Source organism: Streptomyces sp. NPDC054834 (assembly GCF_053611185.1).
Map to the genome: position 1 here is coordinate 57,672 of NZ_JBSGZV010000030.1, position 53,365 is coordinate 111,036.

Genomic DNA, 53,365 nt, shown 5'->3' on the forward strand with positions numbered 1-53,365 from the left:
GCGGTCCTCGCCAAGGCTGCCGACCTCGATCCCGAGGACACGTTCCTGTCGGCCGAGCTGGGTGCAGTCTCGGACCCGGACCGCACCGGTCCGGGGCTCGCCGTCCTCGCCGACGAGCTGACCGAGGCTGCCTACACACCAGCCGAGGCCTTCGACTGGGTCCTCGAGGCCCGCCGCCGCCTCGGCTTCCACGACCTCGCTGCCGACGAGCCCACCCCGGCGGTGGTACGCGCCCTCGCGGCCCTGTCCGGCGTCGACACTCTCGACGAGGGCTCCGTAATCGCCACCCCGCACGCACGCTCCGGTGACCTCCTCGCCGCCCTGCACGCCCAGGCCGCCGAGGACTCCGGTCACACCTACCTCGCCTGCGACCCCGACCTGGCGAGGGTCCGCCTGGTACGCCGCCGGATGCTGGTGCGCGGAGTGAACGAGTTCGACCTCGGCGTCACCGAGGGAGAGGACCTGCCCGTCGACGACTGGGGCTACCCCCGTCTACTGGTCTGCGTCCTCCCTTACGAAGCGGCGGAGACCCGCAGCCCGCAGGCCGTCCTGGAGCGGGTGCAGGCGCTCACCGACTACCTCGGTGACGGCTCGACGGCCGTCATCCTCGGCCCCGCCGACGTGCTGGTCCGCCCGCTGCCCCGGCACGGCGACGCCGACCGCCTGCGCCGCTCCTTCCTCCGGGACGGCCTGCTCAAGGCAGCCGTCAGCCTCCCCGACGGTGCTTTCCCCTACCGCCCGGGCTACCGCACCGCCGTGTGGGTGCTGGCCCGCACACCGGCGGAGAACCGTACCGGCCTGGTGTTCCTCTCCGACTACTCCGCGCAGCCGCTCACTGACCCGGTCCTCGACGCGCTCGCCGAGGACATCACCATCTGGCGCGCCTCCGGCTGGCGCGGCGACCGCCGGCACGAACCCCGCCATGCGGTGATCGTCCCAGCCAAGGACCTCGACGACCGGCCGGGTGCCGCCTTCACGACCCAGCACCGTCCGACCACGGCCCGCTACACCCGCGGTGTCATCGAGCGTCCGGCCCGCATCAGCGACCTGGAGCGGCGCCTGACGGAGCTCTACGAGCAGGCCCGGCAGCGCGCCGACCTGCGTGCGACGCTGGGCGCTCGGGCCGTGCTGCGCTCCGAGGACCAGCCGGTACGGCGCACCACCGTGCGTCGGCTCCTCGCAGAGCGCCGCCTGCGACGCCGCCCCGGCCACCGCATCGCCGAGGAACACCTTTCGGCCGAGGGCCACTACACGGTGCTCACCCCCGACGAGATCCTCGGTACCGCCCGCCCGGGGAGCCGTCGCATCGACCGTGGCGTGTTCCTCACCGGCTACGAACACGCGCAGTTCACCGAGCCGGGCGACATCGTCGTCACCACGAGCCCCCGATTCGGCGCGTACGTCGACGAAGCCGGCCTGTCACTTGTGGCCGCCCCAGCCCGCATCCTGCGAGTCCACCCCGATGCCGACCCGCCGGTTCTGCCTCGGGTCCTTGCGGCGCTGCTGCGGGCGGCGGCCGCCGAGTACGCGCGCACCAGCGGCGCGGTGCGGGCCTCGCGAGGCGTCGAAGACCTCCTTATCCCTGACCTGAGCTGGGACGAGGCTGAACGCTTCGACGCCCTGCTCGCCGAGCTCGATAGCCGCGCGACCCTCCTGCGGGAACAGTCCGCCGCCCTCGACGACCTGGCCCGCACCACCGCCGCCGGCATCGCCGACGGCACGCTCACCCTCCAGAACTTCCCCGGCACCGACGACTGAAGGAGACGCTTCACCCCATGATTCCCGGCCAGAAGAAACCCACCGACCAGGCGGAGCTGTTCAGTGCCTCCACCGCCAAGGAGATCCAGGACATCCTGTGGAAGGCCGCGGACAAGCTGCGCGGTTCCATCGACGCCGCGCAGTACAAGGAGTTCGTCCTCGGCCTGATCTTCCTCAAGTACGTCTCCGACGCCTTCGAGGAGCGCCGCACCGAGCTGGCCAAGGAGCTAACTGAGGACGGCATCGACGAGGAGCGCCTGGACGAGTTCCTGGAGGACCGCGACGAGTACACCGGCGCGCACGTCTTCTGGGTGCCCGAGACCGCCCGCTGGTCGTGGATCGCCACCCACGCCAAGAGCCAGGGCGTCGGCAAGCTCCTGGACGACGCGATGGACGCGGTCATGGCGGAGAACGCCTCGCTGAAGGGCGTCCTCCCGAAGATCTTCAACCGGGACAACGTCGACCAGAAGCGCCTGGGCGAACTCGTCGACCTCATCAGTGACGCCCGCTTCGGCGGCAACGAGGACAAGCCCGCGCAGGACGTGCTCGGTGAGGTGTACGAGTACTTCCTCGGCAACTTCGCCCGCGCCGAGGGCAAGCGGGGCGGCGAGTTCTACACCCCCCGATCCGTCGTCCAGCTCATCGTGGAGATCCTGGAGCCCTACGAAGGGCGCGTGTACGACCCGGCGTGCGGCTCGGGCGGCATGTTCGTCCAGGCCAGCAAGTTCATCGAGGCCCACCGCGGCCGCGGCCACAAGGCCGACATCGCGGTCTATGGCCAGGAGCTCAACGAGCGCACCTGGCGGCTGGGCAAGATGAACCTCGCCATCCACGGCATCGACGGCAACCTCGCCTCCCGGTGGGGCGACACCTTCGCCGACGACAAGCACCCTGACCTCAAGGCCGACTTCGTCATGGCCAACCCCCCGTTCAACATCAAGGACTGGGCGAGGGACGAGAGCGACCCGCGCTGGAAATACGGGGTGCCGCCGAAGAACAACGCCAACTACGCCTGGCTCCAGCACATGATCTCCAAGCTGGGCGAGCGGGGCACCGCCGGCATCGTCCTGGCCAACGGGTCCATGGCCTCCCAGCAGAGCGGCGAAGGTGAGATCCGCCAGGCCCTGGTCGAGGCAGACTTGGTGGCGTGTATGGTCGCGCTGCCTTCGCAGTTGTTCCGCACGACCCAAATTCCAGCGTGTCTGTGGTTCCTAGCCAAGGACAAGTCCCCGCAGGGGGCGCGGCGTTTGAACGACCGGCGCGGCGAGATTCTGTTCATCGACGCCCGCACCATGGGCGAGATGGCCGACCGGACTGAGCGCGTCCTGACGGAAGCCGACCTCACGAAGATCGCCGGGGTGTACCACGCGTGGCGGGGCACTGCGTCGGCGCGCGTGGCGGGGCTGACGTACGCGGACGAGCCCGGGTTCTGCTTCTCGGCCGACCTGGCGACGGTTCGGGAACACGGGTACGTGCTGACGCCGGGGCGGTACGTGGGAGCAGTCGAGGCGGAGGAAGAAGACACGGAGGCCGTGGCGGAGCGGATCGCCGCGCTGACGGAAGAGCTGTACGGGCTGTTTGACCGATCGGCGGAGCTCGAGAAGACGGTGCGGGAGCAGCTGGGGAGGATCGGTGTCTGAGTGGATCGAGACCACCATCGGCGAGGTAGCGACCGTCTTTGACGGGCCGCACGCCACACCTAAAAAGACCGACACAGGCCCCTGGTTCCTCAGTATTTCCAGCTTGGACAAGGGGCGCCTTAACCTGGCTGAGTCGGCTCATGTCTCTGAAGAGGACTTCCGGAAGTGGACTCGACGGGTGACACCGCAAGCGGGCGACGTGTTGTTTTCTTACGAGACGCGCCTTGGTGAAGCCGCTCTCATGCCCTCGGGAATCCGGGCATGCCTTGGTCGGCGCATGGGAATTCTTCGACCGAAGGTGGACCGTGTAGATCCCCAGTTCTTGCTCTATGCATACCTGGGACCTGAATTTCAAAATACCATCGCCGCGCGGATGATTCATGGCGCTACGGTAGACAGAATCCCCCTAGCCAATCTGCCGACGTGGCCTATCCGCCTCCCTGGCCTCACCGAACAGCAAGCGATCGTGGCCGTGCTCGGGGTGCTGGATGACAAGATCGTCGTCAATGAGCGCATCGCGGCCACAGCCCGGCAGCTTGGCATGGCCCTTTTCGCTCAGGTCTTGGTTGAGGGTGACCTGATTAAGGCGGACGTCGAATCCGTATCAAGCCTGCTCGCCCGAGGAATCGCGCCCAAATATTCAGACTCTTCTGAAGATCTCGTTGTCCTTAACCAGAAATGCATCCGTGATGGTCGCGTGAATTTGAATCCCGCGCGGCTCACTTTGCGCGATAAGGTCAAAGATTCGAAGCTTCTCCGTCGAAATGACGTACTGGTCAATTCGACGGGCGTCGGTACCCTTGGTCGAGTCGCTCGCTGGACTTCTAATAAGGCGGCGACAGTTGACTCGCATATTACGATCGTGCGCTTTGATGAGGCCCGCGCAGATCCGGTCTGTGCAGGTTTTGCGTTGCTCCGTGCTCAGCCGGAGATTGAGGCGATGGGTGAGGGGAGTACTGGCCAAACAGAGCTTCGCCGCACTCAACTCGGCGGCCTGGAACTCAGCCTGCCTAGCAGGACGCGGCAGCAACAACTCCGCCCCAAGCTCGATGCACTGGAGGAGCAAGCCGACCAGGCTCTGGCGGAGTCATTGACCCTCGCCGCCCTCCGCGACACCCTCCTCCCCCAGCTCATGTCCGGCCGGCTTCGCGTCAAGGACGCCGAGAAGATTGTCGAGGACCACACGTGACGCACGACGACGAGAGCGGAAGAAACGAGCACCATCGCCCCTTGGAGGCCGACTGGGAGCTGCTCGCGCTCGATGAGCTGGCCGAGCTGGCCTGGCTGCCCGCCTCCGGCAACGAGTTCGCCCCCGGCTCCGGGCACCGCCAGTCGTGGGACGACCTGATCCTCTACCCCGACCTCCGTGAGGCGATCGAGCGGCTCAACCCCGAGCTGCCCCCGGACGCCGTCCGTGATGCCGTCACCGCCGCAGCGACTCCGGCGTCGCAGGACACGTACGAGGAGAACCGCACCGCCCACACGTACCTGACGGCTGGCATCCGCTCCGTCACGTACACCGACAGCTTCGGTGCCGAGCACAACCCGACCATCCGCCTCGTCGACCTTGCCGACCCGGACGCGAACACCTACCGCGCCCTGACCCAGGTCACCGTCATCGACGGCGAGAAGAACCGCCGCTTCGACGTCGTCCTGCACGTCAACGGCCTCCCGCTCGCCGTCCTGGAGCTGAAGCGCGCCGGCGACGAGGACGCCACACTTCAGGACGCGCACTCACAGATCACCCGGTACGTGGAGGAGTTCCCGACCGCCTTCCGCTACAACGCTGTGGTCCTGCTCTCCGACGGCATCACGGCGAAGTACGGCACGCCCTTCACCCCGTACGAGCACTTCGCGCCGTGGAACACGGACGAGTCCGGCGCCCGCGTCGATCCGCTCGACGCGGAGGGCATCATTGACTCGGGCCAGAACCTGGCGCTGCACGGCCTGTTCACTCAGCAGCGGTTCCTCTCCCTCGTCCAGTCGTTCATCAACTTCGTCCCGTCGAAGCGGATGAAGCGCATCGCGAAACCGCACCAGTACCACGCGGTGACCCGTGCCGCCGAAGCCGTTCGCGAGGCCGCCGCCACCGACGGGAAGGCCGGCGTCGTCTGGCACACGCAGGGTTCGGGCAAGTCCGAGGAGATGGTGCTCACCACGACGATGGTGATGCGCGACCCGGCCCTGCTGAACCCGACAGTCGTCGTCATCACCGACCGCAACGACCTAGACGACCAGCTGTACTCCACCTTCCTGGAAAGCCAGGTCCTCCCGGAGAGCCCGAAGCAGATCCTCACCCGCGCCGACCTCCGCCAGGAGCTGGCGGCCAAGCGGACCGGCGGCATCCTCTTCACCACCCTGCAGAAGTTCGGCAAGACCAAAGACGAGAAGGAGTCCGGTGCCGACCACCCGCTCCTCTCCGACCGCCGCAACATCGTGGTCGTCGTCGACGAGGCCCACCGCAGCCACTACGACAACCTCGACGGCTACGCCCGCCACCTGCGCGACGCCCTCCCGCACGCCACGCTCCTCGCCTTCACCGGCACCCCGATCTCCGAGGCCGACCGAAACACCCGCGAGGTCTTCGGCGACTACATCGACGTCTACGACCTCAAGCGGGCCGCCGACGACGGCGCGACCGTCAAGGTCTTCCACGAGGGCCGCGTCATCCAGCTCGTCCTGGACGAGGACGTCGACCCGACGAAGATCGACGAGGAGGCCGACCGCATCACCGACGGTCTCGACGACACTGAGCGCCGCCGGGTCGAGCAGGCCGTCGCCACTATGAACGCCATGTACGGCGCGCCCGCCCGCATAAGGGACCTCGCGCAGGACCTGGTGACACACTGGGAGGCGCGGCGCGAGCGGATGCAGCCCTTCGTCGGTGTCTCCGAGGAGGGTGGGGCGACCGGCAAGGCGATGGTCGTTTGCGCGACCCGCGAGATCTGCGTCCGGGTCTACGACGCCCTGCGTGAGTTGCGGCCGGAGTGGCACAGCGACGAGGTCGACAAGGGCGCCATGAAGATCGTCTTCTCCTCGGACTCCCGGAAGGACCCCGAGCAGCTGCGCGCCCACGCCCTGCGCGACAGCCAGCGCAAGGCGGTCATCAACCGGGCCAAGGACCCCGACGACGAGCTGGAGCTGCTCGTCGTCAACAACATGCTCCTGACCGGCTTCGACGCCCCGCCGGTCCACACGATGTACCTGGACCGACCGCTCAAGGGCGCCAACCTCATGCAGGCACTGGCCCGGGTCAACCGCCGCTTCCGCGGCAAGGAGGACGGCCTCCTCGTCGGCTACGCGCCGCTCACTGAGAACCTGCAGAAGGCGATCGCCGAATACACCGACGCCGACCAGCGCGACCGCACCCTGGGCCAGGACCTCGACCGCGCCCTGGACGAGCTGCGCAACGAGTACGACATCCTCACCGACATCCTGCGCGGCTTCGACTGGCGGGCGCGCCTGACCCAGCCGACCAAGACGGCCTTCATAGACGCCGCTCTGAAGACGGCCAACTACCTCCGGGACCCGCGCACCCCGGGCAACGACCCGGACAAGCTCGACGACCCCCGCCAGACTCTCGGCCGGCGCTTCCGCGAGCACGCCCACTGCCTCGAGCGCTTCTACGCGCTGTCCGGCAGCGCCACGAACATCGGCGAGCGCTTCCCGGACCACCCGTCCTGGCGCCGGGACATCCAGTTCTTCGTCGAGGTACGCGCCTACATGGCCAAGCTCGACGCGATGGACCGCGAGGCTCGCGGCCTGCCCGTCGCCCGCGACGTCGAGCTGTACCTCCAGCAGCTGACCTCGTCGGTCGTCGAGACCGGCGGGATAACGGACCTGTTCGCCGAGGCCGGCCTGGAGATCGCCGACCTGACGCACCTCAACGACGCCCTTGTCGCCAAGCTGCAGAACAGCGAGACCCCGCACCTGGCGGCGGAGGCGTTGCGGCGGCTCGTCGAGAAGAAGATGCGCGAGGTGACGCGGCACAACATCGTTCGTCGCACGGCGTTCTCCGAGCAGCTGCAGGACCTCATGCTCCGGTACATGCGGCAGCAGTACACGAGCGCTGAGCTCATCGCCAAGCTGGTCGAGATGGCCAAGGAGGTCGTCGAAGACGCCAGGCGCGGCGAGAAGTTCGACCCGCCGTTGAACTGGCGAGAGCTCGCCTTCTACGACGCGGTGGCCGACCACGGCACGGCGCGGGAGCTCATGGGCGACGAGGTCCTGGCCGGCATCGCCCGCGAGCTCGTCGCTGAGGTCCGGAAGAAGCTCAAGCCGGACTGGATCGCTCGTGACGCGGTCCGCGCCGGTCTCCGCAGTGCCATCAAGCGCCTGCTGGCCCGCCACAACTACCCGCCGGACCGCCGTACGGAGGCCGTCAACCTGGTCCTGAAGCAGATGGAGCACTTCGCCAACGAGTGGTCCACGAACGGAGTCCCGGACAGCTGACCGGAATCCGGGCACTCCACGTTCACGACTTTCCCCGGCAGGGGTGGTCCTCTGTCGGGGAGCGTGCACATCTATGGGGGGTGCGGCAATGGACGTTGCCACAGGACTGAAGCGTGCCGGTTCGCAGAATCTGAGACTCGGCGGGGTTCGAACCGGACCGAGGGACTGGCGCTTTGCACCAAGAGACGCGCGGGTTCGGGGTCAACTTGCGTTAGATTACAGCCAGATCAGCCCAGGGGGTCTGGCGCGATTGGCGGCATCTTTGGGCTTTTTCCCATGGCCGCTCAGCTGAAGTCAAGGGGGAACCGCGGCATGAAGTACAAGAACGAAGCTGAGATCAAGAAGGCACTTGGGATCGAGTCCTGGAGGAACCTCTCCAAAGACAAGATGATCAGGTTCGCGGCCATGATGCCCAACATGGACACTGAGGTGGCTCTCAAGATCGTTGAGCAGTTCCCCGCGTTCAAGGACTTCGCCAAGGATGCTGTGAGTGCGATAGAGAGAGCGCACGAGTCCACGCTCTCGGCCAACAACCAAAGCCAAGAGCATGTCCACCGCGCCTGCCAAGAAGTCAGAGACATCCTCAAGGGTGAACTCAACAAAGACGACCTGAGCTGGGAAGAGAAGAAGTTTCTGATCGAGCAGATCCAGGAAACTGCAAGGATGCAGTTCCAAAAGGACAGCGAGAACAAGCAGTTCTTGGACGGGGCGCTGAAGAAGGTGCTGATGGGCGCTGCTGGCGCGCTCGCCCTAGGCGTGGCTTTCGTCGGCGGCAGAGTGATGGCCGAGGCCAAGGACGATCCCGAAGATTCCCTGGATAACTGACTGCGATTCAGCAGCGGGATCACTGACCGTTTGGCGCGGCGACTCCGCCTGTGCGGGGCTCTCTCGGCTCGGACCGCGTGGCAGCTTCGCGGTGCGCTCGGGGTGGGCGGCGGCAATGTAGCGCATGGCGGTGGTGTCGCCGATGCCGAGCAGCCGCATGAGGCGGAGGGGGATCTGCGGAGATCTGGACCTCGTCCAGGATGCGGTCCTGTCGGAGTTGCGACAAGCGCCTGCCAGAGGCCGATGTCCCCGACGTCGGATGGCATCTACGTGGTGCTCCGGCTGCCTCTCACCGCTCCCGGAGCGCTGCATCCGCGCGGCCGGCTTCCAACGCCGGAAGTGGCTCTCGGATTTCGCTACACAGCCAACCAGAACGTCACCCCGGCCCTGATCAACAACCTCGCCACCTGCGAATGGGTCAAGAAGGGCGAGCCGCTGTGCTTGATCGGCGACTCCGGCTATCGGCCTCGGTTCCGCCACCGCGATGTCCGGCCTCCGGGTCCGCTACGCGCTCGCCGCAAAGCTCGTCGAAGCCGCCGACGAGAAACAGCTGACCAAGACCATCGCCTGCTACGGGCGCGTCGACCTGCTTTGCATCGACGAACTGGGACACCTCGAACTCGACCGCCGCGGAGCCGAGATGCTGTTCCAGGTCTTGACCGAGAGGGAGGAGAAGAACAGTGTGGCCATCGCCTCGAACGAATCGTTCGGAGGCTGGACCAAGACGTTCACCGACCCCAGGCTCTGCGCGGCCATCGTCGACCGACTGACCTTCAACGGCACCGTCATCGAGACCGGCACCGAGTCCTACCGCCTCGTCCAGACCAAAGCCAAGCAGCAGCAGACGAAGAAGCAGCCGCCCCGAGGCCAGCTGGCCGGTGGGATTTAATCCCTGGTGCCTCGGGCCCGGCGGTCCAGGAACTCAACCAGCCGTGTTTCCGAACGCGCAAGCTCCCGTTGTTCGCCAGGAAGCGAAGCGAGGGCGTCGACCAGGACCCGCTTTCGCGGGACGTGCACCATGTTGCCGGAGTAGATCCGGCAACTGGAACACCAGGCAAGTCCGATGCACCGCTCGAACATGGAGGACTCGGGCGGATGGAATCGGCACTGGTACGAGCGGACAGGCGTTCCGCAGGCGGCACAGATTCGACGGTCCCCGCCGGAGACCGTGTCCGAGGTCCCGACCTCGCGCCAGTGCTGCCGGCCGGCCGGTGCTCTTCAAGTCGTCATGCCCAGCATTCTCTCCCACAGCGCGTCGCCCAGCACAGCCGTCCCGGCGAAGGTGGGGCCGGAGCAGACCGAAAGCCGGGACCACCTCAAGTCGGAACAATCGCCGAACCAGCCCCGAGGTGAGGCCAGTTCAGGCCGCGAAAGCGGCACCAGTTCAGACCGTTAACGCCAGCCGGTGTCCTGGAACGCCTGTCGGCCCTGGAGTTGACACGTCCGAACGGATTCCGACCCGTACTCACGACCGGTGAAGTAGGTCGTCTGATGCGCGCGGCAAGCCGGATTCGCAAGCTGGACGACGGCGGCATGGTCAACAGCCGCGCGGCCGAACGTGGCGATCGAGTCGCCCGCAACAAGGACGGCTCGGTGGCCGTGTTCCCCGCGCAGCCCGCGTAGACGTAGGCGCGCTCGCCTCCCCCTGGTCCGACCGCAGCCGGATCAGGGCGAGACTCGTCGGCGTCCTCTGCCTTTCCGCGGGCGGCATGTGCGGTGCTCGCAGCCCGCGACGTCAGGGCATCGGGCGCCCTGATCGGTTCGGACAGGTCATGATGTCGGTTCCAACATGAGGCTCACGCCGGACAGGCTGCCGACGTCAGGCACGGCGTCCTCATCGAAGTAGGGAACCAGGCGGCTGGTCTCCCAGGCAGCCAGCGCTTCAGGCGAGATCAGTATGAGCCCTTGGCCCTCGACGAATCCGTCCAGGGGTTCCGGCAGGGTCACGCTCGTGACCAGAACCCACAGCATGGAAAGGGAGACCTCGCTCTTCATGGTCTCCACGAGCGCGAGCGCCTGCAGCAGCCGATGTGTCAACGTCGCCTGGTCGTCCGGGGGGACCTCATCGTTGTCCAGGCAGGCGAAGGACATGACGTTGGGCCCGCGGTCCGGGAGTTGCAGATTGGGATGGAGTGCCATGTGCATGGTCAATCCGTCTTCAGTCTGCAGGCTCTGCAGGATCTCGTATCCGTCCTTCGCCAGCAGCCTCAGGCAGCGGGCGTCGACCGCCTCCTGCGATTCGGCGGGCACAGTGAGGGGCTCCGCGGCTTCCGTGGGCTCGGCCGACGCTGGTCGACTTGCGGAATCGCCAACTACCGTGAGGCCGTTCACGGTCGGGGCAAGTCGTGCTGAGTCGAGCAGCTCGTCGACGTCAGCTTCGAGAGTCGTGCGGATGTCCGCACCGAGTCGACCCCATCCGAAGAAGCGAGCGGTCTCACGGAGCAGCTCTTCCCGGCTGATACCGGGTGACTCCGTCACCAGGCCGATCAGTGCCACCTGCCGTTCCGAGGGCGGGACGTGCTCCGCCTTACGAGGCCTGCTGCTCCCGGGAAAGCGAGCGAGAAGCGTCCTGGGCGGCGCGAGGTCGACAACATCCTTGTCGTGGGTGACGTGCTTCCGCCGCGCGAGGGTGTGTACGGCATCCCGGATGCTCTCCTGGATGACCTTTCCGCTGCGCCCCTTCTGCCAGGCGTCTCGCACGCGGGTGAACAGCACCTCCATGTGCATGGGCGCCTCCACCTTGAGGATCTCGTGTACGACCTTCACGAGGGTCCCGGCCGCTTGTGCATCGGTCAGGTCGTAGCTGGTGGTGCGGTGCGACTTCGCGATCCGCCGGTGCAGTTCGACCAGTTCGGCTTCGCTGAGCCGGTTGTATTCGGTGCTCCAGGCGGAAGGTCGGTCCTCGTCCGTCGGGACGAACGCGATCTCCCTTGTGTCTAGTGGGCTCGCTGTGCGCGCCTGTGCCCCATCGGATGTGCCTTCGGTCTCCGCCTCCGGGAATTCGCTGTGCGGAAGTGGTGTCGGGGGCTCCGGGAGGTGCGGGCGGCTGGCGACCGCTGACTGGATGGCTGCGCGCAGGCGGGCTTCAGCGTCGGGACGGTTGCGGTACCAGTCGGTGCTCCAGACCCGGTACAGCCGCCATCCCAGACCGCGGAGTACGGATTCGCGAAGTCGGTCACGGTCGCGGGCGACGAATGCGGAGTGGTACATGGCCCCGTCGCACTCGATGCCGAGGGCGTAAGTGCCCGGCATGTCAGGGTGGCGGATTCCGAGGCCGATGCGGTAGCCGGCCACTCCGATCTGGGCCTGCACGTCGTAGCCCCAGCCGGTGAGGACCCGCTGCACCTCCTTCTCGAAGGGAGTCCGGGTCTCGACCGCGCAATTCTCGCCCGCGGGTTCCAGGACGCCTGGTCCTGACCTGGCGTACTCCAGAAATCGCTTGAGGTGCTGGACGCTGGGGTTGGCCTGATCGGCGATCCGGCTCGGGTCGAAGGAGGCTACGACCTCCATGCGACGCCGGGCTCGTGTCGCCGCGACGTTCAACCGGCGCCAGCCGCCTTCCTTGTTGATCGGGCCGAAGTTCGAACGGAGTGTGCCCTGTGCGTCCGGTCCGTAGCCGATCGACATGATCATCACGTCGCGTTCGTCGCCCTGGACGGACTCCAGGTTCTTGATGAAGAAACCGTCGAGCCGGTCCTCGTTGACGTACTGGCGCAACTCCGGCTGCTGGGAGAGAGCCTTCTGCACGGCCTCGTCGATCGCCTGGGCCTGGGCTTGGGACAGCGCGACCACACCGAGGCTGAGCCCGGGGCGCGTGGTGAAGTGGTGGATGACACGTTCGGCCACCAACTCGGCCTCGATGCGGTTGTCCCGGCGCCGGCCGCGGTCGTAGACACCGTCGGCCTGGAAGAACGCCACGCCGATGTCGTCCCCGTGCTCCAGCGCACCGGGGAAGGTGACCATGGCGTTCTCGTAGAAGGAGCGATTGCTGAACGTGATCAGTTCTTCGTGGCGGCTGCGGTAGTGCCAGCGCAGGGGCAGGCTGCGCAGCACGCCGCTGGCCTTGCAGGCATCCAGGACGGACTCGAAGGAGCCGTCGTCCTCCGCCCACGCGTCCTCATCGTCATCGTCATCTCCGGCCGTGTTGAAGAAGCTGGTCGGGGGCAGCTGCTTCTGGTCCCCCGCGACGATGAGCGCGTCACCCCGGTATACGCAGTTGACCGCGTCCTGCGGTAGCACCTGCGACGCCTCGTCGAAGATGACCACGTCGAAGCGGAAGTCGGGCGGCAGGAACTGGCTGACGGTGAGTGGGCTCATCATGAAGCAGGGCTTGATGAGACGAACCACGTCACGCGTCTCGCTCAGCAGTTCACGCACCGGCATGTGGCGGCGCTTGAGCTGCGACTGGCGCAGCAGGATCCCTGCCTGGCCCGAATGCAGGCGACGGGGGCGGCGCGCGTTGCAGGCGGCGATGACGGTGGCCGGCGCGGACTCGACGAGCTGCCGGTCGTGTTCCTGGAAACGGGTCACGAGTGCGTCGCGTGCCGTGCCGCTCACGGGGCGCAACCGTGAGTCCGTGGCGAGCTGGTGCTCGGTCCAGGATTGCAGCACGGCTCGTTCCACCAACTCGGGGAAAACGAGCCCGCTTGTACCGCGCTCGACGCCCTGGTCGACGAGTGTGTCCAGGCCGAACGACTTGAGCCGGGTCCTGGCGGCCGCGTACGACCACCAGTGCTCCGGGCCGTCGGTGTCCTTGACCATGGCGTCCAGGAGCTCCCTGGCAGCGAGGAAAGACTCGTCCGCGCTGAGACGCAGTTCCCGACGGCGGGACTTCTTGAAGTGACCGAACAGCTGCTCTGAAAGCTCGGTCCACTCCTTGAGGCGTCGAGCGATGGCTGGGTCCGGGCCGATCGAGCACATCATGCGCGCGGCTTCGGGACGCAGAGGCGCGGAATCGCGTCCGCTGGCGATACGACGCACCTTGTGGGCCCAATCCAGGGCTACGCTCAGTTCGGCCGGGTCGGTGTTCACCCCCCGGTACAGCCCCTCGAGCAGCGCCTCGTCCGTCTCGCGGCTGATCAGCAAGGTTGCGTCGGCCGCTCGTGCGGCGACGACGGCTCCGGTGACATCGCGGCTTTCGGCCACCGTGGGGTTGGAGTCGCTGAGGCCGGAGTCGGCCTGTACCCGGCGTACGGACCGGATCAGCAGGGCCGCATCCTCCATGGGCGCCACGTGTGCCTCGAACCAGGTCGCGGCCTGGCCCAGCGGCTGCGCGAGCAGGGTGGTGCCGACGGCCGACAGGTAGGGGCGTGCTGCGGCCGACCGCCAATCTGCGCATCGGTGCCGCAGCTGCGCCGCGTTGCGGATCAGTTCGGGGGCGATGCGCCGGCCATGCGTCAGTTGGGCGGCAAGCTTTGCGCGACGTTCCTGATCGGCAAGGGCCTCGGGCACGAGACGGCGCACGGTGGCCATGGTGTCCAGCGCGGCGGCAAGCGCCACGAGGTCGAGCCCTGACTCCGCTTCACCGTAATGGCCGAGTAGAGGCAGACGCCGTCGTGCTGCCGTCTCGCTGCTGCGGGTGTCGCACTGCTGGATCGCTTCTGCGATCAACCTGTCCAGTGGCGAGGCATCGTCGAGAGCCTCCCGCAGTTCGGGGAGCGTGGTTTCGAGCCCACGGTAGTGCGGGCCGAGCAACCGTTCATGGGCAGGGGCCTGGTCGTTGAAAGCGGCAGTGGCCGCCCGCGCCTTCCGCACGGCCGCCGTGACCTCACGAGCCTGACCGAGAGTAAGAACGCCGGTCGAGGCGTGTCCTCCCGCCGCCTTGAGCCGCTCGACGCTGTCGATCAGGTGGGCTGCCTCATCCAGGGGAAGCAGGTGTGCCCGGAACCAGTCCGCCACCGTGCGGCAACTCATTTCCGCCAAGGCGGCTCCGTCGACGGTCACGAAGCCGACATCGAGGGGTGCGGACCAGGAATCGAGGTCGTGGCTCAGGGCGCGCCCCAGCTCCAGGACGTCAGGCGCAGGACGCGTCCCGTGGGCGGCATGCGCTGTCAGCAGGCTTCGACGCCCGGGGTCAGCGAGCGCGTCCGGTGCCGTGTGGTGAAGCCCGGCCGCGATGGCGACCGCTGCCGAGAGGGCGTCGAGTCCCTGTTGGGCGTCGTCTGCGTAGTGGCCCAGCAGGGGACGGTGATGCTCGAGCAGCGCCACGAGTCGGCGGTGGCTGTGCCACCATGCCAGCGCCCGGTCGAATCCCTCGATCAGCTCAGCGCTCCACTGGCCGGACTCGGTGAGTGCAAGCGCGCGTTTCCGGTCCGTCCGCTGCTGTCGGGAGAAGAGACCGCCCAGTCGATTGCGGGCCTTCAGCCGCTCCACCAGTTCGGGAAGGTCCTCCACGTCGAGAACGGCCTGCCTGAACCGGTTCTGTGTGGCCGCGCGCGCGGCGACCAGTTCCACGAAGGCCTCCTCGACTTCTGCCGCAGCCGCACTCACGGCAGGGAACGCGTCCGGCTCCAGCCAAGCGGCCAGTGGCCGATGCGCCGTTTCTCCCTGAGCTATGACGCCACTCAACGCAAGCGAGGCGGAGACCGATTCGGGTACGTCGAGGCCGATACGCCGGGACACGCGTTCAGCGGCCTCCTGCGCGGAGGCAAGGCGTGCCGACACTTCGCTGCAGCGTGCACGTAGCTGCTCGACCTGTCGTCTGGTAAGCGATGTGAGGTCGAGTCCGGCAGGTTCCAGGCGGGCGAGGTCTCGCTCTGCACGCGGGACATCAGGTACGACGGAGGGGGCCAGACGGTCCCAGGCACTTCCGGCCAGCACAGCGGCCCGGGCGCGCGCTGCCGTGGTGTCGTGAAGCATCTCGAAGAACCGGGCGACAGCCGATGTGGCGGCTTCGGCCGCCTGGTGGTGAAGATCGTCCCAGTGCTCGGGGTCGAACCACGTCTCCAGCGGGCGGTGCTCCTTCTCTCCGAGAGCCGCGACGTCGCACGCCCGCAGCGCGTCCTCCACCCCCTTCACCGCGGGGAGGCCCAGTGCGGCCGTCACGGCGCGGGCGAGCTGGTCGGCTCCGGTGAGGAGACGACTGATCTCTTCGAATTTCTCCGCTCGGGCGCGAAGGGTGTCTTCCGACCAATCGGACAGGTCGAATCCGCTGGGATGCAACGTTGTGAGGGCCAGCTCGTCGGGTCCTGGCGCAGCCTTCAAACGGGGCGACAGTTCCTGCCACAGGCGGCCGGCCAGCCGCTCGGCCGCGGCCACGGCTTTCTTCGCGGTCCGCAGCCGGGGCCTGAAGTCATCGACCTGCGCCTCGATGGCGTCCGCCATCTCAGGAGCCGTCAGCCAGTGTTCCGGAACCGCAGGCCGCGAAGGGAGGGTGGCCAGCAGTTCGGTCAGGCGCTCCGTCATCGCCAGGGCGGTGATGGGCGCACCGTCGGAACTCAGAGGCTGGTAACGGGCGACGGCTTCGGTCAGCGCGTCGAGGGCTGCTGACGCCTGCTCCAGAGCAGGGCGTGGATGCGGAGTGCCGGTGCGCAGTCCGCGCCACGGGAAGTCCTCGTCGGCTGCGGCACTCCAGACAGCGGATATCTCTTGTGCGGTCGACAGGATCTGTTCCAAGTCGATGTCGCTCAGCAGTTCTGGCCGGAAGGCCCGTCCTCGGTCCATGGCATTGTCCGAGGATTCGTGCGCAGCACTCAGGTAGGCCACAGGAGCTTCGGAGAGCTGACTGATCCGACCGATCACGTCATGCAGAGTCCGCTGAAGCGGGAGGCGGACCTCGTTCATGGCGGCCGCGTAACCGGAGAGCGACTTCCTCGCCTGCTGGGCCTTCGCCAATTCGCGAGTGGACAGCTGCGGCGCCCGTGGCTCCTCGGTGAGTGCCCGGCCCAACGCCTGGGCCACGGCCTTTCGGGTGGTGTTGTGGCTGTGCAGGGCCAGAGCGTAGGAGTCCAGGCCGACGTGCTTGAGCCGGCTATGTACGACGTCCAGTGCGGCGGCCTTTTCACTGACGAAGAGGACGCTGCGCCCGGCTTGCATCAAGCCCGCGATCATGTTCGTGATCGTCTGGCTCTTGCCGGTGCCGGGCGGTCCGTCCAGCGCGAAGGACTTGCCTTCGATGGCGGCGGCTATCGCCTGTCGCTGCGACGCGTCCGCGTCGAGGACCAGGGGTGTGGTCTCCGGCGGGCATGTCTCGTCGATGCGTTGAAGATCGGGTTCGTGGAAGTCGAAGCGGTCAGGAGCGAGCCCGGCCGACGGGCCGAGGGCGATGGCGCGAACGAGATCGCTGGTGAGGATCTGCCCTTCGTGGTCCAACAGGTCCTGGTACATGGCCTCCTTGTGGGAGGCGAACATGGCGAGGACCACCCGTTCCTCCACCTCCCATGAGGAGCGCGCTGCACTCGCCTTCCGGGCGGCGGCGAGTACGGCCGGGATGTCGGTCGGGTCCACCGCGACGACATCGGTCCAGTCCAGACCGAGCTGGTCCAACTTCAGCGGGAGGGCCGGGTTGTGGCGCGGTTCTTCCTCGTCCGAGACGAGGAGGAGCACGTCGCCCTCCTTCGACGGGACGAGCCGGGCGGGGACCAGCACCAGGGGGGCGGCGCTCCGCTCCTGGGAACGGTCGTCGCACCAGCCGAGGATCCCGACGCCCAGATAGAGGGTCCACAGGCCGTAGTCGTTGAAGACTCGCTGCGACCTGGTCCTCAGGTTGCGTAGAACGCGTCGCGTTCCGGATCCGTTGGGCGATCGATGAGCACGGTTGCCCTGCGTCGAACCCTCGGCCCGGCCGTCCTCGAGAGGGCCGGTCGAATCGTGCTGACTGTCTGCCGATGGATCGGGCTCATCATCTGGGAGGTGAAACCGCCAGCCTCCGGACAGACGGCCCGCCAAGAGCTCCTGTCGGGGTTCGCCGTCAAGCTCCAGCGTGGAGGACTTGGCGTGCTTGAAGTTCAGCAACCGGTTCCGGCCGCTGAGATCGATGAGCGACTTCCGCCATCCCTCGATGACGTGCTGGAACCGTTCCAGGTCTGTCCGATTCCGGACAGCATGAGCGTCCGACCTTGCCACGGCTGTCTCGTAGTCCTTACTGGTGATCCATGGATGAGTTGTCGACGCGCTTCCTGGCCGAGGTCTGTCGTTTCACTGTCAGGTTTGAGCGTCGCTACGCAGGTCGGCCCGTGAGTGACGAGGTCTGACCCGGCACATTCTGACCCGAAAGTTGAGCAGGTGACTATCTCTGAATGGGTCGGGAAAGCCGTCATAAGTGATCGATATGGAGTAAATGGTCACGGGTGTCAATCGGTTCACCCCCGGCACGGCCGGCGAGACGGTCCCTGGCAGCGCGCATGGCAGTAGTCACAGGAGCGATGCCGACTCGCAGCGACGATCAACCTCTGACAGAGGTTCGCCGCTGCTTGAGCCGTTCTCCGATGACGTTCACGGGCCGACCGCTGCCAGGGAGACCTCGGCGCCGTTCTGGCGCGTGCCCCACCCGGTCTTGGCGCAGGTCGCCATGCCGTACCAGTGCAGTACGCGCAGCACCGTCCACCCCATGATGATCGCCAGCGGCATCATGAGCCAGGTCAGGGCGCGGGATCGGATGCGCTCGTCGGAGCGGATCACCCCCAGGTACCGCAGACCCTGCGCCCAGCCGATCAGGAACGGAACGACCAGCATGGCCCTGGTCGGCATGTGGTGATAGCAGAGCGGCTCGACGATCAGCAGCCACAGAGTGACCATCTGACCCAGCACCATCTCGTACCAGCGCAGCAGGTGCAGCCAGTACGAAGGTCGGCCGAGCGGCAGATAGCGCATGCGCCAAATCGAGCGGATCGTGGACCCGCGCATCCACCGTAGGTACATGCGGGTGAAGTGCGACACCTTTTCGGGCATCGCTGTGAAGACCACCGCCGAGGGTTGCTGCACGGTGAGGCCGCGCTGTGCCGCGTACAGCGTCAGCAGGCTGTCGTCGGAGAGCATGACAGGCCTGCCGAGGAAGGTCTCGTTCAGGTACGAGCCGAGGTTCTCGCGCACCACTTCGGCCCGGTAAGCGGCCAGGGGACCTGAGTTGACCAGCACCGAGCCCAGTGCGGATTGCCCGGAGCGGTCCACGAGCTGGGAGGTCACGAGCCACAGGTCGGTCACGCGGGCGAAGCCCTGCTGGCCGCGCCAGTGGGTCAGCTTGCCCACTCGGGACAGCCAGGACAGGCGGGTGCCGTCGGGCCGTCGCAGTTGTGGGCGTTGCGGGCCGCGGTTGTTGGTGGCGAGCACGATGCCGGCGACCGACTGCACCTTGCTGCGGGCGAAGGGGACCATGAGCTGCTCGACCGCGTTCGGTGCCAGGCAGGAGTCCGAGTCGACGGTGATGTAGATGTCGGCCTGCGGGCTCACGCGGATGCCGTGCGCCTGCGCGTGCCGCTTGCCACCGTTGGGCACGCGCTGCCAGCTGGTCTCGATCCCCGCGCGGTCGGCCTGGACGTGCCACCAGTCCCGCACGGCGGCGTAGTCCGTGCTCGTGGATCCGTCGTCCACGACGTGAACCGAGTCGGGTCGACGGGTTTGCCTCAGGAAGGACTCGAGGCCCAGTTTGAGGTACCCGGGATCTTCGTTGAATACGGGCACCAGGATCGACACGTGCAGTCCTTCGAGCTGGCGCGCGGCGCGGGGCGTCAGTCGGCGCGGCCGCTCCAGGTGGTACATGAAGGTCTGGATCAGCAGTAGGACGAACAGCGACACCCACACGGCGAGCATGCGGCTGCCCGTGTGGTCCTTGTAGTGCGAGAGCGTGATGGCGTGTTGGGCGGCCCAGACCGTGGCGCCCAGCAGGACGAGGATGCCCATCAGGACGGTGGCGGACCGGTGCTGGTGGGCGGCCAGCACCGGGGTTCCGCGGCGGTGTGCGCTCACTTCTGGCCGGCATCCTTGCGGGGACGGAAGCGGAGGCGGACCAGGGCCGCCCCGACGACGACGAGCGCGGCGGCTATGCCGATCATCCAGCCGCCCAGGGAGTAGGAGACGCCACCGATGGTGATGGCGCCCAGGCCCGTCTTGGCCAGCTGCATACCGTCGTAGTCAGACATTGCGAGAACCTCCGGAGGAGTCGTGGTGATGGGTATGGGCGGTGGCGCGTGGCGCCGTCGGCCGGTCGGACCGTGATGCGGGCCCGACGAAGGGGAAAGGGTTCGGAAGCCAGTCCCGGCGCGGTCCTTACGGCACCACTCGGGCCGGGACCCCGTCGAGGCGGTAGGTGGCATCGAGCACGGTGCACGAATCGGGTACTTCGGCTAGCCAGCCCAGCTCGGTGTCCGGGTGGAGGGTGTGCACCACGACGAGGTCCCAGGTCTCGTACTCCGGGACCGTTTCGCTGGTGAGCTGGACGTCGCCGACCTTGAGCATAGGCACGAGCGGATCGGTGAAGTGGACCTTCGCGCCGGCGGCGGCAAGCTGTTCCGTGATTTCCAGGGCCGGCGACTCACGCAGGTCCGCAACACCAGCCTTGTAGGCCACGCCCACCATCAGCACCTTGGCACCGGACAGGCTCAGTCCGCGGTCGGCCAATACCTCCCGAGCTCGACGCACCACCTGACCGGGACGGGTGGCGATGGAATTCATGGCGGTGTCGATGAGTGGCGAGGAGATCCGTCGGGCTCGCAGCTGCCACAGGAGGTAGTGCGGGTCGCACGGGATGCAGTGACCACCTACGCCCGGGCCCGGGTAGAACGGCATGAAACCGTAGGGCTTGGTCGCGGCAGCGGCGATGATAGGCGCGGGATCGAGGTCGAGAGCGTGGCAGTTGTCCGCGAACTCGTTGGCCAGGGCGATGTTGACGGCGCGGAACGTGTTCTCCCACAGCTTGGTCATCTCGGCGTCCTCGGGCGACGGCAGGGCATGCACGGTCGGTGCGGTGCGGCGCAGTACCGCCGCCGCGAGCGAGGTCGAGTGGGTTCCGGCGCCGCCGACGACCCGGGGGGTCGTGTCCTGGGTGTGCCGGGCGTTGCCGGGGTCGATGCGTTCGGGAGAGAAGGCCACGAAGACCTCGCTGCCCACCTCCAGGCCCCGTTCGGTGAGCGGCTTGATCAGCAGGTCTCGCGTCGTGCCCACGTATGTGGTGGACGTGAGCATCAGCAGCTGGCCGGGAACGGCGTGGGCGACAGCGGTCGCGCAAGCCCCCGCCATGGCGGTCAGGTCCGGTACCAGGTGCCGGTCCACGGGCGTGGGCACGCAGATCATGACCGTGCGGGCTCGGGCGAGCTGGCCGGGATCCGAGGTGAGGGTGAAACGGGCGTCGTCCAGATGGCGACTGAGACGCTGGTGATCGATGGGCAGCAGGTCCACGTCGCGGCTGCGTATGGCCTCCAGACGCGCGTCGCTGACGTCAAGACCGATGACTTCGTTGCCCGCGGCGAGCAGGGCGAGCGCGGTGGGCAGTCCCACGTAGCCGAGCCCGACGACGGCGACAGGGGCCTTCGCATGCTCTTCCGGATCGGGCAGCCGGTCCGCTTCCCCGGCACTGGAACGGTGCACGGCCGAACGGTGCAGCACGGGCTCTTCTCCGACGGAATGAAGAAGGCGGTGCGCCGACCGCGGGCCCGACGAGTCCTCGTCGTACGTCATATCGGATGCCCCCAATTTCAAGCGGATGTCACCCACAGCCACGCGCGCGGGAAGCGGCGGGCGGCTGGGGTGAGTGATGGTCAAGTTAGTGGATTCGGAGACGAATGTGTGTGTCGCGTGGGGAGTTTGTGATGAACTCGTGAAGATCATTGATGCGGTCCCGGCATTGAAAGGGGCGCGGTGCGGGATGCGATGCGCACCTCAAGCATCGCCCTTCGGGACGTGGAGGTCGGCTGCCGTCCGTGTCTGCGGCGCATCGCGCCTCCGTCGAGACGCGCTGCCGGCTTCGTTGCGGCGGCGGTAGCTGCCGTTGCCCATGACCGCTGAGAAGATCCGTCGGGGTGTCGACGCGCCTCCCGGTGGCTCAGGCGTTGCGGGTGGAGGTGGCGCGGACTCCCGCGTAGACGGTCAGGAACAACTCCAAGCGGGCTGCCTCGGCGGGGGACACGTCGCCGGCGGTGAGGCGGGCGCGGGCCTCGCGGTGGATCCGTCGCAGATAGCCGCTGCGCTCCAGGTGTCGCCAGAGGAGGCGGAAGGTCTGCTGATGATCCTGGAGCGTGGTCTCGTAACTTCTTCGAGTGACGTGATCGGCTTGGTCCATCAGAGCCTCGAAGTTCTCATCGTCGCTGCGCCCGAGCATTGCAGCCAAGTGGCGGTAGTAGACGGTCAACTCCTGCTCACCGTTGTTGTCCAAGCGGTCCCTCCTCAGGTCCGGCGGTTGCCTTCGCTGCCCCAGTTCGTCCCAGTCGGACGAGCCGGCCTGGGGCGGTAGGCGGTAGGCGGCAGCCGCTGGCGAGCCCGTCCATTCGTTTTCGGCCGACGGCGAGGCTGCTGCGGAACCCAAGGTGAAGGAAGAATGCGAGGAGACGGACGTGACGCTCTGATAACCCGTGTTATCAGGGCGATGTGTTGAGCACCTCGGTCTCTGCTGGGCGACCCCGGACCGGAAGGGCGGGGCTACTTGAAGCCGTTGGGGCTGCCGGTCTCCCGCCTCTTCGGAGGAGTGTTCTCGGACTCTGTCGTACGCCCAGGCCACGGCTTGTCATGGAGCTCGCGATCGCGAGCAGGCCAGTGTTCCGGTTGAGGTGTGGCAATGCCTTCTCGTACTGGACTCGCAACCCGTTCTTGTGTCAACATCCGTTCCGGTCACGAAGCCGATCGCGCCCCTGGACGACCGTCGGCTGGCAACCTCGCCCACCGCGCAAGGTGCCTTCCAGGGAAGACCAGGCCTTCACGGTCCCGTGGGGGTAAGCGCGGATCTCCCTGCCCAGCGGGTAAGGGGGTCCCTCTGGGAGGGAGACCTCATGTCTGCTCACATGTCGATGGCCGAAACGCCGCAGTGGGCTCATTACCAGCAGGCCGTGGTGGACGTCGAGTTGCCCGAAGGCACGGTCCGAGTGGCACCGGCACCGCGAGCGGTCACGGTCGGCTCGTTTCCTGCCCCGCATGGGGAGAGCATCCACGTCGTCACGGCGCACAACCCTGGTGGCCGCCGCGCATCCCGGCTGGAGAACGACCGTGCCCACCTAGAACTGCTCGGGCAGCTGCGCCGACGGGGACTTCGTTGGTGGCCTGCTGTAGGCGGTGACGTGGAAGGTCGACACGCCGAGGAGAGCGCAGCGATTGTCGGCCTGAGCGACCAGGAAGCGTGCGCACTGGGTCGGCAGTTCGGCCAGGACGCGGTGTTCGCCTGGTCGGAAACGACATGGAGGCTGCTTTCCTGCTTCGAAGCCGAAGAAGCACCGACACGCGGCTGGCAGGCAACCAGGCGGTCCCAGCAGGACTGACCCCCAGCGCCGTCACCGACCGTTCGGGTGACACGGCCACCCTCTCTGACGCGAGAGCGGCCGCGCTGATTCCGGACAAAGCACGCCACGGGCGTCGTCCCCTTCGCTTAGGGCGGCGCCCGACCGGCCTCCTGAACGATTCTGCGGCCCCGGTTACCGTCGGACTGGGCCTCGCGTCTGCCTTCGACCGTCAACCTGGCTGGTCGCCCGCGGCTTGCGGACCGTATCGGAACCAGATCCGACCGCCTTGACGATCGTCGGCGGCAAGCACACGCCTCCACGGCATCGGCCGAGGGGCCACCACACAGACCTGAGGAGTGCCGCCGTGGCTCCGCCCTCGCGATGCCCGCACTGCGCCGCATCACTCGAGACCGAACTACCGCCGGGTGCAGGCGCCTCGCCTGAGCCCCGTCGCCATCCCGTGACCAGCCGGGTCTTGCACGTCGTCGTCCACGAGGTGCACCCCGAGCCGTCGCTGTACGCCTGCCCCGACTGCGGGGGCCGCTGGCCGCGTGGAAGGCCTGCCTCGGCCGACCCTCTGCGCAAGCGTGTCCTGCCCTATCTGCAGGTGCGGAAGAGGAACGCCGCCCCCATCCGTCCACCCCGCCAGACGACGCCCGACAAGGAGAAAGAGAACCCCGTGCCCCTCGAAGACACCGTCGCCTCCTCGTACGCCCGTGTCGAGCGCAACGGAAGCTCTAGTACCTACTCGATCGTGGTGATCTCGGAGCAGCCCGGCAACGCCGACACCCTTGAGGTGCTCAACGTGCCGCACCTGCCTCCCGCCACTGTTCCGGGCGACGCCCCAGAGATCGACGCCCTTGTCTGCGACGCCGCCGAGGAGGTGCTCCTGGACGCCTCCTATGAACTCACCTCGGACTGGCGAGCCGGAAATGGTTGCTACCTCGTCGGTGTCGCCATCCCCGACCGGGTCTTCGAGGAGCAGGACGAGCGGCTCAGGGCGGCGGCCGCGGCCGTTGAGGGCCTGGAGTCGCTCGATCGGACCGAGGCCGAAACCCTGTTCAAAACGGCCGAAATCACTTCCGGCGGGGACCTCGGCTCGACCTACGAGCTCGAAGAATGGCTGGTGGAAGAGGTCAACGTGGCCTTCTACCGGACGGTGGACGGCCGCATGCTGGCACGTTCCGTTGACCGCTTTGAGCGGCCCGGCACCAAGCTCTTCAGCGCCCGCTTCAAATCGGCGTCGCTGGTGTCGGTGTTCCCCAACCCCCGCCCGGTGCAGGCCGTCCTTGATCATTCGCAGGGCGTCTTCGATGAGTCGGACGACGACTTCGAGGACGAGGACGGACGAGCCTCGGAGCGAGCCGATGGAAACGGGGACAAGGATGCCATCCCGCTGCAGAACCCGAACGCGGATGTCTCCTGGCCACCCGTACAGCGCCTCAACCCCCGCAGAGCACGGCAGTTCCTCCTGGCAACCGTGTACGACAGGGATCCCGCGGAACTGCGCTGGAACGACCAGTTGCTCGTACGAGGACATGCCCTGGCCTTCTACGCGGGTGCCGGCCCGGACCCCCGCGAACTGATCATCCGGCACTACGGCGGTCCCCGGCCGAGGATCCTTCCCGTGGAACCGCCGCAGACCTTGGGGGAGGGTGACGATGCATACAGGCTGGTGGCCATCTACGACGGCCCCGCCCTCTTCGGGAAGGGCTGGCGGCATGCCGTCTCCACCATGCCGCTCGAGTCGTTCCTGACCGTCTGTGTGTCACCCGTAGACGGCGAGGAGGCGGAACATGCGCTCTGCGTACGTGACGGGGTCCTTCAACTGCTGAAGGACCAGGGGCCGGCTCAGGACTCAGTGACCGTGCTGGGCACCTACGAGTCCGGGAGCGACCCGGTGGCCCTCGCCCTCGCCGTGGTCCCGGACCTGCTCACCTTCCCGCCCACGGCGGTCGTGGACATCTCGACCTCCGCCCCGCACGCCGTGGCCGACGCCATCCGCTTCACCTCCAGCCCCGCAAAGAACACCTGGGAGGAGCTGTACGGAGAGGACTGGGACGACTACGAGGGCGCGAACGAGGACTTCATCCGCCGACACGACGACCTGATACCACTGCGCCTCGACGTCAACGGCACGCCGCACCTTGCCGCCACGGTCGACGGTGACTGGGTGGTGATCCCCGTGGACGACGAGGAGATCCAGCTGAACCGTGGCTTCCTCGAGGTGCTCTACGACTTCGAGGGCGGCGGCATCTCCAGCGGCCGAGGAAGCCAGAGCATAGGAGAGGTACGACCGGGCCTCAACGCGTACTGGGAGGACTTCTCCGAGGGGAACTGGGACAGGGATCTCACGTTGTCGAGGGGAGGCCTGGTCAGTTTCGCCGTCGAACAGGCGGGCGGCTCCCGGTTCGTGGCCAACATCGTCCACACCCTGATCGGTGGTCTCGACGAAACCCCCGAGGCCGCTCTCGAGGGGGATCTCGAGAACTACGAGGACGTCACGGTATTCGCCGGCTTCAAACTAGACGACGAGGAAGGTCTGACGTTCCTCCGTGCACTTGGTGACCGCTACGGTGACGAGTCGCCGGTCCGCAAGCGCATCGACGAGTACCTCGCCGAGGTCGCACGGCCGGACAACGGGCGTCTGAGGGGCTGACCATGCGAGCCGAGAGGCCCCCGCTACCCATGACCACGAAACGATCTCGATGTGAGCGGGAATGGCGACGACCATGGAGGGATTGACTACGGGATCGAAGCAACTCGGAGGAGGGTTGCAGCCTGGAGCGCGAGGCGGCTTCCGTTCGAACCCAATGGGTGGCAACGTAGGTTCCGGGATGAACTGCGACTGGCGCTGCGGGCGCTTGAACCAGAGCGTGGGCATGGGCTGATAGCTGAGTACGACGCCCCGGATGACGCGTTCGTCGACGTGGAAAACGTCCTGCTGTACAACATCGGAGCGGGTTCCTATGGGCATCTGCTCGGCCCGGGGCTGGTCTGCCGCCGCGGCAGCAGCACCGACGGTCGACACCATGTGCGCTACACCCTCGCTTCGTCGATACCTGATCCCGACCCAGAAGCCACTGTGGTGATCGGTGGCATCGATGCCGACCTTGGCGCCCAGCTCCCGCGGTCGCCAGGGGAGTGGTGGATGCGGCTGCGCCCGCGCACCACGACACGGACCGGAAGGCCTGCGGCAAACCGAGTGGCAGACTCATTCGTGCTGGACTTGTCGGTGGCAGGACCTGACCTTCCCGGTCGGCGCGCGGCAGGCACCGTCAAGGCTCTCATCAACGGCGTGGTCAGCTGCTTCCACGCCCACGACGGCAGCGAGTCCGACGTGCTCCTGCCGCGATTGACGAGCCTCGAGTGCGACGACGCGTGGGGACTCGTCTGCGAGCCGTCTTCCGCGGTCCTGGGAGTGCGGCCTCTTCTCCGCCCACACGGAAAAGGCATTGCGTGGAACCCGGCAGATGGACGCTGTCATGCCTTCCGTATCGCCTTCGTCTACGACACCCGATGGAAAGTGCGGGCCGAACTCCGCGTCCACGCATCACCGGACGAGGAAGGGTGACGAGTGCGCGGGACGAATCCGCCATGGAACGCTGGGAAAGTCATCAAAGTGGTCCCTCAGGGCTGCCGCATCTTGTTCGTCCGGTACGGGGAAGAGCTGCCCTGACCGGTCGACTGTGGCACGCACCGGCCGGAGGACCGCCTGCCGTGCGGCCACACCTTGTCGATGACCCGATCTGTTTCCGACAGGTGATTCGGGCGTCAGTCGGGCAGTGAGTTTGGGCGCCGCCATGTTGGTGGTTGATGTGCGCGGGTCTGTCTTGGTTCCATGATCGGCAATGGGATTGGGCTCCACCCCGATCGAGTGACTTTTGCCGGGCGCGTGTGCGTTGCGGGCGTCATGCCCCGGCTGGTTGGCGACGGGCCGGTAGGTTGGTGGTCGCCTCCCGGACGGTCCCTGACAGGCTCGCCCGAGAGGACCCGGCTCTGGTTTGCGGCGAACGTCAGGCCTGGTGCTTCGCGACCTCTTCGCGCAGTTCCTGCAGGCGGCGCCCGCTGGGGACGTGCGTGTACTGACCCCAGCCGTTGATTTCGCTCCCGGTCTGCGTCTTCAGTGCGGGGGAGGGCTGGGGGAAGGCCCGGCCGTCGGGGATTTCGACCCAGCCGTCAGCGGTGATGGTGGCTTCATGGGTCCGCTGGAGTCGCGACTGGTGGTGGCGGAGCTTGTCCCCGGCCGCGGCCAGGCCGGCTTCGATGATGGGCATCAGGGCACCGGTTTTGCGGTTGCCCGCCTTGTCGGCGGACGGCTTCTTTTCGTTCAGGAGTTGACGACGCAGCACGTCATTCGGGGTGTCAACAAGGGGTTCGCTGTGACGTTGCAGGTAGGCGAACACCTCGTCGTCGACCTCGATGGTCCGCATAGACTTGGGCATGTAACACCTCCACGTTGAACTTTGGAGACCAAAGTCTGCCAGATTCAAAGCGCAGGGTGCAATGGGGCCTGCGCAGGCAACCCCCCGGTGACTCTGCCGGAACCGGAGGGCTTGCGGGGCCGTGCTGCTGTCACCGTGCCGGTTGTGCTCGGCCTCGGTGGCGGCCGGCCGGTAGGAGTCCGAGCCGGTCTCGATGAGGGTGCATTTGAACTTGAGGCGGTCGGCGACGGCCGCGCAGAGACGGGGGTCGGTGAAGGACTCCCAGCGGTTGCGCCCGAAGCGCACCTGCTTCACCGCCGGCCGCAGGTTGTATAGCGGATGTGCCGGGACGGCACCGCCCTGAGCACCTCGAACGCCTCCAGGTGCCCTTCCAAGAAGGCTTCCTGCGACGCGCCGGCGTAGACGTCGTGGATCGCCTTGCCCGAGTACGACATCCGCAGCGTGAACATCACGTACTTCGTGCGCTGCCCGGCCAGGTCCACCCACACATCGGCGAAGTCAACCTCGTCCTCCTCACCAGGACGTTTCTCCTGCGGCACCATGCCCTCCAGATGGCGTGGGCCTTCTTTGGCCTCCAGCACGAGTTGTGGGCGGCGATCACGCACGTAGTCCCGGATCGTCGAGTGCGAGGCGAGATCGGAGTCGTACTCGACCGCCAGTCGGGTCTTGATCCGCTCGATGGCGTGCCTCTGCTTGCGTGGCGCCTCGATTGTCCGACCGCAGCATCGCTTCGATCCTCGCGGCGACGGGCGTCAGCGCCGACTCCCTCGGCGGCGGCTTCTTCCGCTCGGGCGGTACGGGCATCGCCGGCGCGTCCCGCACCGTGGGTGCCTCACCGATACCGCTTGGCCAGCGCCCGGCCCGACACCGATGGATCAATACGCCGGTCACGGCGAATCCGCTCAAACAGTCACGCACGCGACGTATCCACCTGGCCTCCTGACCCGACCGTGGAATACCGGGCGTAGGCTGACGCGGCCAACCGGCGCAGTCGATCACATTGCTCCGAACGCGGCGTGTCGCAACCTCACCAAGCAGGTGGCGCCCAATCCCGCTGCAAAATCGGCGCCCGAACTCACCGCCCTAGCTAGTGGCACCCAAAACACTGTCAAAGACACCCGATCCTCAGTGCTCGCCGTTACCAGTACGGCGATTCTCTTTCCGTCGAACGACGGAGTCATCGGTATGCCGCCGATTTTTCGTGCTGCTTCAAGCTCAACTCCGCCGACGGTTCGAGTGAGAACGATCTCGATCGCATGTACGGGCACGGACGCTCCAGAGCTTCGTGCTTCGAAATATTCCTTAGCTGTCTTAGTGGAGAGAGATGGGGCCGTCTGGAAGCCACCCCTCCGCATAGCCCAATACAAGGAGGACGAGGCCCTCCGGCGAGATCTCGCGACTGCGGGATTTGAGTTCATCGAGCTCCCACCTGGTGTGCGTCGGAGAAGACATCTGGACCGAATCGGAATCCTCGGAACTGATCCTCACGATGAACACTTGCGAAATGGTGTGGCGGTCATGCTCCCAGCAGTCGAAGCCCTGTGTTTCGCGAACTCCGTAAACAGATCCGAAACGGGGCTTGGTGATGCGAAATCGCTCAGCGAGAGCTGCTCGCCCTGGACCTGCTCCTGGCCTGGATCCGCATCCCCTACCCGTTACTGCGTCAGACGGCGTGGCTGCTCACCGCGGCGACGATCGCCTTCAACGCAGCCGCCGCCTGGCCCGACCCCATCGGCGTCGGCATGCACGCAGCCATCCCCGTCCTGTTCATCGTCACCGTCGAAGCAGCCCGCCACGCCATCGGCCGCCTCGCCGACATCACCACCGGCACGCACATGGAAGGTGTCCGCCCCAGCCGCTGGCTCCTCGCCCCCGCCCCGACCTTCCTGCTCTGGCGGCGGATGAAACTCTGGGAACTGCGCACCTACCAACACGCCATCACCCTCGAACAGGAACGCCTCGTCTACCAAGCGCGGCTGCACACCCGCTATGGACGCGCCTGGCGCAGGAAAGCACCCGTCGAAGCACTCCTGCCCCTACAACTCACCCGATACGGCATCCCCCTCACAGAAACCGCTGCAACAGGACTCGCAGCAGCAGGCCTCAAACCAGCCTCCCCTACCACAGCGCCACCCTCACAACCAGCCCAACCGGCAGCAGCCCAACCCACAGCAGCCGATACGCAGCAACCCGCCACGACCGGCACAGACCACCCAGCCCCTGTACCCACCACCGCCACAGCCGACCCACCCACAACCGCAGGCAGTCACGCCTCCGAAGCGATGCCCGCCCCACAGACAACGGCACCCTCCACCAAACAGTCCCCCGAACCCACCCGCACCCAACCCGCACAACCGGCCCAGATACAGCAATCGAACCAGCACCCCCCGTTCCGGACACCTCCCCCAATGATCAGCCACCAGGGCGGCTACAACCCCGCGCACGCCCCCCGAGACCCCTACAAGGACAGGAACGAACAACAGGCCCCCAAGCACTTCGAACGGCCGACACCAAAAGACGACCATCAGACGACCCAGCCACACCCCCCACAGCCAACCCCCACAGAAAGCAGCAGCCACCCCGCACCCGTCCAAATCCACCAAAGCCGCCGGGCCGACAGCAGCGCCACCATCCAGCCCGCCAAGCAGGATGAGAATGCGCACGGCCCCCACCCCAACCATTCGATCAACAGCAGCAACTCGCCTACATCAAGCGTCGGAAGAGCTCAGCCACCCAGACAGACAACGGTGGACCGCTACTACACCGGCTGGCTCGACTTCCGCCAGCAAAACCGTCGCGAACCAGACGCCACCGAACTCTCCACCTACCTCGCCCAACACGGACTACACGACAAACAAGGCCAACCCATCAAAGCCAAAACACTCGCCCGATACCTACTCAACTTCCGCATCTACACCATCTGGTCCCACCACCGAGCACTCAACCACCACCCCGCACCAGACCAAGTCGCCAAGGACCTCGCACAACACGGCATCACAGGCCAATACAACAAACCGATAGAAGAGACAGACCTCAAAAACCTCCAAGAGTCCTTCGAACGACGCTGGCAAGCCCTCCAACACAACCCATCAAACTGAACCCACAAAGGCTCCCGCACCGCTAACATTGCGAGCGTCTCGCCTCACCGACCAGGTGCCGGCCGCCGCCCTCTCTCCAAGCGGCTGCGTGCGGCAGGTTGGCTTCGTCCACCAGATTGGGTTCTGGTCCAACTTTTGTGGAGCGATTACCTCAGTGTTGTTGAACAGCTCTGCGATGGTGATGTGCCACCACGACCGACGGTGTGTCGGTGGGACAGTCGATAATGCCGGTCATGGCAGATCGCAGTCCGGTGCTCCGGATCATCACCTCGGCGGCGCGGGAGTCCCTGAAGCCGCTCGGCCTGGCCCAGCGTGGGCGGTCGCGGCTGTGGATTGATGATCACGGGTGGTGGCTCGGGGTTGTGGAATTCACCCCGCCGCGGATTGCCGGCAGCGGTCTGTACGTCGGTGCGATGTGGCTGTGGCACGACGTGGACCACCTGGCCTTCCATGTAGACGCAGTCCGGGTCGGCTCCGAGCTGTTTCGCACCGAGGACCAGTTCACGCCGCTGGCGCTCGAACTCAGTCGGCAGGCGGCTGCGAACGTGACCGCTCTGAGAGAGAAGTTCCCGGCTCTGCCGGACGTCGCCCGGTACCTGACGTCCAGGCCGGTGCGGCGTGGATTCTTCTGGGACAGCTTCGACTCTGGGATCGCAGCCGCTCTGGCCGGGGACCCGGACACGGCCCGCGATCACTTCGAGCGAGTCCTTCGAGAGGACGCGCTGGCCCCGTGGATGGTCGAGGCCCAGGAGAAGGCGCGTGAGCTTCACGCGATCGCGGCAGATCGCGACGCCGTGACCGCCTGGGTCACGCGGGCCGTCGACTCACGCCGGAGCAAGCTTGGCCTGGATCCCGTGCCGTTTGCGATCAGCTGAACGGACCCGCTCGCCGAGCGACAGAGCTGCGGTCAGGCAAGGAGGACTCGCTTCCGCAGCAGGCCGAAGCCGGCCCGGCCGTACATCTGGCGCTTGATCATTTTGATCCGGTTGACGTGGCCTTCGACGACGCCGGAGCTCCAGGGAAGCGCGAGGACGGCGGTGACGGCGGCGAGATCGCGTTCGAGGCCGTTGACGAAGGTGTGGAGGCTGGGAAGGTCTTCGGTGCGGACCGCCTTGATCCATTGCGGGAGTTGGTCGCCCTGGAGCTGGGTGAGCATCTTCCCGAAAGCGCGGACGTGCCCGGTGAGGGCATCCAGTTCGGGGCAGCCGGCGAGGACGGATTTGAGCTTTTAGGTGCTCGCTCTCCGGCAGGGTGTCGGGGTGAGTGAGGATCCATCCGGCGACTGTGCGAGGGGACGGAGGACGGGCCGCCGGTGCGGCCGGAGACGTGCGAAACGGCTGGAGGTAACGACGGACGGCTCCGTAGCCGCCGGTATAGCCGTGCGTCTTGATCTCTTCCCAGAGGTTCCAGGCGCATTCATGCAGCCCTCGGCCCATCGCTCGTGCAGGTACGGCTTGAAGTCGTCGAGCTTGGTCTGACGGTTCGGCCACTGCCCCTGGAACAGGTCTTCCGACCTCGCGGCGTCGGCCAGCCGTTGGACGGTGCGGTAGGTCATGCCGAGCTGGCGCTGGATCGAGCGTCGGCTGTGGCTGGCGGCCAGCAGTGCGTGGACGGCGGCGTGCTTGGCGCGGGTACGGACGGCGAACCGGTGCCCGGTGGGCCATGGCGACACGCTCTCGGCCGGTGCCGGTGCAGGAGCCTTCTCCGGCACCGACTCGGCGAAGGTCGTGCGGAGGCACGAGCGGTGGCGGGAGACACACCGCTCGGCCGCTTCGCCGAGGTTGCGCCACAGGTGGAACCGGTCGGCGACCTGGACCGCGGTGGACGCCCCGATTCTGGCGCCCTCGGCGAAGAATGGGGCGCGGTCGCGGCAGACGACCTCAATCCCTGGGCGCTCGGTCAGCCAGGCCGCGACAGTGCCCGCCTCGCGATCCGGCAGCAGGCCCACCGGCCTGCGGGTCTCGACATCGACCAGCACGGTCCCGTAGACACGGCCCCTGCGCATCGCGTACTCGTCGACTCCGACCACACGCGGGACCTGTGGCTGGGGCTCCGGGAGGGCGTCAACCATCCGCAGGACCGTCTTCCGGCTGACCCTCGCCCCGAAGATGTCGGCCAGCCTGGCACCGGCACGGCCGGCCAACGCCAGGCCGACCTCGGCCAGCACTGACCGCATTCGTTCGGTCCGCTGGCTGTACCGCCGGGTCAGGCCCGCGACCTGCTCGACGAACGTCCGCCGCCCGCAGGAGAGGTCTTCACACGTGAAGCGCCGGACACGAAGCCGCAGCACCACCCGCCGTCCCGCCACGGGGAGGTCAGCGGGGAACCGCAGGTCGGACCCGTGCACCCGTCCCGACCAGTTCCCGCAGCCCGGGCACCGAGCCCTGGCCGTCCGACATCGGACACCGACTCGGACCACTTCTCCGTCGTCCTGCACCGACACCACCCTGATCTCCGGAGCCGACAGGAAGAGCAGCTCTTCCAACCGGAGCAGTACCTCGCGCACAGTCCAGAACCATCAGCCCGGACGAGGTCGGTATCGGCGGTTTCCAGACGACCTCGCGGAACGGGCTAGCAAGATCAACGGTCACAGGGAGTAGGCACACCACAGAAGTTGGACCAGAACCAGTACTCGTGAACAGAGCCAGCAGGTCCTGGAGCGCCATGTTTCAGGGGAAGTCCGAGCAGAGCACTCCATCAAGACCCGGATCGGGTTTGCAACACCTGCGCGGCGTCGCCGACCTGCTCCCCATCAACGCAACGCAGCGCACGCCAGCGATCTGGTCCGCCCGTCGCTGCAAAGACAAGTCGGCTCTAACATAACGGTTTGAGCACGCCCGGAGAATATCCACTCAGGGATCCAGAGACTGCTCTCATGTCGCTAGAGGAAGAACAGCCGTCCACCTCGCCACAGGCCTCGTCGCCAGAGGGTGAGTCGTGGCTGCGCTCTCGCGAGCATCAGCGCTACGCGACCTTCAGCACGCTCGGCTGGGTGGCGCTGGGGCTTGCTTTCCTACTCAGTGTGCTCATGGTCATCATGTGGCTGCCGTACAGGCACGACTACTTCTTCGAGGCCACACCCGAGGTCATGGACAGGATCGGCCCCCTGCTCCTACCGACCCTAATCTTGTACCTAACGGGAGGTTACCTCCTCACTGCCCGGCATTCGACGCGCGAACAATTCGAAGAGCGTCGACGTCAACTCGACCACGAGCTTCAAATAGCCACCCGGCAAGCAGAGTTGCTAGCTAATGGTGACTCACGTCAAGCTCAAATGTGGGCTCTCACCAATGAGCGCTTGCAGGGATACCATGACCGTGCATACCGGCAAGCCGACCAGAGCTTCAGAAACGCCCAATGGGCCATTCTGGGAGGCTTCTTCATCGTGGCAGGCACCGCCACGATCGCTGCAGGCAAGACCAGCTTGTCAACTCCGTCCAGCGTGGTCGTTGGCGTGATCGGCACCGTTGGAGCAGGCCTGGCAGCCTACGTCGGTCGGACCTTCCTCCGTCTCCAAGAGACCACTGCCGCCCACCTACGGTCATATTTCGACCAACCACAGGAGAGTTTCCGTTACCTCATGGCTGAGCGTCTGATTGACCGTCTACCCGAAGACCAGCGCTCACAGGCTGTTGAGTACCTCGTACAAGCCATCATGCTCTCCGGCTTGTCGCTCAATGAAGCCCGAACGGCCCTCAACTCGACCGGGCCGGCACAAGCGTCAGGTCAAGAGCAGAGCGCCAGCAGCTCACCCAAACCATAGGACACTACTGATCACTAGAATAATCATCGCATTCTAACTTCCCCACGGTTGATCGGCTCCGTGTCATGGGAACCTGATAGACCCTAATAGGACTCCGTTAGGTCTGTCTCGATCTTGGCCTTGCATGTGTCCCGTTGGGCAGGGGTTGGTGGCAGGTGGTGCAAACGCCGGTTCCGCACGTCCGGGTGCTCTGGAGGGCGTCGAGGACTTGGTAGAAGGTGAAATCGGTCCGGGCACTTTTGGGGCCAGGCGCTGTTCGGTGAGGAAGGCGTGGGCGGCGGTCACGAGGATGACGTGGTGGTGCCAGCCCACCCAGGAACGCCCCTCGAAGAACGCCCCTCGAAGTGGTCCACGCCCAGGCCGTGCTTGAGCTCGCGGTAGTCGTGCTCGATGCGCCATCGGACCTTGGCCAGACGGACCACGTCGGCGATCGGGGTGTCGGCCGACAGGTTGAACAGCCAGTAATCGGTCGGCGCCTCGGCGCCGGCGTCGGTTGAAGCAGCGCTCAATGACCTTGCACCAACGGTAGATCACCCGGTCGAACCCTGGCGGTCGCCCGCCGAGGTGACCGCGATTGTGCCAGTATGTGCGGGCTCTTGGCGGCACCTGGTATAGGCAGCTGCAGAGACCGCGCTACGAGAAGCGGTACCTGGCCGCCGACCGGCGGGCCGCTGAGATGGAAACACCGGGAAGCCTGCGCGAGCTCGTCTACCACGGGGGCTGGTCAAGACGGAACCCAGACCAAGCGACCTGCGGCCGACATAAGACCCCTCTCGTGAGGTTCTGGTTTCGGCAGGCCCCACCGGCCCGGAGCGACACCCCTGGGACCCCCTTCACCGGCTTCGCGCCACCCGGCAGAAACACCCCCAAACCCCAGGCCACAGCGCAATACCGCCACTTCTGGCGCGCGAGCGCCCCCAGTGCCCCCCTGTGCGATTAGTAAGGCCCCCGATCCGCAGCAGAACGGCCCCCGCGCTTCCTTGGCCACGGCGAGCCTGTGGGCGACCACGGAACCAACGCCGCAGGAGGACCAACGTGCGCCGTCCGCTCGTCGCCACGGCCGTGACATCCGCCGCTCTCGCCTTATGCGCCCTGGCCATCACGCCGGCCACGGCCGTACCGGCCGACAAGCCCCAAGTGCTCGCAGGTTGGACGCAGACCAATGCGAGCAGCTACGACGCCTGGGCCGCCGCCCGGGCCAACCAGGGCGCCTGGAGTGCCTACGCCTTCGACTGGAGCACCGACTACTGCTCTTCATCCCCCGACAACCCCTTGGGCTTCCCCTTCAAGATGCCCTGCGCCCGTCACGACTTCGGTTACCGCAACTACAAGGCGGCAGGAACGTTCGCGGCCAACAAAGCTCGCCTGGACAGCGCTCTCTACGCTGACCTGAAGAGGGTCTGCACGGCCTACACCGGCGCCAAACTGACCGCCTGCAACGCGACCGCCGGACCTACTACCAGGCTGTCGACAAACTGGGCAGCTCCCCGGCGGCGGGCTGACCGCCCCTTCTCTCGGCCTGCGGCCCGTCATCGTTCCGCACCCCGGATGCGGCGACGGGCCGCGGACCACTCTTGGCATGACCACGAATCCCTCTAGCTGGGATCTTGCGGAGTGCTCCCCGTTCACGAGGGAGGTGAAGCGCATCTCAATACTGCTCTGACGTCGGCCTGGGGCCACGGATCTGCACTAACGAGCTCGTGCACGGTAGGCAGTGAGTCGTCTCGGATGGCGGCGGGGCCCAGCGTTCACATCTGCCGTGCCGACGTCAGGTCCGCAGCCTGCTGATGGGACAGCAGACCAGCGACGGCCTGGACGGTGTCGCTCATATGCTCGCGGCGGCCGAGGTGGCAGGCCAGAGCCCGCCAGACACCTCACGTTGCCAACATGTCAAGCGGCGGTGGCGAGTTCGGCGGGGAAAGCGGTGCGTTCGTCGAACAATTCGCGCCGCTGAAGACAGTAATAGAGCTCCAAACATTCGATTGAACAGGTTCCGCAGGGCGGCCGCGTGCCAGTCTCCGCGTTCGTCGCGGCGCCGAACGGTAGTGGGCCTTGGCCCCGGGTGATCCGTTCGGAGCGGCGAAGGCCCAGAGGTAGCCAGCATGGTTGAGGTCGTTCTTCACCCACCGCCGCGTGATCCTCGGCTTCTTTCCGGAGGCGCGGGTGATGGGCGAGGAGCCCGCGTATGCCTTCAGTCCCCGGGCGTCGGCGAAGCGGGTGCCGTCGTCACCGATCTCGGCCAGGATCCGGGCGGCGAGGGGGATGCCGAGCCCGGGGAAGCTCAGCAGGATCTCAGCGTCCTAGTGCTGAGGGAACGCGTCCTCCACCGCCTCGGCGAGCTGGTCGGCGGCGTTGCAGGCGGCGTCGAGCTGCATGAGGAGGGCGAGCATCTGTTTGCCGAAGGCGTCCTCCACAAGCGGCGGCTGGTGGGCCCACTCGGCGCGGAAGATGTCTCGGATTCGGTCGGCTTAGGCTACGATGCCGCGCTTGCGGCCAGCCCGCTTGAGGGCGGCCTGGAGCTTGGCGCGGGTCAGGCGTGCCGCCCGTGTCGGAGTCGGGGCGGTCTTGAGGAGTTCACGTGCCTCGGGCCGACGCAGGCCGTTGGTCCAGGTGGCGAAGGCGTCCAGAGCGGCGGGGTAGTACTCGCGCAGCAGGGAGCGGAACTGGTTGGCGAGCTGCTGCCGGTTCCACAGCGCGTCCTGCTGAGCGCGCGCGAGGACGGCGATCGCCCGGCCGAGGTCGGAGCCGTCGGGCAGCGGCCGGTGGGCGTGCATGTCGGTGCGCAGGATGTTCGCCAGGACGAGGGCATCGCCGGGGTCGGACTTCTTGCGCGAGACGCTGTGCCGGTCGTGGTAGTGGGCGGCGGCCAGCGGGTTGATCGCGTACACCTTCCGCTTGCCGGTCCGCAGCACGGCGACCAGCAGGCCGCGGGAGGTCTCGATGGCCACCGGGATCGGGTTCTCCTCGGTGTCGCCGTGCTCGGCGAGAAGCTCCAGCAACAGCTTGTAGCCGACGGCGTCGTCGGATATGTGCCGCTTGGCCACTAACGTGCCGGTGTCGTCGACCAGGGCGACGTCGTGGGTGCGTTCGGCCCAGTCGATTCCGCAGTAGATCAAGGCAGTTCCTTCCCGACGTGCTGATGTCTGCGCTGGTCACGAGCGCATGCGGGCCACGCGTCGCACTAATCCCAGGCATCTACCGCTGCGCGGATGTGCCGCCACCTCACGAGCCGTTCGTGGCACCAGCGCATCCCACGGGCCACGGCCCGCGGATGGCGCAGCTCGCGGCACTGCTGTTCTTCCGTCCCGGCCGGAGTGTGGACGTGCTGTGCGCCGACATGGATCCCATCAGCCCCTGGTCCCCCAGCACCCTCAACGCCCGTCTGCAGGGCCTGCGTCGCTCCCTGGGCAACGATCCCGCCGGCAACCCCTACGTACCGCGCCGCAGTTCCGGTGACGACCCGTACCAACTCGCCCCCGGGGTGCGCTGTGACTGGACCCGCTTCCTGCAACTCGTCGAACACGCCCTGCCGCTGGGCACCTCCGGCCTGACCGACTGGAGAAGGCGCTCACCCTGGTGCGCGGCCGGCCATTCGGGAGCAAGGCCCTGCCCTGGGCTGAGCCCTGCCAGCAGGAAATGGCCACACGCATCATCGACGTCGCACACACAATAGCCACCTACCGCACGCCCGCGGGACCCCACCACAACCTCAGCGCCGCCCGCCAGGCCGTCGCAACCGGCCTCGACGTCGACGACACCGCAGAACTGCTCTACCGGGACTGGCTCCGCATCGAATACGCCGCCGGGAACCGACAAGGGCTGCACACCGCCATCTCCCGCATCCAACAGGTCAACCAGGCACTCGACTGCTCCCTGGAGATCGAGACCACGCAACTCATCAACGAACTCCTCAACGGCTCGGGCACGGCGACGCGCACAGCGTTATTGAGGTTGGTGCGCAGGAGTGCACGCTGCGCGCTAAGGGCTGGGGGCGACGTCTCGGGCCGCGTAGGCGCCCAACTCGTCCAGGGCCGCCGCGTTGGACGCCAGCGGCCGTGTGCGCCACTCCCCCAGTGTTTCCCGAACGGTCCACGCAACCGCGTATGCGTGCTGGACCAGCTCGTCGCCCAGGGCGGCCAATCCCCCGTCCTGAGCACGTCCGGTGCCCACGACCGGCCCATGGAACGGGTACAAGGCTGCGCCTCGCCACGCGCTCGCCAGGACCCACGCGGCGAAGTTCTGCGCGAGCCCGCTCCCGTCTCCGTGGATGTGCAGAACTGCCCGCGGAAGGAACACACCTTGATCAACCGCGCCAGTCGTTCCGATATGATCCCGGACCGCGGAGTGCGCACCGGCTTCGGGCGACGGGTAAGCAGTAGGTAGTTTGGCCATGCGCGGGAGAACGGGCCCTGGCCCACATCGTCTGGAACGGTTCCTCTTCGTCGCAGTCAGGGCTTCGGCGTAGTCGGATGGCGTCCGATTTGTATTCAAGTGAGGCCGACTTCGACAAGATCAAGACGGTACGCGCAACCGCCATGCCATAGGAGGTGGCGACGTCCCGCCACCGTGCGGAACTGCCGCCCACCCGCCGTCCCAGCTCTTGCTTCACCTATCGATTCCCGATAGATTCCGATCGCGATTCGATGGAAGGATGGGGCATGGGAAAGCTGACCGTGCGTGCGCTGCGCGCCCTGCTCGTGGTGGTGCTCGCCGGCACCGTGTTCGTGCAGGCATTGATGGTGTGGACATTGGTCAGCGGGAGCGACCCGGAGGACGGGTCGCTCCCGCTGACCGCGCTGCGCGTGATCACGATCCTGGGCATGGTGTCGGTCCAGGTCGCCCTGGTCTGCGTATGGCGGCTGGTGACGATGGTGCGACACGGAACCGTGTTCTCCCACGCCGCCTTCCGGTACGTGGACGGCGTGATCGGCGCGATCGTGGCGGCTGCCCTCGTGTGGTTCGCGGTCACGGCCATCAATGCGCCGGGCCAGCGGGACGACCCGGGCGTCACCGTCATCATGGGCGGGGTCGGCGTGGCCATCCTGGGGGTCGCGCTCATCGTTCTCTTGCTGCGGATGCTGCTCGCCCAGGCCGTCGCGCGCGACATCGAAGCGGCGCAGATGCAGGCCGAGTTGGACGAGGTGATCTGATGCCGATCGCCGTCGACATCGACGTGATGCTGGCCAGGCGGAAGATGTCCGTGGGCGAGCTCGCGGACCGCGTAGGGATCACACCCGCCAACCTGGCGGTACTCAAGAACGGCCGCGCCAAGGCGGTGCGCTTCGCGACCCTCGCCGCGCTCTGCGAGGTGCTCAAGTGCCAGCCAGGCGACCTGCTGCGCTGGGAGCCCGAGGACGCCGCAGCTGACTGACGCGCCCTTCCAAGATCATGGAGTTCTCGACGCCCCGTAACCCTAGTGGAAGACCGTGCCTGCCGACGCATCATCGCCGACCCCGCCTGCCTCTGACCAACTCCGCGAGCATCCCGAGGCCGTGCCCGAGGAGATCCCGGGCCTGCTGGAGCGACTGGCCGAGGTTCCCGACCCTCGCGATCCGCGCGGCGTACGGCACACTCTGGTCGACGTGCTCACGCTGACCGCGTGCGCGGTTATGACCGGATCGACCTCCCTGCTGGCGGGGGTGAGTGGATCAGCAACGCCCCGCTGCCCGTCCTGGGCGCCTTGGCGTACGGCCCGACCCGCTCTGTCCCCGAACCGGTGCCCGCCGGCGGAGGCGACGATACGGCGGCTGCTGGGCCGCATCGACGGCGACGTCTCGCAGTCCCGGGCCAGACGGCGGGAGTTCACCAACCATGCGAACATGCGCTCTGCCACCCAGCGTCTGAGGAGCACCACGAACCCTGTCATGTCCTCGGTGCGCTTGACGATCTCCAAGGTCAGGGCGAGGTTGTCCCGGCACCAGTCGACGAGGCCGCCGGTGTAGCCGCCGTCGGCCCAGACGAGGGTGATGTCGCGGTGCAGACGGCACAGCCGGGTCAGCAGTCCTGCCGCGGCGTCCCGGTCGCCGATGTTCGCGGCGGTGACCGCAACGACCAGGAGCAGGCCCAGCGTGTCGGTCACGATGTGCCGTTTGCGGCCCGGCACCTTCTTTCCGCCGTCGTAGCCGCGTGAGGCGGCCGGCACCGTCGCGGCGGCCCGCACCGACTGGGCGTCGATGATCCCCGCAGTGGGCTCGGCCTCGCGGCCTTCGCAGTCACGGATCTTCCCGCACAGCCGGTCGTGGAACTCGGTGATCAGCCCGTGCTCGTGCCAGCGGCGGAAGAAAGCGCAGACCCGGCCCCAGTCGGGAAAGTCCGCGGGCATCGCCCGCCAGGAGATCCCGCCCGCGGCCAGGTAGGGGATCGCGTCCAGCAGTTGGCGGTGGCAGTAGCCCTCGGGGCGTCCACCCCGCCCATTTGGCCTCCCGGCACTGCTCGGTCAGATTCGCATCCCCGGGCTACCGAGAGGTTCTGTCTTCATGCGCGTACAACGGGAAGATCACCCGGGCGGGAAGCCTGTTCGAACCACACGTTCCATGATCGGTTGAGATACGGCTTCTAATAGGCCCGCATCGTGCGCAGTTGGTGAGCTGGGCATGGTTTCTCAACCCTGTGGCTGCGCGTGGTGGCGGGTGAGTGTATGCCAGCGCCGCTCGAAGTCGACAGCCTGTTCGGCAATGTAGTCGGTGGTGAGGGGCTTGTTGTGCTGCGCGGTGATCCCGTGGGCTGCGCACTCCTTCGCAATGACATCGAGCGACGGTGCGTCGCTGCGCACCCGATGCTCGGCCCATAGGTTGTAGACACGGAACGGCAAGAGATAGCGGCGCAGGGTGGACGGGCTGACCGGCTTTCCGCCGCGGCCGGTCATGCCCTTCTTGCTTGCAAGGTAGGCGGAGAGCTGCTCGGCCTTGGGTTCCTCGCCGTGCTCGGTCTGGTACTCCGTCCAGGCGAGGTAGTAGCGGTCGACGGTGGTGAGCACGGCAGGCTCCCCTGTCGCGTGATCCTCGCCCGGCGGATTGTCGATGGGGGCGCTCACCCTGGGACTGCGCTTCTCCTTAGCGGGGTGCGCGCCCGCGCCGGCGGGTGTCTCCTCAGGCTCGGCCTCGTTCGTGAGGGGATCGTCAGGTCGCTCCTGTACGGAGGCCTCGGTGGCTTCCTCGGCGGCGGGCGGCTCCGTCTCGTCGAACTCGCGCTGCCTGAAGGCGGAGACGAAGTCCTCCAGGTCTTCACCCGTGATGGGCTGGCCGTTGCCGCCGGTGATCTGGTCCCGCTCGTAGACGTACGTGGCCAGGGCGGCGGCATCGGGGCAGGCCCCTTGTTCCTGCGCGTAGGCGAGCCAGGCGTTGTAGAAGTAGTCACCCCATCCGTCGTCCGCGTCCTGCGGGGCTTGAGGTGCGGTGTCGTTCTCAGCTGAAAGGGTGTGACGTTCTTTGAGGAGACGCAGCAGGGGTTCGAGTTGCTCGTCGGACAGCGGTCCGCCGGCCCCGGTGGCGATGCCGTACTGGTCTTGGAGCCACAGAGCGAACTGCGCCCTGGTGGGCTCGAATCCGAAGGCGGCCATCCAGTCCTGGTAGGCGCTTGCGAGGTGTTGGGCATTCCCTTCGTCCGCGAGGTCATGCGGCTGCTCATGGTGCGCGGTTCGCGGCTGCTCCAGGGACTGGGCCTCCGCGCCGCCCACTTTCGCGGGTTCCTGCTCTTGGCCGACGGCGGCTTCGAGTTCGGGGCTTGGCCGCTGTGCCGGAACCAGGGTCCGCTCGACGGTGAACTGGATCGGCGGCTCGTCAATACCGGCGGCGGCCAGGCCGGCCGGGGCCGTCTCGGCAAGGGGGACGCCGTAGCGGGCCAGGCGCAGCGGCATCAGCGACTCCACCGGCGCCTTCCGGCGCCAGGCACGGCCGAAGCGGGAGCGAAGGCTGGCCTGGTAGACGAGGCGTTCCTGTTCGAGCTTGATCACCTGCTCGTAGGAGCGGAGCTCCCACAGCTTCATACGACGCCACAGGAGGAAGGTCGGGACCGGCGAGAGGAGCCAGCGGGTGAGGCGGACGCCCTCCATGTGCTTGTCGGCCGTGATGTCGGCGATCCGGCCGATCGCGTGCCGGGCCGCCTCGACCGCGACAACGAAGAGGACCGGAATGACCGCGTGCATGCCCACGCCCAGCGGGTCCGGCCAGGCTGCCGCGCCGTTGAAGGCGATCGTGGCCGCCGTCAGGAGCCAGGCCGTCTGACGGAGCAGGGGAAAAGGGATGCGGATCCAGGTCAGCAGAAGGTCCAGGGCCAGGAGAACGCAGATCCCGGCGTCGATGCCGATCGGGAAGACGTAGGAGAAGTTCCCGAAGCCCTTCTTGACGGCCAGCTCACGGACTGCCGCATACGAACCGGCGAAGCCGATACCGGCGATGATCACCGCTCCTGCAACCACCACCACGATCAGGACGCGCTGCGCCCCGGTGAGGGTCGCTGTCGCCGGTGTCTTCACCGCAGTCACTTAATCCGACCCTTCTGTATCAGTAGCCAACAGGTTTCACCCTGTCATGTACGCCATCGCCGTGAAAGTGGCCTCTACGCTGCGCTAGCTGGATGGTGAGGGCGAGACGAGACCGTCTGTCGAGAAAGGGATCCTGCTTGAGCGGCGGACTGGGGCGGAATGCCGGCGTACGGCTCACACGGTGATGCCGAGCCCAGCCTGATCAGCTGCGGCGGGCAGCGCCCTCGGGCCAGATGACGTCAATGGGCAGTCCGGCGTCGCGAGCCTCCAGTACCGTATCCGCCGTACCGCCACCCTTGCCAGACGGCGGCGTTCCATCCCAGACGGCTACGAGTCGGTCAGCTCGCTGGAGGAGCATGCGGTTGGCGCCCTCGTAAGCCAACCGGTTCGCCGTCTCGTGCTCCAAGACGATGACCTCGGCGGCGGTGTCGGTGAGGCGGTCGAAGGTGTCAGCGTGGTCGGCCTTGACCTTGTTCATCCGGTAGTCCTTGGAGGGGATCACCGCGACGAGGCGGCCGCCAAGTTCCACCACAACTTCTGCAAAGAGTGAATCCGATCCCTTGGCGATGCAAGAGAGCCCGGTCAGGTCTGCGGCATATGCGGTCAAAGTCTCTCGCAGGGCGGCGCGCACCAGAGGCACGCTGTCCTCGGTCAGATCCATGTGCCCGGTCACGGCAATCGTGGTCATGTTGCTCCCTCAGCGCGACAACATTTCGCGGATCATTGTCCGGGCCTCTGCCACCGGCCGTGAGGCGCCCCGGCCGACCGTGTACGGATACAGTTGGCTGAGCTGCGTCCGCACGCGACTCGACTGGGTAAGGGCTGCTGCTTCAACGGCGCGTCGCGTGTGGTCTACGGCCCCGTTCAGATCCCCTATGAGGAAGTGGCACTCCGCCAGGCCGATGGTGTCGAGAGCGTGGCTGCGCCCGGCTTCTTCCGGCCCGCGCCGGGCCAGGGCGCGACGGATAAAGTCCGCAGCCCTATCGGCATGCTCTTGGGGCTCCTTGCGGGCCATGTCCAGCAGGCGACCGCCGGTGACACCGGACAGCTCCGCATCGTCGAAGTACGCGATCCAGTACGGTTCGTCGTCCGACTCTGCCTTGGCGAGGGCCTCAGCCGCCTCGCTGGTGGCCCGTCGGAAGGCACCTGCACGCCCCATGGCCGCGTAGGCCCACGCCTCTCGCGTATGCAGCATCGCTTGCAGACGCGATCCCGCAGCTCGGCGCACGCCTTTTTGGGCCAGGTGCACCAACTCGAGTGCATCTTGTGGACGGTCTTGGTACAGCATCTGCCGGGCCATACCAGCGAGTACGTTCGCGCCGAAAGCGGCGTCGCCGGCGGCGTGGGCAGCGCGAAGTGCGAGCAGGTAGTACGACTGCGCCTGTCGCTGGAGTCCAGAATCCCAGGCGATCGTCGCGGCCGTGCCCCCGAGATAGGCCATCACCTGAAAAAGGCCGCGCTCGACGCTTGGCGCCTGGTGGCCTTCCAGATGGCTGGCCACCTCGTTGAGCTGTCCGACGACGGCTTTCCGGCGGAGGCCTCCGCCGTATCGGTGGTCCCAGGCCCTGAACGCACGTGCGGTTCCTTCCAGCTGCCGTACCTCACGCATTCCGATACGGCCCCGGTGGTTTGTGTCTGCTTGGGGGGCTGGCACGGGTTGGAGCCATCCCTCGAGGGATTCGAGGAGCGCGGCGCCGGACACGGCTGCGCTGGCCAGCGCGCGTGTGGCTGTACGACGGTCCATCACAAGGTCACTCCTGGTCAGGTCTCCGGCCAGTTCTACGATCGCGGCGGGGAGCCACGACGTGTCACCGGCGGATAACCGTGCGGCCGGGGTCGGTATCTGCTGGCCTGGGACATCGGGTCTGGCTTCCCAAGGCCTGGCGACAAGCCCCACCATGCGCCCGGGAATTCGCAGCCCATCGGCGATGCGACAAATCACCTCGAAGCTGGTGACTTGCTGCTGACCGCTGATGATCGTTGAAACCTTGCCGGGCGTGAGCTGGCAAGCCGACGCGATGCGGTTCTGGGACAGGCCACCCCACTTCTTGATGAGAGCGAAGGCCGCTGCGAAGTCGTGCTCCGCCAGAGCTCGCTTGACGTCGTCTCTGTCGAGGACGTCGGGAGCGAGCGGTCCAGGTGTGGTGGCGTCCATGGGGCCAACTTCCGGAGTGATCGTATGCCTAGTCACACGCAGTTCCGAAGTAGCAACGAGTGTATTACCGCCTCGGTAACCCCCGCCGGTCATACCACAACTACACGTGGCGGGCGACGCTCGAGGGGCCAACAGCGTTAACCCCGGCGACCGTGCGCACGGCCCAGGGACGGCCCACGCTCAAAGCAACTGAAGGAGCGTCGACATGACGAACGGTACCGCCCCTGGGGCGGACCCAAGTCGCCAAGATATCGAGGCATCGGCCTCGATCAAGCCTGACTTACAAGGTGAATTGACCATGGCGCAGCATCCAGTGAGCTCCATGGTGGCCCTCCTGTCATTACAGGCTGAGGATGAGGCGCGGCGGTGTAGGGAGTGGAGTCTGACGGCGAACGAGGGTGCCGGCCCGAATGCCCGGCTGCGATCGCGTCCATTGCTCACGACGTGGGGGTGGAGGGGGAACGTTGACGCGGCGGCCCGTGTCGCCGACAAGCTCGTGGATAACGCCTTCAGACACGGCCGGCCCTTCCCTGACGGCTGTATCAGCCTCCGGTTCGCTCTGTTTCCGAAGACCGATGCACTGCTGATCGAAGTCTCGGACGCGCTTCCCGCATTCCCCGACTTCGACCAGGCCGCAACGGCCGACCCCGCACCGCAGAGTCCCCCCAACGGTTTGTGGTGGGTGCGTCACTACCAGGGCCGCCTGTCATGGGATGTGAAAAAGGACGACGCGGACCAGGTGGTCGGCAAGACGGTCCGGGCCATCATCCCCGCCGCCTGGGAGGCACCGGCGTGACAGGCACCGGCGTGACAACCACCCAGCTTCCCCGCCGCGCTCCGCAGGCCGAACCGGCACAGGAACGTCCGCCCGCCCCGGAAGCCGTCTTCGCCCAGCCCAAACCCTGGGGAACGCCCGGCGAGGTGGCCCCGGACATGGGGACTCTGGCCGACCGCGTCCGACGGCTGATGACCTTCCAGCGCGGCGGGGACCTCATCCTCCCTCTCGGCGGCCACCTGTTCGACATAGTCGTCACCGCAAGCGGCCCCGAGGCCTACGGGGTGGTGGCGATGCTCGACAAGATCCAGCGCACCGAGCAACAGGACAACCCGGATGCCTGCGGCCCCGTCATCGAGGACCCCGAGCGCGGATGGCTGATCTGGCTCGTCCCGCCCGGCACCAGCACCCATTGGGACCCGCACCGCTACGGTGCGTGCCTGGGCCAGCCCTACCAGCTCGCCCTGCCGCCACTGCCGCAGACGGAGCCGCCCGGGGTGTTCTGGAGGCGCCGCATGCGCGGCGACCGTCTGATACCGCCTATGCCGCTGCGCGAGCTCCTGGACCGTTTCCGGCCCGGCCCCGCACCACACGAAACGCTCCTCGGCTCCGTGCTGAGCTCCATCTCCTGATCTCCGTGTACGGCGGGGTTTTCCTTCCCGGGTCGCACACAGCCGAGTGGGGGTGGAACCTGCCGCTGGCCGCCTGGCACGGCAAGGCGTCCCAACACCTCTCCTTCTGAGGCCTGGACCGCCCGGCCAACCGCCACCATCCCCTACGGCTTTGTAAACCGCTGAAGAGTCCCCCACCGCACAGCACATCCGAAAGGACGCGCAGCATGTGCTGGCATGATCCCCCATGTCCCAGCGACCAGGCTTCAGACCGTGAGGCCGCCAAGGCCATCACGCACGCCCCCGCCCAGGAGTGGGCAGCGCTGTGCAACGGGGTGATCCACTTCGAAGACACCGGCGAACTACTCCCGGATGATCGGGTCATCCCGCCGCACCGGTCGGTCGCCTGAACCAACCAAAGGGCTGGTCTTGAGGTGACTCATCGGACCGTCGAGCGGTTCTTCATGCCGGCGCGGGGCGGCGTCCCCTTTCTGAAGCGCGGCGTCCCGCGCCGGCCATTGCACCACCAGCCCACTCCCCCCTTGGCGCCCGGGCGCCGAGAAGGAGATCGCCCATGAATACCGTCCCCGATGTGACGACTCCCCAGAACTCTCCTGCTTCCGAGTAGGAGTTGCGCGACGCCATGGTGCGGCACGACGCGCACGTCGCCTGGACCGAGATCTACGAGGACCGCAGACGGGTCACCGACGTCGACCGTGAGCGCCTGTTCGATCGCGTCTGAGCCCCGTCTCCTGCAGCCTCCGCATCACCGACGAGACGGACTGATCCCCCGGACCGTCCTGTCGTCCACCACACCCATCGTGAAGGAGAGACCTCCATGGCCGCGTCCTTATACCTCCCCCACTCGGTAATCGAGCAATTGTCTGATTCACAGGTGAGAACCTGGAACGAGCACTTCGCCGGCAACGGCCATGAGCGACCCCGCAGCATCGAGGAAGGGATCTGGCGACGCACGCAGGACCCTGCCAACGCAGCGCAGTCCGGATGGACAGAGGACCTTGCCGGCCGCCGCCGCATCGTCCATTACCGCTACGACTACGGCCTCGACTACACATTCCCCGTGCCGCGGATGGTCCTGGCGGAGCTGTACCTGTACGTGTCGTTCAGGGCCCCGGCCGAGGAGATCAGCACCTATGCCAAGCACATCCAGGGCTGGCTCGCAGAGGGCCGGTGGAAGCAGTACCTGGACGGCTGGCACCGCGGTGACCTGGTCGCCACCGTGACCGAATACGACGTGCACCCCCAGGACGAACGCGCCGGCCGCGAGGCACCCGACGGCTTCCGCTGCCTGGACGTCCGGTTCGTCTCCGAGGGCTACAGCGTCCCGCCGCGCGCCCTGCGCAACCTGCCATGGGACGTCCTCGCAAGCGGAATCCGCGTCAAGGAGCGGCGGGGCAACCCGGCGTACGCTGCGGACCTGACCGGCCTGCTGGACTTCCTTCCCTTCCAGGTGGAAGTCGGATGTGGGACGTCCATCGAGGCGGGCATCATGCCCCTGCACTACCTCCACGAGGTCTACCGGGTCACCGACCGGCGCGACAACGCACTGACGCAGACGCACGCCTTCACCCTCAGCCCGCAGGCCGACACCCTCGTGCAGGAAATGCTTCTCGACGCCCCGGGCAAGGCCGAGGACCTCACACGAATGTTCGCCGCGTGCTTCGTCGCCGAGCCCACGCCCGCCCATCGAGCCCTCAAAGCGCTGCACGACGCCGGACACATGGTCGGTCCGGTCATCACCCACAACTTCGACACACTGTCGGCGCGCGCGGGCCTGCCGGAGGTGTTCGTCCGCCGTTACGACCAGAAGATCCCGCCGGTGCCGCTCCGCGACGAGGCCAAGGCCCTGCTGGTAGTCGGACTGCACGCGGACCGGCGGGCGGTTCAGGCCCGCGCCCGGCAGCGGGGCATGCGCATCTTCTTCCTGGACCCCGAAGGGCTGATGGAGAACGGGTCCTTCAAGGAGTACCCGATCGAGGGCGCCCGCGAAGACGACGTCGTCGTCCGCTCAGAGGCCATCCCCGCCCTGACCCGGCTGTGCGACCTTCTCGGCGTCACCCTCTGACCGGCCCGTGGCCAAAGCTCAACTCCCCCTGAATCAGGGCCGATAGCGTCGTGGGGCGCACACCCCCGTGCGCCCCTACGACAACCACCCATCAAGGACGGCAATGCGCGTTTCGGTAATCGGCTGCGGACACCTCGGTATCCCCCACGCAGCTGCCATGGCAGAGATCGGCCACGAGGTGATCGGTGTGGACACCGATCACGCGAAGGTGGACCGGCTCAACGCCGGCGAGTGCCCCATCTACGAGGCAGGCCTGCCCGAACTCCTCACGAAGCACACCACCAGCGGGCGGCTGCGCTTCACCACCGACGCGCAAGAGGCCGCAGACTTCGCCGACCTGCATTTCCTCGGCGTCGGCACGCCCATCGACTCCGACGGCCGCTCCTACGACACCAGGCAGGTCTTCGGCGCCGTCCGCCAGCTCGTCCCCCACCTGACCCGGCCCTGCACGATCGTCGGGAAGTCCACGGTCACCGTGGGCACCACCCTCCAGCTCACCCACCTCCTCCAGCGCCTGGCCCCGGCCGGCGAGCAGGTCGACGTCGTGTGGAACCCGGAGTTCCTGCGCGAAGGCCACGCGGTCGAGGACAGCCTGCGCCCCGACAGGATCGTCGCCGGGCTGACGACCACCGCGGCGGAGAAGGCGATCCGGGACGTCTACGCCCCGATTCTGGAAGCAACGGGCGTTCCCCTGTTCATCACCGATCCGGCGACCGCCGAACTCGCCAAGGGGGCCGCCAACACCTTCCTCGCACTCAAGATCTCCTACATCAACGGGGTCGCGGACATGTGCGAGGCTGCCGGTGGCGACGTCTCGCAGATCGTAGAAATCCTCGGAGTCGACGCCCGTATCGGACGCGGCAGCATGTCCCCCGGCATCGGCTACGGCGGCGGCTGCCTCCCCAAGGACGTCCGCGCCTTCACCGCCTCCGCCAGGCAGCTCGGCGCAGACAGGGCCGCCACATTGCTGCGCGCCGCCGAGGAGGTCAACGAATCGCGGACGGCCATGGCGGTCGGACTCGTGACCAAGGCGCTCGGCCGTCCGGTCGCAGGCTTGGCGATCACCGTGTGGGGGGCCGCGTTCAAGCCCGGCACGAACGACGTCCGTGAGTCCCCCGCGCTCGCGCTCGCGCAGGCACTCCACCAGGCCGGTGCGTTGGTGACCGTGCACGACCCTCAGGCCGTCCGGACCGCCATGCACCGCAACCCCGAACTCGAATACACCGACGACCTGGAGCAGTCCGTCGACGGAGCCCACGCCGTGGTGCTGGCCACCGAATGGCCCGCATACCGGCTGGCCGACCCCGCGCGGCTGACCAGCCGCGCGGCCCAGCCGCTGATGGTCGACTGCCGCACCACCCTCGATGCCGCCCGCTGGCGCGCAGCCGGCTGGACCGTGCACCAGATCGGGCGGCCCGACAAGTAGCCCCCAGGCCGTACAACGAAGCGGCCCGGCCATCCGACCCGAAGGAGTACCCCGTGGATCTACTCGAGAACGGCACGATGTTCGCCGTCGTGGACGCCCTGTCCGGCGTCTGCGCGTCGGCCGGCATGAACCTGCCCCACGAGGAGCTGCTGGCCCTCCAGATCGCTAAACCGGCCGAGGAAGCCGGCGAGGCCATGCACGCCCTCCAGGGCGTCAAGGGCCTCATGCACAAGTGCGCCAAGACGTGCGACCCCCATGGCGAGCACACGTGGGACGGCGTCAGCAACGACTGCACTGGCGCCTTCTTCGCCTCCCTCATCGCGCTCCACTACATCGACCCCGACGGCTGGCGCGAGACCCTGGTCACCGGCGTACGCCACAAGCTCGCCGAGATCAACAGCCCTCTGGCCGACACCTTCACTGGGGAGAAGCAACTCCTCGACGCCGCAGAGGAACTGGCCAGGACCTACACCGAAGACGCCAGCGGGCTGCCCGCGCACGAGCTGCCGATCCTCGCGGTCGGAAACCTCGCCCGCGAGGCCGGAGAAGCCATCCACGCCCTCCACGGCATCAAAGGACTGCTCACCTGCGACGAGGAGTGCGGCCCAAAAGTCCACTCCTGGAACGGCGTCCAGCAACACCTCATCGGATCATGCCTGACCTCCCTGGTCGCCCTGTACTGCATCGACCCCGATGCCTGGCGCAAAACCTTCACCGACATCACCTTCCGCCGCAGCCGACGCGGCCGCGAAGCCCTGGCTGCCTGACCACCACCTGCCGGCTGTGCCCCACCAACCCCGCGGGGCACAGCCGCTGGGCTGCAACAGAACACGACCGTTGACATACCGGCAGCGAAGGAGAGTGCCGCTTCACGTCACACCTGCAGTGATCCGGAGGAACGGCGATGACTGCGACAGCTCCCCTTTCACCCAAGACGGGGCGCTCGCACATGTACGAGTGCTTGTTCTCCTAGCTCGAGCCGGGCACGGCGGCCGGCCACCGCAGTTCGACCCGGAGGACTACAAGGCAAGGCATGCGGTCGAGCGTGGGATCAAGCGCCTCACGAGGCACCGCGCCGTGGCCACGAGATACGAGAAGCTCGCAGTTCGCTACGAAGCGAGTGTCCTCATCGCGGCCATCAACGAGTTGCTATGACTGACGATGTCATGATGGCGCTGCGTAACAGCGGATGGCCACTTTCTGATGCGGGCTCCACTGCTGCTCGACTGTGGCCATCAGCGCCCAGCCCAGCCGCTCGTACAGGGCCCCCGCTGGCCTTGATACCTCGAGCCGCTCCCTGTCCAGGGCGGGCTGTTCGACATCTAGCCGCGTGGACGGAGGCCGGCCGTATTACCTCCCTCATCCGGCCGCCCGCGTTCGCCCCGCGGGTCCGCGCCGCCGCCGAGCACGCTGGTCGCCCCGTGCTGGGGCGCTCTATACGGCCACCGTCCGGGCAGCGCAGGGCGAGAGCAGCGACTTCGATGGGCTGCGCCGGGTAGCCCGTCGGCGTCGTCGCCCTGCTGGCGCACTTCGCCATCGCGCAGCCGGCCGCCCGCCACCGGGCCTACGCCGACGTCGACGTCACCCCGCAGGTGTTCCTCCGCCTCCTTGGTGCCGCGGACGACGACCGGGTTGGCGACGTCGTCCGGGTGACGATTCCTGTCCTCGTCACCCGCTGGTCTGGCGTCCCGCACCAACGCGAGAAGGTCATTGGGTCCTGGCGGTTCTGGCCCTTGACGGCGCTACCCCAGCCGCTGTTTGTACCAAGCGCACAGTGCCTGACTGCTTGGAACCCCGACCTTCCGCTCGACCATCCACCCGCTGTCTTCGTGGCCTCCTCGGGCGTCGTCGGCAGAGAGAACGGCCGCTCGACCCCCAGGTCCATGTGCCCCTAGATCCACTCGGGATCGTAGGGCACCGCACACACCGTCACCGGAACTTCCCGGCCGCCCGGCTGCCCGCGGTGCGTCACCGGTGCAGGGACTCGGCGACGGCCGGGTCCTCGAGCACGGTGACGCACCAGGCGAAGTGCTCGTCACCGCCGCCCGGCGCGAAGGCGTCGCTCGTGGCCATCGCATAGGCGGCCCGGTACAGCAGGAGGTCGTCGACCGCGTAGCCGAACTCGTCGGCGAACCGCGTGGTGAGCTGCCGGGTGATCTCCGGGGCGTGCTCGGTGCCCGCCGGGAAGATGGCCGCGGCCACGGCGGCGTCGAACCGGGGGTCCCCGCCCGTGGACAGGAAGCCGTAGTCCACGAGGGCGAGCGGCTGCAGGTCGTCGTCCACCAGCACGGTCTCCGGGAAGACGTCACCGTGGACGACCGCCTCGTCGGTACGGGGCAGCGAGCGCAGCTTCCGAAGCAGCCGGGCGCGCGTGTCCTCGAAATCGCGGACATGCGTGGCGAGCCGGTCCGCGCACCGGCTGACCCGCCGGTCCACCAGGTCCGCCAGGGCGGATCCGAAAGTGGTGTGGCCTTCCCACAGCGGGCGTTCCTCGTCCAGCACAGGAAGGTGCTTGACCTCGTCGACGTCATGGGCGTCCGCGAGGGCGCGCAGCACGCCGACCAGGCAGTCGACCGCTTCGGGCAGCACCTCGTCCGGGTCGTCGGTGCGGATCCTGCCCGCCAAGGGCTCGCCGGTCAGCTCCCGCTCCACGGTCATCGGGACACCGTCGATGTCCTCGACGGCGAGGATCTCCGGGGCGCCGAACGGCAGGTGCGCCGCGGCATCGGCGTAGAAACGCTGCATCCACCGCAGTTCGGATCCCCGTCGGCGCTCCCACACCTTGGCCACCGTTCCGTCCCCGAGTCGGTAGACGGCTCCCTCCACCGCCGCCTCGACGGGCTCGGCGTCGGGATATCCGGCGTCGACGAAATGTCGTACGCGCCGGGCCGTGGTGTCCCGTATCGCATCGGACATCTCGTGCCTCCTTCCGCCCCCGGCGTGAACGACCGGCCGGTCGGCGGGGCCGACGCCGGGACCATTTCCCACGGTAGGCCCCTCGCCCGCGCGACACCCGGTGACGGAGCGCTGCCGGGCGCCGTGCGGTCCGCCCACGCATATACGGCGGAACAGTGCCGGCGGATCCTGCGTATCCGGAGCCGACAGTGGCTGTTCCTTCGTACACTAGCGGCCGTCGCCCGCCGACGGCCGCGTCCGGCCACTGCGCGGGGACCCGCCGACGGGCACCATGCACTGCGGCGTCCGTCGGCCGCAGCCCTACCGCTAATCCGGCCGTGCCCCGCCCGGGACGCAGGCCGAACTCGACCTTGCAGGATCGTGGGCGGAGCGGGAGGTGGCCCTTGACCAGGGCGCACGGCGAAGGGCCGCCCGGGCCCCGCAGTCCTGTCGTAGCAGGGCGTTCCCACCTTAGAGCCGAAGCTGCGATTCAGCGCTACCGACTAGTAGGACTCCGTTAGGTCTGTCTCGATCTTGGTGCCGTGTGTATGCCGCTGGGCAGGGGTTGGTGGCAGGTGGTGCAGGTGCCGGTCCAGC

General features: G+C 67.2%; 34 protein-coding genes, 9 pseudogenes and 1 riboswitch (1 of these 44 running past the window's edge). Of the genes and pseudogenes, 25 read left to right on the top strand and 18 right to left on the bottom strand.

The window, feature by feature from the left end; genetic code table 11:
• The 7 genes and pseudogenes from ACWGJM_RS32225 to ACWGJM_RS32255 form a co-directional block, all read left to right on the top strand.
• Window positions 1-1,758, top strand: the 3' portion of a protein-coding gene (locus ACWGJM_RS32225; protein ID WP_453415271.1) for a hypothetical protein. Its footprint begins 381 nt before the window's first position; the window shows 1,758 of its 2,139 coding nt (coding positions 382-2,139); its start codon lies off the left edge, out of view; it ends in the stop codon at window positions 1,756-1,758.
• 17 nt (window positions 1,759-1,775) lie between these two features.
• Window positions 1,776-3,398: a class I SAM-dependent DNA methyltransferase gene (locus tag ACWGJM_RS32230; RefSeq protein ID WP_453415272.1), complete on the top strand. Its 1,623-nt coding sequence runs from the start codon at window positions 1,776-1,778 to the stop codon at window positions 3,396-3,398.
• A complete protein-coding gene (locus ACWGJM_RS32235) occupies window positions 3,391-4,587 on the top strand; it encodes a restriction endonuclease subunit S (protein ID WP_453415273.1) in 1,197 nt (398 codons plus the stop codon). Before ACWGJM_RS32230 ends, ACWGJM_RS32235 begins: the two co-directional genes overlap by 8 nt.
• Window positions 4,584-7,850 carry a type I restriction endonuclease subunit R gene (locus tag ACWGJM_RS32240; RefSeq protein WP_453415274.1) on the top strand — a complete coding sequence of 1,089 codons (3,267 nt, stop codon included), beginning with the start codon at window positions 4,584-4,586 and terminating at the stop codon, window positions 7,848-7,850. Before ACWGJM_RS32235 ends, ACWGJM_RS32240 begins: the two co-directional genes overlap by 4 nt.
• 312 nt (window positions 7,851-8,162) lie before the next feature.
• Complete coding sequence (locus tag ACWGJM_RS32245) at window positions 8,163-8,675, top strand: hypothetical protein (RefSeq protein WP_453415275.1); 513 nt, start codon at window positions 8,163-8,165, stop codon at window positions 8,673-8,675.
• 301 nt (window positions 8,676-8,976) lie between these two features.
• Window positions 8,977-9,564 (top strand): annotated as a pseudogene (locus ACWGJM_RS32250) (ATP-binding protein); the annotation flags it as partial.
• A 602-nt stretch (window positions 9,565-10,166) separates the two neighbouring features.
• A complete protein-coding gene (locus tag ACWGJM_RS32255) occupies window positions 10,167-10,298 on the top strand; it encodes a hypothetical protein (RefSeq protein ID WP_453415276.1) in 132 nt (43 codons plus the stop codon).
• A gap of 147 nt (window positions 10,299-10,445) precedes the next feature.
• Here ACWGJM_RS32255 and ACWGJM_RS32260 read toward each other — a convergent pair whose 3' ends face one another.
• The 5 genes from ACWGJM_RS32260 to ACWGJM_RS32280 all read right to left on the bottom strand — a co-directional run bounded on the left by ACWGJM_RS32260 (window position 10,446) and on the right by ACWGJM_RS32280 (window position 21,978).
• Entirely contained in the window at window positions 10,446-17,738 is a 7,293-nt protein-coding gene (locus tag ACWGJM_RS32260) for a DUF3320 domain-containing protein (protein ID WP_453415277.1), read from the bottom strand.
• 369 nt (window positions 17,739-18,107) lie between these two features.
• Window positions 18,108-19,577 (bottom strand): glycosyltransferase, encoded by a 1,470-nt coding sequence (locus tag ACWGJM_RS32265; RefSeq protein WP_453415278.1) that lies wholly within the window; start codon window positions 19,575-19,577, stop codon window positions 18,108-18,110.
• Window positions 19,574-19,750 (bottom strand): hypothetical protein, encoded by a 177-nt coding sequence (locus tag ACWGJM_RS32270; protein WP_351712291.1) that lies wholly within the window; start codon window positions 19,748-19,750, stop codon window positions 19,574-19,576. Before ACWGJM_RS32270 ends, ACWGJM_RS32265 begins: the two co-directional genes overlap by 4 nt.
• A gap of 127 nt (window positions 19,751-19,877) precedes the next feature.
• Window positions 19,878-21,434: a nucleotide sugar dehydrogenase gene (locus ACWGJM_RS32275; protein ID WP_453415279.1), complete on the bottom strand. Its 1,557-nt coding sequence runs from the start codon at window positions 21,432-21,434 to the stop codon at window positions 19,878-19,880.
• Between the two features lie 214 nt (window positions 21,435-21,648).
• Window positions 21,649-21,978: a hypothetical protein gene (locus ACWGJM_RS32280; protein ID WP_453415280.1), complete on the bottom strand. Its 330-nt coding sequence runs from the start codon at window positions 21,976-21,978 to the stop codon at window positions 21,649-21,651.
• Between the two features lie 450 nt (window positions 21,979-22,428).
• Window positions 22,429-22,544: riboswitch (SAM riboswitch) on the top strand.
• A gap of 44 nt (window positions 22,545-22,588) precedes the next feature.
• Between ACWGJM_RS32280 and ACWGJM_RS32285 the strand changes: the two genes are divergently transcribed.
• The 3 genes from ACWGJM_RS32285 to ACWGJM_RS32295 all read left to right on the top strand — a co-directional run bounded on the left by ACWGJM_RS32285 (window position 22,589) and on the right by ACWGJM_RS32295 (window position 26,606).
• Window positions 22,589-23,071, top strand: coding sequence for a DUF3293 domain-containing protein (locus ACWGJM_RS32285; protein ID WP_453415281.1), 483 nt, complete (start codon window positions 22,589-22,591; stop codon window positions 23,069-23,071).
• Between the two features lie 421 nt (window positions 23,072-23,492).
• On the top strand, window positions 23,493-25,691 hold the full coding sequence (locus tag ACWGJM_RS32290) for a hypothetical protein (protein WP_453415282.1): 2,199 nt from the start codon (window positions 23,493-23,495) through the stop codon (window positions 25,689-25,691).
• A gap of 51 nt (window positions 25,692-25,742) precedes the next feature.
• Entirely contained in the window at window positions 25,743-26,606 is an 864-nt protein-coding gene (locus tag ACWGJM_RS32295; RefSeq protein ID WP_453415283.1) for a hypothetical protein, read from the top strand.
• Between the two features lie 442 nt (window positions 26,607-27,048).
• On the opposite strand, the gene ACWGJM_RS32300 is transcribed toward ACWGJM_RS32295, so the two are convergent.
• The 3 genes and pseudogenes from ACWGJM_RS32300 to ACWGJM_RS32310 all read right to left on the bottom strand — a co-directional run bounded on the left by ACWGJM_RS32300 (window position 27,049) and on the right by ACWGJM_RS32310 (window position 28,082).
• Window positions 27,049-27,477, bottom strand: coding sequence for a restriction system modified-DNA reader domain-containing protein (locus tag ACWGJM_RS32300; RefSeq protein WP_453415303.1), 429 nt, complete (start codon window positions 27,475-27,477; stop codon window positions 27,049-27,051).
• Between the two features lie 150 nt (window positions 27,478-27,627).
• Window positions 27,628-27,738 (bottom strand): annotated as a pseudogene (locus ACWGJM_RS32305) (IS21-like element helper ATPase IstB); the annotation flags it as partial.
• Window positions 27,739-27,767: 29 nt separating this feature from the next.
• Complete coding sequence (locus ACWGJM_RS32310) at window positions 27,768-28,082, bottom strand: hypothetical protein (RefSeq protein ID WP_453415284.1); 315 nt, start codon at window positions 28,080-28,082, stop codon at window positions 27,768-27,770.
• Between the two features lie 104 nt (window positions 28,083-28,186).
• Here ACWGJM_RS32310 and ACWGJM_RS32315 point away from each other — a divergent pair, with 104 nt between their 5' ends.
• The 3 genes and pseudogenes from ACWGJM_RS32315 to ACWGJM_RS32325 all read left to right on the top strand — a co-directional run bounded on the left by ACWGJM_RS32315 (window position 28,187) and on the right by ACWGJM_RS32325 (window position 31,450).
• Window positions 28,187-28,420, top strand: a complete 234-nt coding sequence (locus ACWGJM_RS32315) for a hypothetical protein (protein ID WP_453415285.1) — start codon at window positions 28,187-28,189, stop codon at window positions 28,418-28,420.
• A 664-nt stretch (window positions 28,421-29,084) separates the two neighbouring features.
• Window positions 29,085-29,591: pseudogene (locus ACWGJM_RS32320) on the top strand (DUF2637 domain-containing protein); the annotation flags it as partial.
• Window positions 29,592-30,808: 1,217 nt separating this feature from the next.
• Window positions 30,809-31,450: a hypothetical protein gene (locus ACWGJM_RS32325; RefSeq protein ID WP_453415286.1), complete on the top strand. Its 642-nt coding sequence runs from the start codon at window positions 30,809-30,811 to the stop codon at window positions 31,448-31,450.
• 32 nt (window positions 31,451-31,482) lie between these two features.
• Here ACWGJM_RS32325 and ACWGJM_RS32330 read toward each other — a convergent pair whose 3' ends face one another.
• Both ACWGJM_RS32330 and ACWGJM_RS32335 read right to left on the bottom strand, forming a co-directional pair.
• Window positions 31,483-31,731: a transposase gene (locus tag ACWGJM_RS32330; RefSeq protein WP_453415287.1), complete on the bottom strand. Its 249-nt coding sequence runs from the start codon at window positions 31,729-31,731 to the stop codon at window positions 31,483-31,485.
• A gap of 72 nt (window positions 31,732-31,803) precedes the next feature.
• A complete protein-coding gene (locus ACWGJM_RS32335; RefSeq protein ID WP_453415288.1) occupies window positions 31,804-33,081 on the bottom strand; it encodes an ISL3 family transposase in 1,278 nt (425 codons plus the stop codon).
• Between the two features lie 369 nt (window positions 33,082-33,450).
• Between ACWGJM_RS32335 and ACWGJM_RS32340 the strand changes: the two genes are divergently transcribed.
• Window positions 33,451-34,338: a hypothetical protein gene (locus ACWGJM_RS32340; protein WP_453415289.1), complete on the top strand. Its 888-nt coding sequence runs from the start codon at window positions 33,451-33,453 to the stop codon at window positions 34,336-34,338.
• 189 nt (window positions 34,339-34,527) lie between these two features.
• On the opposite strand, the pseudogene ACWGJM_RS32345 reads toward ACWGJM_RS32340, so the two are convergent.
• Window positions 34,528-34,823 (bottom strand): annotated as a pseudogene (locus ACWGJM_RS32345) (IS701 family transposase); the annotation flags it as partial.
• A 577-nt stretch (window positions 34,824-35,400) separates the two neighbouring features.
• Here ACWGJM_RS32345 and ACWGJM_RS32350 point away from each other — a divergent pair.
• Window positions 35,401-35,840, top strand: a pseudogene (locus ACWGJM_RS32350) (phospholipase).
• A 388-nt stretch (window positions 35,841-36,228) separates the two neighbouring features.
• Here ACWGJM_RS32350 and ACWGJM_RS32355 read toward each other — a convergent pair.
• Window positions 36,229-37,454, bottom strand: a pseudogene (locus ACWGJM_RS32355) (IS110 family transposase).
• 137 nt (window positions 37,455-37,591) lie between these two features.
• Between ACWGJM_RS32355 and ACWGJM_RS32360 the strand changes: the two are divergent.
• The 4 genes and pseudogenes from ACWGJM_RS32360 to ACWGJM_RS32375 form a co-directional block, all read left to right on the top strand.
• A pseudogene (locus ACWGJM_RS32360) lies at window positions 37,592-38,283 on the top strand (bacterial transcriptional activator domain-containing protein); the annotation flags it as partial.
• A 713-nt stretch (window positions 38,284-38,996) separates the two neighbouring features.
• A complete protein-coding gene (locus tag ACWGJM_RS32365; protein ID WP_453415290.1) occupies window positions 38,997-39,488 on the top strand; it encodes a DUF2975 domain-containing protein in 492 nt (163 codons plus the stop codon).
• Window positions 39,488-39,709 (top strand): helix-turn-helix domain-containing protein, encoded by a 222-nt coding sequence (locus tag ACWGJM_RS32370; protein ID WP_360152031.1) that lies wholly within the window; start codon window positions 39,488-39,490, stop codon window positions 39,707-39,709. Before ACWGJM_RS32365 ends, ACWGJM_RS32370 begins: the two co-directional genes overlap by 1 nt.
• 121 nt (window positions 39,710-39,830) lie before the next feature.
• Window positions 39,831-40,280 carry a transposase family protein gene (locus tag ACWGJM_RS32375; protein ID WP_453415291.1) on the top strand — a complete coding sequence of 150 codons (450 nt, stop codon included), beginning with the start codon at window positions 39,831-39,833 and terminating at the stop codon, window positions 40,278-40,280.
• Here the strand turns inward: ACWGJM_RS32375 and ACWGJM_RS32380 are convergent.
• From ACWGJM_RS32380 to ACWGJM_RS32395, 4 genes and pseudogenes are all read right to left on the bottom strand, one after another.
• Window positions 40,163-40,744, bottom strand: a pseudogene (locus tag ACWGJM_RS32380) (IS5 family transposase); the annotation flags it as partial. The gene ACWGJM_RS32375 and the pseudogene ACWGJM_RS32380 sit on opposite strands and share 118 nt — an antisense overlap.
• A 195-nt stretch (window positions 40,745-40,939) precedes the next feature.
• The gene (locus ACWGJM_RS32385) at window positions 40,940-42,811 is read right to left on the bottom strand and encodes a DUF2637 domain-containing protein (protein WP_453415304.1); all 1,872 of its coding nucleotides are present in this window, start codon (window positions 42,809-42,811) and stop codon (window positions 40,940-40,942) included.
• Between the two features lie 211 nt (window positions 42,812-43,022).
• On the bottom strand, window positions 43,023-43,508 hold the full coding sequence (locus ACWGJM_RS32390; protein WP_453415292.1) for a hypothetical protein: 486 nt from the start codon (window positions 43,506-43,508) through the stop codon (window positions 43,023-43,025).
• Between the two features lie 9 nt (window positions 43,509-43,517).
• Entirely contained in the window at window positions 43,518-44,975 is a 1,458-nt protein-coding gene (locus tag ACWGJM_RS32395) for a helix-turn-helix domain-containing protein (RefSeq protein WP_453415293.1), read from the bottom strand.
• A 205-nt stretch (window positions 44,976-45,180) separates the two neighbouring features.
• Between ACWGJM_RS32395 and ACWGJM_RS32400 the strand changes: the two genes are divergently transcribed.
• The 6 genes from ACWGJM_RS32400 to ACWGJM_RS32425 all read left to right on the top strand — a co-directional run bounded on the left by ACWGJM_RS32400 (window position 45,181) and on the right by ACWGJM_RS32425 (window position 50,640).
• Window positions 45,181-45,771: a hypothetical protein gene (locus tag ACWGJM_RS32400; RefSeq protein WP_453415294.1), complete on the top strand. Its 591-nt coding sequence runs from the start codon at window positions 45,181-45,183 to the stop codon at window positions 45,769-45,771.
• Window positions 45,768-46,382, top strand: coding sequence for a hypothetical protein (locus tag ACWGJM_RS32405; RefSeq protein ID WP_453415295.1), 615 nt, complete (start codon window positions 45,768-45,770; stop codon window positions 46,380-46,382). Before ACWGJM_RS32400 ends, ACWGJM_RS32405 begins: the two co-directional genes overlap by 4 nt.
• Before the next feature lie 206 nt (window positions 46,383-46,588).
• Complete coding sequence (locus ACWGJM_RS32410) at window positions 46,589-46,771, top strand: DUF5999 family protein (RefSeq protein ID WP_453415296.1); 183 nt, start codon at window positions 46,589-46,591, stop codon at window positions 46,769-46,771.
• Window positions 46,772-47,256: 485 nt separating this feature from the next.
• Window positions 47,257-48,447: a hypothetical protein gene (locus ACWGJM_RS32415; protein WP_453415297.1), complete on the top strand. Its 1,191-nt coding sequence runs from the start codon at window positions 47,257-47,259 to the stop codon at window positions 48,445-48,447.
• A gap of 103 nt (window positions 48,448-48,550) precedes the next feature.
• The gene (locus ACWGJM_RS32420; protein WP_453415298.1) at window positions 48,551-49,873 is read left to right on the top strand and encodes a UDP-glucose dehydrogenase family protein; all 1,323 of its coding nucleotides are present in this window, start codon (window positions 48,551-48,553) and stop codon (window positions 49,871-49,873) included.
• 53 nt (window positions 49,874-49,926) lie between these two features.
• Window positions 49,927-50,640, top strand: coding sequence for a hypothetical protein (locus tag ACWGJM_RS32425; protein WP_453415299.1), 714 nt, complete (start codon window positions 49,927-49,929; stop codon window positions 50,638-50,640).
• Between the two features lie 397 nt (window positions 50,641-51,037).
• On the opposite strand, the pseudogene ACWGJM_RS32430 reads toward ACWGJM_RS32425, so the two are convergent.
• Window positions 51,038-51,145 (bottom strand): annotated as a pseudogene (locus ACWGJM_RS32430) (GNAT family N-acetyltransferase); the annotation flags it as partial.
• Window positions 51,146-51,841: 696 nt separating this feature from the next.
• Complete coding sequence (locus ACWGJM_RS32435; protein WP_453415300.1) at window positions 51,842-52,789, bottom strand: phosphotransferase family protein; 948 nt, start codon at window positions 52,787-52,789, stop codon at window positions 51,842-51,844.
• Window positions 52,790-53,365 lie beyond the last annotated feature (576 nt).

What these genes read in the sequence shown, in the direction of transcription:
- ACWGJM_RS32230 (WP_453415272.1), top strand. Translation starts at nt 1,776, where the DNA reads ATGATTCCCGGCCAGAAGAAACCCACCGACCAGGCGGAGCTGTTCAGT.
- ACWGJM_RS32245 (WP_453415275.1), top strand. Translation starts at nt 8,163, where the DNA reads ATGAAGTACAAGAACGAAGCTGAGATCAAGAAGGCACTTGGGATCGAG.
- ACWGJM_RS32255 (WP_453415276.1), top strand. Translation starts at nt 10,167, where the DNA reads ATGCGCGCGGCAAGCCGGATTCGCAAGCTGGACGACGGCGGCATGGTC.
- ACWGJM_RS32270 (WP_351712291.1), bottom strand. Translation starts at nt 19,750, where the DNA reads ATGTCTGACTACGACGGTATGCAGCTGGCCAAGACGGGCCTGGGCGCC.
- ACWGJM_RS32275 (WP_453415279.1), bottom strand. Translation starts at nt 21,434, where the DNA reads ATGATCTTCACGAGTTCATCACAAACTCCCCACGCGACACACACATTC.
- ACWGJM_RS32285 (WP_453415281.1), top strand. Translation starts at nt 22,589, where the DNA reads ATGTCTGCTCACATGTCGATGGCCGAAACGCCGCAGTGGGCTCATTAC.
- ACWGJM_RS32300 (WP_453415303.1), bottom strand. Translation starts at nt 27,477, where the DNA reads ATGCCCAAGTCTATGCGGACCATCGAGGTCGACGACGAGGTGTTCGCC.
- ACWGJM_RS32325 (WP_453415286.1), top strand. Translation starts at nt 30,809, where the DNA reads ATGGCAGATCGCAGTCCGGTGCTCCGGATCATCACCTCGGCGGCGCGG.
- ACWGJM_RS32330 (WP_453415287.1), bottom strand. Translation starts at nt 31,731, where the DNA reads ATGCTCACCCAGCTCCAGGGCGACCAACTCCCGCAATGGATCAAGGCG.
- ACWGJM_RS32340 (WP_453415289.1), top strand. Translation starts at nt 33,451, where the DNA reads ATGTCGCTAGAGGAAGAACAGCCGTCCACCTCGCCACAGGCCTCGTCG.
- ACWGJM_RS32365 (WP_453415290.1), top strand. Translation starts at nt 38,997, where the DNA reads ATGGGAAAGCTGACCGTGCGTGCGCTGCGCGCCCTGCTCGTGGTGGTG.
- ACWGJM_RS32370 (WP_360152031.1), top strand. Translation starts at nt 39,488, where the DNA reads ATGCCGATCGCCGTCGACATCGACGTGATGCTGGCCAGGCGGAAGATG.
- ACWGJM_RS32390 (WP_453415292.1), bottom strand. Translation starts at nt 43,508, where the DNA reads ATGACCACGATTGCCGTGACCGGGCACATGGATCTGACCGAGGACAGC.
- ACWGJM_RS32395 (WP_453415293.1), bottom strand. Translation starts at nt 44,975, where the DNA reads ATGGACGCCACCACACCTGGACCGCTCGCTCCCGACGTCCTCGACAGA.
- ACWGJM_RS32400 (WP_453415294.1), top strand. Translation starts at nt 45,181, where the DNA reads ATGACGAACGGTACCGCCCCTGGGGCGGACCCAAGTCGCCAAGATATC.
- ACWGJM_RS32410 (WP_453415296.1), top strand. Translation starts at nt 46,589, where the DNA reads ATGTGCTGGCATGATCCCCCATGTCCCAGCGACCAGGCTTCAGACCGT.
- ACWGJM_RS32420 (WP_453415298.1), top strand. Translation starts at nt 48,551, where the DNA reads ATGCGCGTTTCGGTAATCGGCTGCGGACACCTCGGTATCCCCCACGCA.
- ACWGJM_RS32435 (WP_453415300.1), bottom strand. Translation starts at nt 52,789, where the DNA reads ATGTCCGATGCGATACGGGACACCACGGCCCGGCGCGTACGACATTTC.